Here is a 57,671-nt window from a genome sequence, read left to right as displayed (position 1 = left end):
CGCGCGTTCATCAGCAGCGTCGTGGCGAACATCCTCGCCTCGGGCACTGCGCACCGCCGCCCGAACTCCTCCCATGCGAAAACGAAGGACTCCCCACGCTTCACCGCCGTCACCGCGGCCTCAAGCTCCGCATAAAGCGTATCCCCTCTCCTGGCTCCGGCGCCTGTCGGCCGGTCAAGACAACGTTCGAGCGCCCTGAGCACATTTTCGCCCGCGCCCACCATCAGCAGCAGCCGGCTCAGCATCTCCGGCAGCTCCATCACGATCTCATGCCTGCGCTGTTCCAGCTTGCCGTACAGCTCTCTTCGCTTAATCAGCGGCAGTAGCCCCGCCATCACCGCGCCCAGGCCCAGCAACGCGGCCCGGTCCGCCAGCCAGCCGAGCATCGCGCCTGCCAGCAGCGCTCCATAAGCGTGGGCGGCGCACACAGCGGCATGCCGCGAAAGCAGCGCGGATACGTCCCGACCGCCGGACAAGGCGGACAGCGCAGCTTGCTCGCGATGCAGCCTCGGGGCAATCCGCGGCCATAGGCGCGCGCTCCCGATCAGCGCGTGCATCGGATCGAGCAGCAAATGACGGAGCTTGCTCCAGGCGCGCCTTCGGTAAACATGCGCAAGCAGCGTCGCGTAGCCTGCGAGCAGCAGCAAAGCAATTCCTCCCAGCACGAATCGCATCATAGCCGGATATCCATGATGCGCATCATCCACGCGCATACACCCGCCAATGCGGCCAAGCATAAGGTAAGCACGAGCAGTCCACCTCCCCGGTATAATGGCTGCATATAATCTCCGGCGAAAAAACCGAGCAGCCCGACGAAGCCGAACGGCATGCCCATCATCAGCCTGGACTCGAATTTTTTCTGTGCGATCATGACGCCGACCTCCAGCTCGACCTCGAGCTTCTCTGCGATCAAGCCCGAGGTGCGCCGCATAACCTCGACGAGATCGCCGCCCGAGCGCTTGCAGATCCGAAACGCCTCGGCGAAGTTCGCGATCTCCTCGATGCCGCTGCGAACGGCAAGGTCGCTAAGCGACAGCTCGAGCGGCTCGCCATTGCGCAGCCGATTGGTCACTGCCCGGATCTCGCGGAGCAGCGGCGCATCCGGATCGCCGATCAGCATCGCCATGTCGGCTTCGAGCGCGCCGAACGCGGTCTCGACGGAGCGGCCGGCGGACAGCAGCGACGACAGCGTCTGCAGCATGTCCTTGAAGTGCAGCCGCAGCCGCTCCTGTCTGCGCCGGCATAAATGACCGGCAACCAGCCTCGGCCCGTACCAGCCGCATGGCGTCGCAAGCAGCGCGACCAAGGGTTGGCGATAGAGCAGCCATACGGCGGCAAAACCGATCATAGCCGCTCCCGCCATCGCGTATATACGCTCGGAGCGGCTGAGCGCGTATACCCGGTAATCCGTTAAGCTCATGACATCGCCTCCTCGCCCGCTTCCAACCAACCGTTAAGCTTACGCACATTCGTCAGTTCGCCCGCCCGCCGAAGAGCGTCGCTATGCGTCCCGGTTTCCTCTCCGAGCAAGTAGAGCGGGTTCAATTCCACCTCCCCATCCCGAAGCCCCGCGATCTCGCTGATCTCGACGACGCGCCGGCTGCCGTCCCTTAACCGGCTCAGATGAACGACGATATCAAGCGCCGAAGCCAGTTGTCGCCGTACGACGGCAACCGGCAGCTCCGAGCCGCCGAGCACCATCGTCTCCAGTCTCGACAGCATGTCGCGGGCCGTGTTGGCATGGCCGGTGGAAAGCGAACCCTCATGCCCGGTGTTCATCGCCTGCAGCATGTCGAGCGCCTCCTCTCCGCGCACTTCGCCGACGATGATCCGGTCCGGCCGCATCCGCAGCGAGGCTCGGATGAGCTCGCGCATCCCGATCCGTCCCTTTCCTTCGGTATTGGCATTCCTCGTCTCCATCGACACGAGGTTCGCGATGCCCGGAATCTGAAGCTCGGCCGCGTCCTCGATCGTAATGATGCGCTCGTCCTGCGGGATCCAACGGGCGAGCGCGTTCAGAAAAGTCGTCTTGCCCGAGCCGGTGCCGCCGCTGATAAAAATGTTGTACTTGGCCTGCACGAGCCGCCGCAGCAGCGCGGCTGCCTCCGCGCAGATCGCGCCGAGCTTCACCAGCTCGTCCATGCCGAGCGGACGTGCCGGAAACCGCCGGATCGTGACGGTCGGACCTTGAAGCGCGACCGGCGGCAGCACGACGTGCACCCGCGAGCCGTCCGGCAACCGCGCGTCCACGATCGGCGACGCCTCGTTGACGATCCGATTGACCTGACCGACGATCGATTGAATCAGATCCTCCAGCCGCTCGCGGCTCTCGAAGCCGAGCGGCGCGCGCTGCAGCCGTCCGTCTTTCTCGAAAAAAATTCGCTCGTGGCCGACGATCATAATCTCGGTGACGCCCGGATCCGCAAGCAGCGGCTGGAGCGCATCCAAGCCCCTGAAGGAATGAAAGAGCCGGCTGACGGCCGCCTCGCGTTCTGTCGAGGTAAGCCGGTTCATCCGCGGCTCCGCGAACAGCTCGCCTTCGATGAGCGCCCGCAGCTCCGCATCGCTCACGGCCCCATCCCACGCCAGCCTTGACCGGACGCGCTCGCGCACGGCTGCGATCTCGTCTTGCCTCAGCCCGGCGCCGAGCATGCATAACCGCCTCCCGCCGCGACGGGCTCCCGCAGCTCGCCGTCGCCCGGACGGCGTCCTTCGGCGCGCGGCGCATAACCTGCCGTCCCCGGCGGCGCAGGCCGTTCGCCAGGACCGGCATACCCCAGCGCGTCCAGCAGACGATCGACGCCGCCCGCAAATGCGCCCGATCCCACAATCGCGCCGATGTCGGAGACGCGCTGCCACTGCGGAATATAAGGCAGCGGGAGCCACTCCGCGCCCCCGGGCAGCCGCATGGCGTCGGAGGACGCTTCGCCAAGCGCTTTGTTCCAAATATAAGTCGACTTGCCCAGCAGCTCCGGCTGCCGGTCGCCCCACTCCCGTAGCATCGACTCCGTCTTGCCAAGAAGCTGGACGTCGTCCGCCGCGATCCAACAGATCCTGCCGCTGAGCTCGAGCAATCGCTGCTGCCAGCCGGCAAAGCCGCCGTCCGGATCGGCGACGATCAGATCGAAGCCGCCGTAACGGCGCAGCGCTTCGATCAGCGCCTCCAGGCGCTCCGGCGTCATCGCCAGCAGCTCGGCCGGATGATCGGCCGGCTCGAGATAGCCCGCGCCGACAACCGACCGACGCGAGCCAAGCGCGCGAATCTGCGCCTCCGCCGCAGATGGATGCGCCGACAGCTCGTACAGCAGCCTGGACAGTCCCTCCGGCTCCCGTCCGCCCGCCTCTCGCCCGTCCGCCCCCCCTCCGCCCGTCTCTCCCCCGCCCGTCTCTCGCCCGCCAAGCAGCGTACCGACGCCGCATAGCGCTTCCAGATTCAAATACATAACGCTGTACCCGCGCTCCGCGGCCTGCCTGGCGATGTTGAGCGCGAGCGTCGTCTTGCCCGCGCCTCCGCCCGCCGAATAGACGGTCCACAGCGCCGTCCCCTCCGCCGGCTTGGCCGAGGCCGTCCCGGCCAGCCTGCGGATCTCCGCGGCGAGCCGCGGGAGCGACTGATACTGCGCGATGGCAGGCAGGCCTTCGTACTCCCCCGAAGCGCCGCTGTCGGTGAGCACGACGATCCTCGCGCCGCCGCCTATCGGCACCTGCCCGAGCGCGGGCAGCAGCGACTGCTGTACGACCAGCAAATCCGCCCCTCGCCCGGTTTGCATATAACGCTCCAGCGCGTCCGCATGCGTGAAAGCCGCGATCTCCGCCAGCGGATCCCGTTCCTTCAAATACAGCGCCAGCCGGCTCGCGTACCCCGGCTGCGGCGCGGCTAAGACCAGCCGAATCCCCATCTAACCCAGCTCCTCCCTATCGCAGGCAACGACAAAAAAGCACCGCCGATTTCGATGTCATCATCGAAATCAGCGGTGCTTCCGCATGCCGTACGCTTGAATATATTTCTAAATTATCATGCCTCGGCGCTCGGCGTCAATCCTTTTCCACGCCTTACACGCGCACGCTTACCCGCGTCTTACACGCGCACGCTTACCCGCGCCTTACACTCGCACGCATCCCCGTTTACACACGTCTGCACGCCTGCACGCACGCACAGTTCGCCGATCACATTTTCGTCAGCCGGACGTCGTCGATGTGCAGCGTCGTGCCTCCGGGCGAATCGACGTAGAACCCGACGTCCACTTGCCCGTTCGTGACGAAGATATTGCTGATGCTGATATACTTCCACACGCCGTCGTTAGAAATGTTGTAATACTGCGCCGTGCCGCCGTAGTTCGCGATCTCCGCGCGGGCCGTCGTCGGCGTCGCGTTTTTGAGCCGGACACGCGCTTCGAACTTGTAATTGGCGTTGTTGACCGGCACGCTCACGACCTGATGGACGCTCTGCTGGTAGGCGCCTGCGAGCCAGAAAAACGCGCGCTTGTCCTGCGTCCACGGAGACTCGGGCGGATTGGTGCCCGATCCGCTGTCGATGCCGTACGCGAGCGTCTGTCCGGTCGGATGCCATTCCGACCAGTTGCTGTTGTAGGCCGTGTCCCGGTCAAAGTCCCCATTATCGAGCAAATTCAGCTCGGACTCGGGCGTACCCGGCGTAGCCGAAGCAACCAGCAGGCGATCGAGGTTCACGTTGCCGCTGTTGCCCGAATCGTACTTGAAGGCGACCAGATTGGCGCCTGCGTTCAGCGTGACCGTCTTCGTGACGTCCTGCCATACGTTCCAGTTGGCGCTCGGACTTGAGAAGCTCACCGAGCCGGCGCTCGCGCCGTTTACGTACGAGGTCAGCGTCTTGGACGAGCCGCTGCCGTTCGCGTACCGCAGCGCCAGCGTATAGGTGCCGGCAGCGGGCGCGTTGACCCGAAATTCGGCCTGCCCGCCGACGGCGCTCAGATTGTCCGCAAACGCTGTCCCGGAGTAGAACCAGTGGTCCTTGTTCACGCCTGCCCCGCCGGACAGCCTTGCGCTTTCCGCTTCGTATTTGGCAACGGCGGCCGCATACGGAACTTTGATATAGTCCAGGTTCGCGTTACCTGTGTCGCCGGCATCGCTCTCGTACTTGTACGACAAGCTGTTGCGGCCGGCTTCGAGCGGGATCGTCTCGGTCTGCGTCGCCCAGGTATCCCAGTTCGCCTGGTTCGCAAGCGTCGTCTGCTTGACCCGCTTGCCGTTGACGTAGATGCTGAGCGACTTCGCCGAGCCCGTCGAATTGGCATAACGGAGATCGATCGCATAGTCGCCGCCCGTCGCCACGTTCGGGTAGAAGGTGACGGCTGCCCCGGCATTGCCAAGCCCGTCGACGAAGCCCGTTCCCGCATAGCCGCTGTGATTATTGTTGACGGTCGCCTTCGTCGAGGTCGTATTGCCCGACAAGGAGGCGTCCTCGGCCTCGTACTGCGTCGCGGTGTCCGTCACCGTCGCGGATCCGCTGACGACGACGTTTTTGGCCGATGCGCCGCCCGCCGCGATCTTGACGTACGTGACGTCGCCGTACACGTCCTTCGTCTTCGTCCAGCCCTCGCCCGAAGCCGCGCGCAGGGCATTCAGGCTGGCATACGAGGTCGCACTCGTTCCGCCGATCGTGACGCCCGTGCCCGCTTTGCCATGGATGGCTGCGAGATAGTAGGAGACCGGTGCCGCATACGTGCCGCTCTTGGCGCCGACGCTGAACGAAATGCCGCTCGCGCCGTTGTCCTGCGCCGTCATCGTCTGCTTGAAGAAGCCGGTGCCTTCATAGTTGTAGGTCGTGCCGTCGTCATCGTAATACGTGAAGCTCGACTGCGCCGTGTCCGGGAACACGTCGACGTTGATCGTGGACACCGACGCTTGGCCGGTATAATCCAGCACCTTTTGCGTCGGGATGATCGCGCCCTTCTTGACGAACACCGGAATGTCGCTCCACGTGCTCGCATTGACCGGATAGCTGATCGTCTGCCCGCCCGCGTAGGCGGTGCCGCGGAAGTAGTCGATCCAGTTGCCGGTCGGCAAATAGACGGACTTGGAAGTCTGCTGCTTGTCGACGACAGGAGAGGCCAGCAGCCAGTCGCCGAACATCCAGGCGTCCAGGTTGTTTTTGGCGTTCGTGTCCGTCGGATAATCGTACAGGAGCGGACGGACCAGACCGACGCCCGTCTCGTACGCGCTGCGCTCATAGGCGTACATATACGGCATCAGCCCGTAGCGGAGCTGAATCGCCGACTTGGACGCTTCCTCCGCGGTGCTGCCGTACACCCAGGGCTGGCGCTGCTGGTGATTGTTGCCGTGAACGCGGAATACGGGCGTGAAGGCGCTGAATTGGATCCAGCGCGCGTACAGCTCCGGCGTCGGATTGCTCGTCGTGCCGTCCTGCTGGTTAAAGCCGCCGGTATCCATGCCCCACTTGGGCTGCCCCATGTTGATGGAGGACAGCATGGTCGCCCGCTGCTCCTTCATCCCGGCGGCCCAACTGATCTTCTCGCCCTTGTACCACTGAATGCCGATGTCGCCCGACCACAGCGTCGTGGCGTAGCGCTGCGCGCCGGGGTAATACGTGCGAGCCGTCTGCCAGACGCGGTTGGTCGACGAATAGGCCCGCTGTCCTTCATAGATCGCTTGCGAAAAGTGGGTCGTGGTGAAATTGCCGAACCAGAGCGTCGTGCTTCCGGACGACACCTTGTCCGTCTCGTCGTTCCACCAGCCGACGATGCCTTTGTCGAACGCGCCCTTGGAGTGGTCCCAGTACCAGGCGCGCTCCGCGGAATTGTAAGGGTCGATGCTGCGCACGGTGACCGGAATAAAATAGTCGGTGTACGCGCCGTGACCGGGATACCAATAGCCGCCCGCATTCGCGTCGATCGACTGCTGGGTCGTATGGCTCGACAGGTCGGTCGTGACGATGCGCGGCTTCGTAATGCCGATCATCTTCACGCCCTTGCCGTCCATCGTCGTCTTGAGGGCCGTCGTGGACGCGCTCGGAAAGTTGGTCGTATTCCACGTGAACTCCCCGTAGTTGTCCTGACCGTAATTTTTCCAGTCGTAGTCGAGGCCGACGCTGTCGAGCGGAATGTTTTTCGCCCGGTACGTATCCACGTTCCCGAGCAGCTCCGTCTGGTTCGTATCCCATTCGAAGTTGGAGAAGCCGAGCGACCATTTGGGCATCATCGGCGATTTGCCCGTAATGTCGGAATACGAACTCATAATCTGCTTGGGCGAACCGAGCATGATATAGTACTCTACGTCATTCTTCGTATACCTTCTGCCCTCCGTCGGCGTTCCGCCGTAGTAAAATTCCATTTTCCCCGTCGCCGACTCGGTGTACGGGTAGCCGCCGTCGCTGTCGACCAGCACGCCGTAGCCCGCCGTCGACCAGATGAAGGGACCGCCCGCGTCGCCCTGCTCGCCCGCATGGGCGCCGTGGCTATTGTCGTTGCGCAGCAGGTCGCCGCCGTCCTCGAAGGCGTTGTAGCCGCGAATGCCGTACATATTGTCCGCCGTGTTGTGCAGGAACCGCACGCCGTCGTAGAAGACGCCGCCGGACGAAGGCTCCCAGAACAAGGTCGTGCCGTTCGACTTTTTGATCGTGAGACGAGCCGGGCTCTTGGCAATCTCGATCTTCATATCGGTCGTCGTCACCGTGATCGGATCTACGGCCGTATTGATCGTGGCGCCTGCCGCGCTCCACGTTTTCGAGGCGTCGATCATCGGCGTGTCCGCGCTGGCGGCGACCGAATTCGGGCGGTAGTCCACCTTCGCGATGCCCGAGGAGAGCACCTTGATCTCGAGAATATCGTCGCTCGGCTCCGCGCCGTTGTCGATCGTCAGCGTGAGCGTATCGCCCGACACGCTGCTGGCGGTCACGTTGCCCAGCGCGCCGACATAGGCGTACGCCGGACTCGCGCCCATCGGCGCGAGCAATGCGGCGCCCAGCAGGACGGCGGTGAGCAGACTCGTGCTTTTTCGGACCTTACTTCCATACAAATGGCGCATCGTCGGCATCCTCCCGTCTTTTTAAAATAAATGCCGTTTACCAGCGAATCGCTACGTTGTCCAGGTTGATGCCCGATGCATTGCCCGCGTCGTACTGCACGCGAATCGTGTTAAGTCCTGCGCTCAGGGACGTCGTCGTCGTCGCGGTATTCCACGTATCCCAGTTCGCCGTCGCCGGCAGGGACAGATCGGTCACCTTCGTGCCGTTCTTGTAGATCGCTCTCGACGCCGCGCCGCCGCCCGCGCTGTATCGGACGTCGATCGAATAGGTGCCGGCCGTCGGCGCGTACACTTTGAACTCGACAAAGTCGCCGGAGGTCGCGAAGCCGTCTACGAAGCCCGTGCCCAGATAGCCCGTATGGTCCGTGTTCGTGGACACGGCGAAATGAGTGGCGAACTCGGCTTCGTATTCGTTCTTGTCGACGCCGCTCAGCACGACCGAACGGGCGGAGGCGCCGGACGAGATTTTGACGTAAACGAGCTTCGCCACCGTATCGTAATACCAGCCCTGCGAAGCAGAGGTCAGACCGCTCAGCGTCGTTTGCTGCGTCAGCGCCGAACCGTCCTTCGTCACCGAGGAAGGCTTCTTCGTCAGCACCTGCAGCGTGCTCGTCGTCGTCAGTGCCGGCACGGATACGGTCACTTGATCAGAACCGTAATTTTCGGTCGACGTGATCGTCTTCGTCGCCGATCCGTCGTACCAGCTGTACGACGTCGTCCCCTGCGGGAAGATGCGGAACGTCAGGTTCGTGTAGTTGGTCAGATCATTGCCGATCGTGCCGCCGACCGTGTACGTACTATTCAGATTCATCGGCAGGATCGCGCCCGCCTTGGCGAATACCGGCAGATCGTCCACCGACGCATAGTAGCCGATCGTCTGCGAGCCCGGACGCATCGCGCCCCACCAGAAATCGACCCATTCGCCGGCCGGCAGGTAGACGCTCTTGTTCGTCTCGCCCTGATTTACGACCGGCGCGACGAGCAGATTGTCCCCGAGCATGTACTGCGCGGTGAGGCCGTACGTATTCGTGTCGCTTGGATAGTCGAGCACCATCGCGCGCATCAACGGCACGCCCGTGTCGCTCGATTTTTTGCCTTCGCTGTACAAATAAGGAATGATGTTATAACGCGCGTTGATGAACTTCTGCGAAGTCGTCAGAACGGTCGAGTCGCCCGTCCGGGACGCCGCGTTCCATGGCGAGCGCTCTTCGCTTGGCGAAGGCGACGCTTTTTCCGAGTGGAACTGCATGACCGGCGAGAACGCGGCCATGGCGATGGAGCGCTTGTACAGCTCCGCCGTCGGGAACGAGTCGCCCGTGAAGCCGGCCAGATCCCAGCTGGTGAACGGCACGCCGGAAATATTGGACGTCAGTCCCGCGAGCACCGCCTGCTGGTACGCGCCGAACGTCGACTCCTGGTCGCCCGCCCAGAAGATCTGGTTCTTTTGCGCGCCGCTCGTGCCCGAACGGCTGAACGAGACGGAATTCGCGTTTTTGGACAGCGCATACGCGTTATAAGCCCCGACATACTCGTTCGGGTACTGATTGCGCATCTCGTCGCCCTTCTTGCCGTTGCTGAACGTCAGCGACCGGCCCCACACCATCTCGCCGCCGTCCGTCTTGAAGCCGTCGATGCCGATGCCATCGAACAGATAGGCGCGCTTCGACATCCACCAGTTTTTCGCCGCCGTGTTCGTAAAGTCGAGCAGCAAGCTGTTTTCGAACCACGAGCCCGCGGGCAGTCGATACTGGCCCCCGCTGCCGTCGCCCACCGCATAGCCCTGCGAGATCATATACGACTCGTCGTTGTCCTTCTGCGTGTACGCGGAGCTCGTATACTTCTGGATCGGCACCTGCCAGAGCACCAGCTTCATCCCGGCATTGTGAATGTCGGTCGCCATCTGGGCCGGGTTCGGCCACTTCGTGCCGAAAGTGAAGTCGCTGTAAGAGAACGCCGCGCTGCCGGTCTTCGGCGTATAGGTCGCGTCGTTAAAAATATAAAACGTGTTCTCGTCGCTCCACTGCTCCAGCACGACCGCCGAGGCGGGAATGTTGTTCGTGCTCGCGCTGCTGAGGGCGGCGGTCACCTCCGACTGCCGGTCCCACTCGTTCGCGGACATCCACAGGCCGAACGCCCACTTGGGCAGCATGGCCGGCTTGTAGGTGATGTCCGTATAGTTGGAGACGACGTCCTTCAGATCGCTGCCGTAAATAAAGTAGTAGTCCAGCAGCGAATTCGCGCCTCCGCCGGTATTGACCGTGAAGTTGTACATATCCGTGCGCTCGGTCGCCATTTTGAATTTCGAATAATACGTCGAGTTGACATAGATGCCGTAGCCGTTCGTGTTGATGAAAAAGGGGATCGCCATGTACGTCCGGTCGTTCTGGTTCTTGTACTGGTTGTAGACATAAGTGTCCACGTCGTAGCCGCGCTTCTGGAAGTTGTTGTAGTGCTCGCCGAAGCCGTAGAACTGCTCGCTCGTCGGCGAATACAGATTATCCTGCACCTTGTCGATGATGCTCGTGCCGTCGGTCAGCCATGCCATGTTCTTGTTGACCGAATTGTCGTATTCGCGCGCGATCAGCGTTGTGCCGTCCGGCTTGTAAACGCTGAGCTTGTACGGATTTTTATCGATCCGTATTTTGAGCGCGCTCGTGCTGATCAGATAGTAGGTCGTGTTGTCTGCAAACGTATAATTGCTGAGTCCCGTCGCGAGCGTGCCCGTCCCCTTCGGAGAGAGCTGCACGCGGAACACGTCGGCCGCCTGGAAGGAGATGCCGATCTTCGGCGACAACGTCCCCGTATTCGGCGTCGCGCTCAGCGTCACCTTGTTGCCGGCATCCGTATAGCCGCTCACGCTGGCCACGGATTCCCAGCCCGTTACCGTGAACGTGAACGGACCGATCGTCTTCTCGTTCGCGCCGTCCTTGTTCGCGTGGATCGTATACGTGACGACGTCGCCCTTGGCGAAGGTGCCCATATTGATTTGCCAGTAGCTGTTGCTGCCGCTGTTGTACTGCCAAGTCCCGTTAATGACGGACTGCGTCGCGCCGTTTTTCGTCCAGGTAATCCAGGTCGCCTGTCCGCTCTCGATCGGCCAGGTGGTCAGCTTGAGATAGACCGTGTCGCCCGCGACCGGATCTCGCGGATAGCGCTCGGTCAATTGGACGTCGTACAGATCGTCGGTTCCGTAGGGCGCATGATAGACACCGGAGATGGCGAAGGCGCTCGCGGGAACCGCCAGCAGAACCACCAATCCGAGCAACAGCGCCGATGCCAGACGGGAATGCCATCTTGTTTTCATTACGTCAGTACCCCTTTCTCAAAATGAATGTCGTATTGCGCAAGCCGTCCGCTTACCCGCCCCTCGACATGCCTCGCTTCCCCTTTACATGACGCATCCCTCCTCTCCAGACGCGCCGGACGAGCGCCTCATGGCGTACCAGCTGCGTTCGCGTCCGCGCCGTCAGTACCTGCAGCGCCTTCTGTATCCGCCCCGGGATTCGGATTCGGGATGCGCACCGTCACTTCGCCGCTCGCGGTAAAGCCCGCCAGCCACTGCGGGACGAGCTCGTTCAGCCGCTGCTGGCGGATCAGCTCCACAATCCTTTCTTTGGCCTGCTCGGCGGTCTCCGTCGATGCCGGCTTGCGATCCGTCACCTTCACCAAGTGGTAGCCGTAAGCGGTCTTGACCGGATTGCCGTAAGCCCCCGTTTTTAATTTCTCTGCCGCCTGCTCAAGCTCGGGCGCCGTCTGTCCCGCGGACAGATAGCCCAGGTCCCCGCCCGCTTCCCGCGTCGCCACGTCCGCCGAGAACTCGGCGGCCAGCTTGGCGAAGTCGGCGCCCTTGGACAGCTCGCCGTACAACTCCTTGGCCTGAGCCTCTGTTTTCACCAGGATGTGCGACAAGCGGACCTGCGCGGGATGGTGGAACGACGCCTCGTTCAGCTCGTAAAATTGAGCGACCTGCTCGTCCGTCACTTCAAGCTCCGACGCGAACAGCTTGCCGAGCTGCAGCTGCATCTCGATCTGCGCCGCGAAGCCCGCTTCGTCGAGACCGACGGAGCTCAGATAGCTTTGAAAATCCGCCTCCGACGCGAACGAACCGCGCATTTTGTCCATGCCGGCCTTCAGCTCCTCGTCGCCGATGCTCAGCCCCTTTGCCGCAGCCTGTTCGTCCGTTAGTCGCCGAATCACCATCTCCTGCAGCGTCTGCGCGCCAACTTGCCGGAGCATCGCCTCGTACAGCTCGTCCTTCGTAATGTTCGTTTTGCCCACCGTTGCTACGATGCTCGCCGTTCCGTTATCGTCCGCCGTCGCGGCATCCGCTTCCGGTTTTGCGCCGTTCTCGCCGGCGTACGCGTATACGGCGAACAGAACCGCCGCGATCAATACCGCAAGACCGCCTACCGTCAGCCATTTTTTCATCGCTTCGTCGCTCCCGTCCGTTATAGAATGATTGATTCATGGGCCGATCCTTCTCGCCCCGGGGATGCCGCTCTCGCCCGTCCGCTAACCTTCCCGGGCGTCGAGATTCGGCTTCCTGCCCTTGTAAATCTCGTAAATCATGTCTTCGATGCTCGGCTCCTTCACCGAGACGTCGCGAATCGGATAGCGGTCCGCCAGCTCGGCGATAAGCCTGGACGCGCTGATGCCGTTCTTTTCAAACCGGAGCCATACGCGATGTCCTTCCGCCTTTACGGTTTCCGCCCGCGCATGGTACAGCCCGGACACGGGCCGCTCCAGCTCCACCTCCAGCATCCGGTACGGCGCGAGCCGCGAGAGGATTGCGCCTAGCGGGCCGTCCTCCACAAGCTTGCCGTGATTGATGACGACAAGCCTCCCGCACAGCTGCTCGACGTCGTCCAGATCGTGCGTCGTCAGGATAACCGTGGTGCCCCGCTCCTTGTTGATGCCGGCGATATAGCGGCGGATCGCGTGCTTGGCCTCGATATCCAGGCCGATCGTCGGTTCGTCAAGAAACAGGACGGACGGAGAATGGAGCATCGCCGCCGCGATATCCCCCCGCATACGCTGGCCCAGCGACAGCTGGCGGACCGGGATGTCCAGCAGATCCCCGATGCCGAGCACGTCGTGCATCAGCTCGAGATTCGCCTTGTACATACGCGCCTCGATCCGATAGATCCGGCGCAGCAGTTCGTAGGATTCGCCTAACCTGAGGTCCCAATAGAGCTGCGTCCGCTGACCGAACACGACGCCCAGGCGCCGCACGACCTCCTTGCGGCTGCGCTGCGGCGACAGCCCGTCGATCAGGATCGACCCGGAAGTCGGATGCAGGATGCCCGTCATCATCTTCACGGTCGTGCTCTTGCCCGCCCCGTTCGGACCGAGAAAGCCGACGATCTCTCCCGCCTCGATGCGGAAGCTGATGCCGTCGACGGCCCGCACGACCGTCTTGCGGGGAGCGAAGAGGCCGGCTAGGGAGCCGCTCAGGCCTTTCTTTTTGCGAACCAGCTTGAACGCCTTGACCAGATCCCGCACTTCCAATTGACTCATGGCCTTCACGCTCCCGCGCTTTCGTAGTTTCGCAATCCCCGGCTGAAAACGAGGCGTGCAAGGATGAACAGGGCCGCGCCGACGATCGGGGTCCACAGCGAGATGTCCGGCAGGCCCGGCGCCCGGCAGGCTTTGTCCAGCATGGCGCAGGCCGGATAGAAGCTGATGAATGCGATCGGCAGCGCCGCCGTCAGCACGGCTTGCAGCGCGAACGGATAGATGGACAGCGGATAAAGCGTCGATCGCTCCATGAAGTCGTTGAGCAGCATGAACATCGACTGGCTCCGCTTGGTCCAGAACGCGACCGAGCAGAAAATCGTAAAGATGGAGGAGCGAATCAGCGCCGCGCCCGCCACGACGAGGCCGATCCGGAGCGTATGGCCGGCAGTCCATTCGAAGTGCGCCAGCCGGCTGCCGTAGATCAGAATGACGACGCCGACCGCGACGTCCATCAGGCCGATGATATTGATGTACTTGACCGTGAACTGGTAGAACACGCCGAGCGGACGCAGCAGCATCCGGTCGAACTCGCCGCGCAGCACGTACGTCTCCAGCCACAGGTTCTGAACGGAGAACACCATCGTAATGCCGTGGCTCAGCTGGCCGAGGCCGTACAGGAAGGCAAGCTCCGCGAACGTCCAGCCGCTCAGCGACTGAAAGTTGGATACGATGAAGCGAAGCAGCAGGATGCCCGTGCCGTACATCAAAGGGATCATAACGAAGCAGCTGATGTAGTACATCGGGTACTCCAGCTGCTTTTGCACCGACAGCTTTAAGTAAAACCATCCGACGGAAGCGTAATATCGCAGCTTGTCCGGCACGGCTATCCCCCCTGTACGAGCACGCGCTTGCGGGCCCTGCTCCACATCGCGGCGGCCGCGAGCGATAGCGCGGCGATCCAGCCCGCCTGGACGAGCAGCTCGAAGGCGATCCGTCCGGGAGCAAGCTGCCCGATATAGATGCCAAGCGGCGTTTGATAGATATAAGAGAAAGGCAGGAAAACCAGCACGCTTCGCGCCTCCTCGGGAAACAGCCATAGCGGAATGAAGCGCCCGGACAGCAGCAGCAGCACGCCGTCTTTGATCGTGCCCAGATTGCCGAGCTGAAGCACCCAGAAGCAGAGCAGGCCGAGCATCAGACTGATGAGCCAGAGCAGCACGAAGCTGAGACAGGCGCTGACGAGAAACAGCAAAAACGCGGTGAGGCTGACGGGCAGCGGATTTTGCAAAAACAGGGCCATGACCAGCAGCAGTGGCACGAGCTGCGTAGCGACGGCGCCGAGCGCCGTGCCGACATCCTCGAAAAAGTAGAGAAGCACGAGCCGAACGGGACGAAAAAAGTCGACGGCGATATCGCCCTGCCCGATGCGCTCCTGCAGCTTCTCCTCCACGGTTTTCGGAAAAAACGACGTCAGCAGCACCGACATCATCGCGTAGGCGATCATCCCGTCCTCCGTCACGCCCGCGACGCTGTCGATGCCGCGGTAGGCCGCCTTCCACAGATACAAGTTGGCGAGCAGCACGATCACGTTCGTGCCGAGCGCGGCGAATACCTCGAAGCGATAGGCCAGCGAGACGAGCAGCTTCATCTTGGCCGCGTACAAATACGGACTCAACGCTCGCTCCACCTGTAGACACGTGCCTCGTAAGGCAGAAGCGCAAGCCTTGCCGGTTCGTCCCCGCCGTCATGCCCCTCGCCGGAAACCGGGCCCGCAGCCGCCGTCTCCGCATACGCCCGCTCCTCCTGGTCGCCCAGGTTGGCGATCAGCAGCTCTGCATACGGCGCGAGCCGTCCGGGCGGCAAGTCGAGGGTCGCCGGCTTTCCGAAGAAGTTAAGCACGACGAGCAGCCTGTCATCCCCGAGCCGCCGCGTATAAGCGAAGACCGACTCGTCTGCCTCGGCGACAGGCTCGAATTCGCCGTAGACGATGACCGGATGCGCCTTGCGCAGCGCGAGCAGACGCCGGTAATAAGCGAGCACGGAATCCGGATCTTCGAGCGCGCGCTCCGCGTTAATCTCCTTATAGTTCGGATTAAGCCCGATCCAGGGGACGCCTTCCGTAAAACCGGCCTGCGCGCCGGCGTTCCACTGCATGGGCGTCCGGACGTTGTCCCGCCCCTTCCGGTAGATCGCTTCCATCGCCTGACGGGGGTTCATGACCCCTTGCTCTGTCGCTTCGCGGTAGAAATTCAGCGTCTCGACGTCGCGGTAGTCGCCGATCGATTCGAAACGGACGTTGGTCATGCCGAGCTCTTCGCCCTGATAAATGAAGGGCGTGCCCTGCAGCGTATGCAGCAGCGTCGCCAGCATCTTGGCCGACCGGACGCGGTAGGGGCCGTCGTCGCCGAAGCGGGACACCATCCGCGGCTGATCGTGATTGTTCAGATACAGGCTGTTCCAACCGATGCCGTGCAGCCCGGTCTGCCAGGCGGCGACGATCCGCTTGATGTCGCGCAGCTGCCACGGCACCACGTCCCATTTCCATATCGGCCCCGAATCGACGCTCATCAGCTCGAAGTTGCAGATCATATGGAGCTCGCGCCGCTCGTCGCGAACGTAGTCGGCCGCGGTCTCCGGCGTCACGTTCAGCGTCTCGCCGACCGTCATCAAGTCGTAGCGGCTCAGCACCCGCTCGTTCATTTCCCGCAGCAGCTCGTGCACGCCCGGCTGGTTCGCGTACAGGCTCTCGTCGAACACGTATCCTTCGTCCGTCGCCGGCGGCTTGTCCGAATCCGGAAAGCCCTCCGCCTTCAAAATCAGGTTGATCGTGTCCATCCGAAAACCGTCGAAACCTTTATCCAGCCAAAAGCGCATCATCTCGTAGATTTCTTCCCTGAGCGCGGGATTTTTCCAGTTCAGATCAGGCTGCTTTTTCGAAAACAAGTGCAAATAATATTCGCCTGTCGCTTCGTCGCAGGACCATGCGGACGAGGAGAAGTAGGAGCGCCAGTTGTTCGGCTCCCTGCCGTCGCGCCCTTCCCGCCAGATGTAGTAATCGCGCTTCGGATTCGTCTTGGAAGATCGCGATTCCACGAACCAGGGGTGCTCGTCCGACGTATGGTTGACGACGAGATCCATGATGATGCGAATGCCGCGGCCGTGCGCCTCCTGCAGCAGCCGCTCGAGATCCGCCATCGTGCCGAACGTCGGCATGACGTCGCGGTAGTCGGAAATGTCGTAGCCGCTGTCTTCGCCGGGGGAGCGGTAGACCGGGCAAAGCCAAATGACGTCGACGCCAAGACTGCGAATATAATCAAGCTTCTGCGTGATCCCGTTCAGGTCGCCGATGCCGTCTCCGTCCGAATCCCGGAAGCTAGCCGGGTAGATCTGATAAACGACGGCTTCCTTCCACCAGCTCGCAGTTTTCATCGCGCTTGCCCCCTCTAGCGTTCGATTAACTGCGCGGGAGAGCCGGCATCGGCATAACGGTTGCGCAGACGTTCCATATCCTCGGGCTCGATCGGCAGGCCCGAATGATCCAGTACGACGTTCATATAAGGCTTTCTCTCTTTCAGCAGCCCGAACAGAAGGTCATAGTCGACCGCTCCAGTTCCTGGCGGTACCGCCCGCTTGCGGCCCTCGTCGAGCACGAAGTCCTTGGCGTGCACGAGCTCGATCCGGTCGCCGAACAGCTCGAAGGCGCGCCGGATCATGGCGGCCTGGCTATCGATATTGTCCGCCGACAGCAGGTTCGCGGGATCGAAGACGATATGCAGATGGCGCGAGCCGATATCGGCGATCATGCGGGCGAGCTTGTCCGGACTGTTCGCGACGAAGGAGGTTACGCCCTCGATGCCAAGCTTGACGCCGAACGATTCGGCTTCGCGGACCAGCTCGCGCAGGCCGTTCACGCACAGCTCGTAGGCAGCCTCGCCGTGGTTGTCCGGGTGCCAGGAAAAATCGGCGTTCAGCGAGCCGGTCTCCGTGCTCACCATGCCGCAGCCGAAGTCGCGGGCGTGGCGGATGCGCTCCTTGAACAGCTCCAGCTGCCGCCTTCGCGCGTCGGGATCGGGATGCACCGGATTGATGTAGCATTCGATCGACGCAATCTGGACACCCCGTTCGCGGAAGGCGTCTCCGATATGCCTTGCCATGCCGGCGCTTAATTTGCCGTAGCCGGTATCGATGGCGGTAAGTGTCTCCGGCAGCGACAGCTGAATGCACGAAAAGCCCATTTCCGCCGTCTGCCTCGCGAATTCTTGCGCCGACTGCCCGCGTTCCAGGCAGCGTGCGCTAATGCCCAGTCTCAACATGCCGATCGCTCCTCGTCGTTAATAGTCGTTAGCCCTCGTTGCCGATCGCTTGCCGGCTCGCGCTCGGGCGGCGCGTCTCCGCGTTCCAGCCAAGCGATCTCGTCCGCCGTAAAATCCTCGTCCGTCGCTATGGCGTTGTCGGCCATCCGGTCCGCGCGGCCGCTCGCCGCGATCGCATAGGCATCCAGCAGGCCGTTCGCAGCCAGACTCGTCACGTAGCGGAGCGCGACCTGAGGCACGGTCAGCCCCTTGCGCTCGGCCATCTCGAATGCGCGACCCAGGCGGCCGGTGTTCGCGTCGTTGACCCAGGCATCGACGCTCCATGCCGGAAGCTCGCCCGCGGCCAGCCGGGCAGGCAGCAACGCCGGCGTCAGGCTACCGTCGAGGAAGCCGACGCCGAGCACGGAATAGCCGACAACGGCGATGCCGTTGCTGCGGTACCACTTCCGGGCAGGCTGCCCCGCCTCTCCGCCGATGCCGGGGCAATCGCGCCACCAGTGAATCTCCGTGGCCTTCCGCTCGAGCAGCGACAGCTGCGGACCGGACACGGCGAAGGGGCGAAGTCCGTGGCGCTCCGCATATGCATTCGCCTCCCCGATGCGCGCGTGCGACCAGTTCGAGGCGCCGTACGCCTTAATCCTCCCTGCCTCCCAGTGGCCGTGCAGCGCCTCGACGATCGGGCCGACCTCGCCCTCCGGATCGTCCCGGTGGAGCAGGAACAGGTCGACGCTGCCGGTGTCCAGATCGTGCAGCGAAGCCCGCAGATCCGCCTCCAGCTCGCGGGGCGTCACCCGCTTGCCGCCGGGCCCGTCCATGCAGCCCTTGGCCAGCACGGCGACCCGTTCCCGAATGCCGCGGGTCCGCATCCAGCGGCCGATCAGGCGGTCCGTCTCGCCGTCATAGTAAGACCGGGCCGTATCCCATACCGTGTATCCCGCTTCCAAGCAGGCGTCGAAGTGCGCGAAGCAGGCGCCCTCGTCCGCGAAGCCGCGCGCGCCGACGACCAGGCGGGACAGCGGCTTGTCCACGCCCGCAATCGTTCCGTATCTCATCGCTCAGATCCCCCTTTGATTCGGCCGGCGAGGCTGCGGGCGCGCATGCGCCGCCTGCAAGACTCGCCGGCCGCCGCATGTTATACAACCTCGCTAAGCCGCTCGCTTGTCGAATAGCGCGGCTGCGCAGCTTCGCGCAGCTCGTGCCTGTGCTCGAATATTTTGCCGGCGGCGTCCGCGATCTTTCTGCGGTCGGCCGCGCCGAGCAGCAGCGTCGTGTGCGAGAAGTTGATCGCCTCCTCCGCGAACGCACGCTCGCTGACCGGCAGCTCGAAGCGCGACGGATCGATGGCTCGCCAGTACTCTTCGGACAGCTTGTGCGTATTTTTGTTGCGCGGATTGTAGAACGGGCTGGCGTTCAGCGGCTCGTAAACGTTGGAGCAATTCAATGTCCCCTCCAGCTCCGAGACCAGCGCCGCCATGAACGCGTCCTTCGGAATGCCGTCCCAGGCTTCGCGGTCGTACTTGACCGTAAGACAGTAGTAGGATTGCTTGGTGATATTCGGGCTGCGGTACAACGGCCGCAGGCCCGGCAGCTCCGAGAGGGCGCGCTCCAGCTCGAGTGCGTTGCGGTCTCGCTCCGCGTTCTGCGCCTCCAGCCGCCCCAGCTGCGCGATCAGAATCGCCGCCTGGAACTCCGTCATGCGGTAATTGCCGCTGTGCATGACCGGCGCGCCGGCACGCGCGTCGCGTCCGCACATTTTAAGCGACTGCATCAGATCGGAGAGCTTGCCGCTGTTCGTCGTCAGGAAGCCGCCCTCGCCGGCGTTGATGATCTTGGAGGACTGAAAGCTGAACGAGCCGACGCTGCCGATGGAGCCGACCGGCCTTCCCTTCCATTCGGAGCCGTGCTGGTGCGCGCAGTCCTCGACGACATGCAGGCGGTACCGGTCCGCCAGGCGCATGATCGCGTCCATATCGGCGATGCGCCCGTATAGATGGACCGGGATGATCGCCCGCGTCCGCGTCGTGATCGCCGCCTCGATCGCGCGCGGATCGATCGTATAGGTATCGGGATCGGCGTCGACCAGCACCGGCACGGCGTTGACGTCGAGCACGGCCGTCGCGGTCGCCTGCCAGGTCATGCCGGGAACGATGACCTCGTCCCCGGGTCCGATCCCCAGGGCTTCCAGGGCCAGCTTCAGCGAGACGGTTCCGTTGGCCACCGCCACGCCGTAGTCCGCGCCGCAGAAGCGGGCGAACGAAGCTTCGAATTCCTGCTCTTTCGGACCGAGGAACCCCCAGTTGCCGCTGCTCACCACATCCGTCACCAACTCCAGCTCGCGCTCGCCGAATATCGGCCAAGCGGGTACGTTCAGCGCGCCGACCGCCGCGCCTCCGTGAATCGCCAGCTTCCTCATCCTGCATCCTCCTCGTTCTCGATTAGGCTTCCGTCGTTGAATAAAAGCTCGACTGGCACGCCGCCTGTCACGATCACATCGCCAGGTCCGATTCCCTTGAGGCAGTTCAAGACGACGACGATGCCCGCGCCGTATTCGCCTTCCGCACGGATCGACAGCTTGTCTTCCTCCAGCATGGCCTCCAGGCAAACGACGTTGCCCAGGTCGTCCGCGAAGCTGTACCGCAGCTTGTCGGACAGATGAACCCAGAAGACAAGCCGGCGATAGCCGTCCACCGCATTGCCGACCGGGCCGAACAGCCGTCCGTTATCCGTCAGGTTGAGCGGGACGACAGAGTTCGCACGCTGGTACACGGGTATTTGTCCGATGTCCGCCTCCCGCTCCAGCATTGCGCCGCCCGATAAGATCTGCCCGCTGAAAAAGTCCATCCAATCGCCCTTCGGCAAATACAAGCGCTTGCTCGCCGCCCCCGCCTCCAGCACCGGCGCGACGAGCAGCGACTCGCCGAACATATACTGGTCCCACAGCCGCAAGCATGAAGGATCTCCCGGGTGGCTCAGGAACATCGCGCGCATCATCGGCAGCCCGGTCGCGACGCTCGCCACCGCCTGCTCGTAGCAGTAGGGTACCAAATTCATGCGCAAGTCCATGTACCGTTTGAACAGGCGCAGCGCAAGCTTCGACCCGGTGCGCTCGGCGACGTTCCAGGGCGTGCGGTCGTACGTTTTTTTCTCCATCGATTCCGAATGCAACTGCACGATCGGACAAAAGACGGACATCTGCGTCGATCGGATATAGAGCTCCGCATCCGGGATTTCCCCGCTGAAGTTGCCCAAGTCCCATCCCCAGAAGGGGATGCCCGACAGTCCCGCGCTAAGCCCCGCGCGCACGGCGTCCCGGAATGCCGGGAAGGTCGACAGATCGTCGCCCGCCCAGTGGACCGGCAGCCGCTGCGCCCCCTGGCAGCCCGCGCGGCTGAACGTAATGCCGCCGCCCGGCCGATTCGCGACCGAACGGTAGTACGCTTCGGCGAAGGCGTTGGGATACGCGTTGCGCATCTCCTCCTCGGTCTTGCCGTTGGAGAAGCGCAGCCCCTCGTCGAGAATGCATTCGCCCCCGTCCGTCTTGTAGCCGTCGATGCCGATCTCGGACACGAGATATTCGCGCTTCCCCATCCACCAGTCGCGCGCCTCGGGGTTCGTAAAGTCCGGCAGCAGACTGTGTCCGAACCAATAAAAGTGGCTCCGGTACGCGCGTCCGTCCCGGTAGCGGACATGGTAGTCCCGTTCGAGCATCGTCCGCTCGTCGGCATCCCGCTGCGCGTTGCTCACGCTGCCGAAGTACATCTGATAGGGCGCCTGCCAAAGCAGGACGCGGACGCCGGCTTCGTGCAGCTCGCTTACCATCCGCCTCGGATCGGGCCACTTGCCGTCCGTGTCGAACGCGAAGTCCTCGTAGCGGAACGCCTCCTCGCCGGACTTCACCTCGTACTTCGCGCCGTTGAAAATATAGAACGTCGCCTCGTCGCTCCACTGCTCGAGGATGATTGCCCCGACCGGCACGCCGTGCGCCTCCGCCAGCGCGAGTTGCTCGCGGACGTCCCGCTCGCTGTCCCAGCTGTTGCTCGAGATCCACAGCCCGAAGCACCACTTGGGCGGCAGCGCCGGTATGCCGGTCAAGCCGGCGTATTCGCGCAGCGTCTCCTCCGGTCCGCCATCGAACAGGTACATCGACAGCGACTCGGCGCCTTCGGGCCATCCAATCTCGGCTTCCGTCCGATCCGGCGCGCGGGAACCGAATCTCAGCTTGACCGCCGCTGTCGTATCGGCATAGAAGCCGTAGCCGGCCGAACTGACGAACATCGGGACGGGCAGGTACGTTTTGAGCCCGTGGTTTTTGTATTTGTTGTAGACGCTGCAGTCGATCTCACGTCCGCCGAGCTCCAGATGGGAGAATCGCTCGCCCGTGCCGAAGAACGCTTCATCCGCTTCCTTCGCGAGCCCGATCCGCAGCTTGCGCACGCGGCCGTCTCCGCCGGCCAGCAGCGCGAGGTCGGCGAATTCGCCGCCCGCGGCGCCGCCGAACAACCGGGCCAGACTTCCCAGGCTGCGCGTCAGCGCATCTTCGGTCCCGCTCTCCGGCTTGACGGCGTCCTTCGCTGCTGCTTCCTCCGCATTCGCATCCGCACCGCTCTGGACCGCGCCGATCGGAAAGGCAGTCAGTTCTTCCGCGATCGCCTCGATCGCCTCTTCCTCCAGCGCGAACGACAAGCGGACCGACCGCGCGCCGTGACGTCTAACGCGCAGACACGGGATGCCGCGCAGGCTGCCGACGCGGTCGAACCTGACAAGCAGCTCTTCCGCTTCCTCGCGGACGTCCGTCATGCGCAGCCGATGCCAGCTCAGTACGTCGAAGTCGTAGCTCGCGGAACGCGCGATCTCGTTATCGAACCGCACTTCAAATTCGTAATTGACCCTCCTTCCATCCTGGAATGAACCGATGCAAGCCTCCCAATAGCGTTCGCCGTCCGGCGAAGCCGCGAGTGTCATGCGGTAATCCGCCGTCGCCTCGCCCTCGGCATGGCAGACCACGTGTACCTGCTGGTCCGCGTGAAACGGAATCGTATGCGCCCGAATCCACACTTGCTCGCCCGCCTCGGGATGCCGCGGATCGCGCTCGTAATTCCGGGTGCTGTACGGATCGTTTTCGCCGACCGGCTTGTGGAAGACGACCGTACCGCGCTTGCCTGACGAAGGGACGTTTAGCCGGCGCTTTACGATGCCCAGCAGGGCGTCCGCGAGACCGGACCGCTCCGTCCCGTTATCCCGCAGCGCCTCCGCGCTCTCCAGCATCCGCCGCGCATACGCCTCGTACCCGGCTTCCGCGTAATACCAGGCGAGCAGCAGCGTCAGATCCGCCCGCTCCCGGTCTTCGTCCGGATACCGCCGTCTCGAGAAGGAGACGCCCCTGCCCGACAACCTTTTCTCCAGCGTGTGGATCGTCCGCTCCAGATACAGGTCGTCCATCCGGACCAGCCCGAACGGTACCGCGACGAGCGAGATGTCCCCCATGTCGCCGATCATGGCCGGATCGCCTTTGAGACCGACATACTCCCCTTCCCGCAGGGCGTAAATGAAAGCGTACATCCGCATCTCGGCCAGCAGCGGCTCCAGATCCTCATCCTCCGCATAAGGCCGGACGGCATCGATCGCGCCGTACATGATGGCGATATTCGCCGTGAAGATGCCGACCTGCGATCGGAACAGCCAATGCCTGCCCGCCTTGTCCCATCCGTCCCGGATGCGATCGATGCAGAGGCGCACCGCAGCGGGCGGATACGCGGCTTCGTCTTCCCGCCCCTCCGCGGCGCGGCACCCGCCCGCGCACCAGAGCCACAGCGCCAGATCGACCGTCTCGTCTACCCGGCCTCCGATATCGCCGGACAGCTCCCGCACCCGGCGCTTCGCCTCTTCGAGCCGGCCCTCCAGCAGCAGGGCGTAGCAGGCGAAGGCTTGTCCGCCAAGACCGACCGTCGTCTCGTTCATCGGCGTCCATCCTCCAGCCCGGCCAGCGCCCTGGCGATATCGGACTCGTCGATGTCGTCGGTCATCACGACTTCGCCGAGCCGCCGGCCCGGCAGCACGAAGTGCAGGTTGCCGTCGCGGACCATGCGGATGACCGACACCGCCTCCCAGATGCGCTCGACCGGCACCCGGGTTCGGGTAGGCAGCCCGAGCGCTCGAATCAGGGCCACGATGCGTTCCCCTATCGCAGCAGGACAGACGCCCTTATCGACGGCGATGCGGGCGGCGACCGCCATGCCGACCGCGACCGCTTCGCCGTGCCGCATGCGTCCGTACCCCTCTTCCTTCTCCACGGCATGGCCGACGGTATGGCCGAAGTTCAGCGGCCGGCGCAGATCGGCTTCGTACGGATCGCCCGACAGCAGCTCCACCTTCAGCAGCGAGGTGCGGTTGATAATGAGGGCGAGCGTCTCGGTATCCCGTGCTAGAATCGCTGGTACGGCGCGCTCGATCGTCTCGAAAAGCGTTTCGTCCGCGATCACGGCCGTCTTGACCACCTCCGCCATGCCGGAGCGCAAATCCCGTTCGGACGAGGTGAGCAGCACGGAAGGATCGGTATAGACAAACGAGGGATGGTGGAACGCGCCGACCAGGTTTTTGCCCGCCGGATGATTGACCGCCACCTTGCCCCCGATCGCGCTGTCCACCTGCGCCAGCAGCGATGTCGGTACGTTGATGTAGGGGACCCCTCTCAAATAGGTGGCGGCGATGAAGCCGACCGTATCGATCACCATGCCGCCGCCGAAGGCGATCAGAACCGTTCGCCGCCTCGCCCGCAGGTCCAGCAGCTGCCGGTAAACTTTGTTCGCGGTATGGAGCGACTTGGTCCGTTCTCCTGCGGGAAGCACGATTGCGTTAACGGGAATGCCCGCTTCGTCCATAGACGCGGACACCCGGTTTCCGTGCAACGTCCATACGTTGCGGTCGCTGATGACGACAGCGGACACGGCGCCGAACGCTCTCCGCAGCTCCTCCCCGAGTGTCTCGACGAGCCCGTCCCGAATACGAATCTTATAACAGTCCGTCCGGGGAACGGTCACCGCAATGTCGGCAGTCTCTACAACGTTCGGAATCATCATGAATTTCCTCCTCGTTAGGTTTAATTGGCCGGCATCGGCACCTGTACGACGAACAAATGGATATCGTCGCTTCCGCAGTTGCGCAAGCCGTGTGTCGATCCGTCCGGATTCAGGATCAGGTCGCCCGCTTTGACGGCAAATCGGCTGTCGCCGATCTGCATGCTGCCACTTCCTTTCAAGATCAAATAAAACTCCTCGTTACCCCGGTGCTGATGCAATCCGATGGCGCTGCCCGGAGGCAGGACCGCATAATCGACGAAATCGATCGGTACGCCGAAGTCTTCGTCCGTGCACACTCTGGCAAATTCCATCGGTCCTTCGCCGTCGTGCATGCCGAACACCCGCTTGCGCTCCGCTTCGTAAATATTGCGCAATAGCAATCATCATCACCCCCTTTAAATAGTTTGAATATTCAGATTTATGCATCGCAAAGAAAACCCCGAGTATGCAAAACCTCTATAGGAGGCAACCGGATGCATGCTCGAGGTTGTTTAAACATGTTGTAGACGAAGCGATGAAACGTTAAACTTTGGCGGCGATCGCCTCCAGCGGCTGCGCGTTACCGAACCTGGGCGCGGCGCCCCGCTCGTCCGCGGTCCAGCGGACGGCGTTCGCGATCACGCGAAGCACGTGCTCGTTGTAATACGTCGGATAAGTCTCGTGTCCGGGGCGGAAATAAAAGATTTTTCCGTTCCCCCTGCTGTAAGCGCACCCGCTGCGGAATACCTCTCCGCCCTCGAACCAGCTTACCAGCACCAGTTCGTCCGGGTCGGGTACGTCGAAAAATTCGCCGTACATTTCTTCCTTTTCCAGTTCGAAATACGGAGGCAGCCCCGCCGCGATCGGATGCGAAGGCTTGACGACCCACAGACGTTCCTTCTCGTCGGCTTCGCGCCAGAGCAGCGCGCAGGAGGTGCCCATCAGCCGCTTGAATATTTTGGAGTAGTGTCCCGAGTGCAGCACGATCAGTCCCATGCCTTCCAGCACGCGCCGCTGTACCCGGTCAACGATCGCTTCGTCGACCTCGCCATGCGCCCGGTGTCCCCACCAGACGAGCACGTCGGTACGCGCCAGCACGTCCTCAGACAATCCATGCTCCGGCTCGTCCAGCGTCGCCGTGCCAAGCTCGAACCCGTACGGCGCGAGCCCTTCGCGCAGCGCCTCGTGAATGCCCGCCGGATAAATGCGCTGCACGTCCGGATCCGACCGCTCGTGGCGGTATTCGTTCCAGATCGTCACGCGCGGCGTCGATTGATTCATATCCCTTCCCCCTCGTTCCAGTCCTCCAGCTCTTCGACGCGCACGGATCTCCGACTGCGACTCGACTGCACGACCGCCTCCAGAATTTTCTGGTTCATGTAGCCGTCGTGCAAAGTAGGCAGTTCCTCGCGGACGCTGCCCCGCACCATATCGACGAAATCCTGCATTTGCGCCAGCTTGTAGCGGGCCGGCACGGCGATCCGTTCCCGGACCTCGCTGCCTTCCGCATTGCGGTGGATCCAAGTGAGATAGTCGCCTTGTTCCCAGTTCATGTGAAGCGTGCCGGTGTCGCCGTACACGGCGATCTCGAACTGATTTTGCGAGCCGAAGGCGTTGCGCGACGTTTGAAAGACGGCGGGAATGCCCGGCTCAAGCAAAGCGGTGAACGCGGCGAAGTCGTCGATATCGACGTCTACCATAGCCCCGGTAGTTGGATCCTCCCGCTGCCCGATGAGATTGCTCATCAGCGCCGCGACCTCGGCCGGTTCGCCGACCAGGAAGCGGGCGGCGTCGATCATATGCGAACCCAGATCGCCCAGCGTGCCTGTACCCGTGACGGAACGGTCCAGCCGCCAGTTCATTTTTGTCCCGAACGGCGTGCCGCCCCATTGCTGCAAATATTGTACGAACAAATGCCGGACCGGGCCGATCCGGCCGTCGCGGATCCACTCGCGCGCCATCCGGAATGCGGGGACGTAGCGATAGGAAAAGCCGACCATGCAAGGCGACGGATTCGACGCCGCCAGACGCTTCAGGATCGCCGCTTCTTCGTACGTCCGCGTGAACGGCTTCTCCGTCATGAGCGGCTTCCCGTGCGTCAGGCACAGGCGGATAATCTCGTAATGCGCGTCGTTCGGCGTGATGGACAGTACCGCATCCACCTCCGGGTCGCGGATGAGCGATTCCGCGTCCGTATGGCGCGATGCTGCGTCGATGCCGTGTCGCTCCGCCCACTCGGCGACTTTGACGGCGTCCTGGTCGCAGACGGCGGCGAGCCGTACGCCGGCAATGCCTGCCAGCTGTCCGATATGGACGGCGGCCATGCCGCCAAGCCCGATCAGTCCCAATTTTACGGTTGTCATGCCGCGATTCTCTCCTTTGTCCGGGGACCGATCACTTGATGCCGGTCATCGTAATGCCTTTAATGAAGTAACGCTGCGCGAACAGGAACACGATAAAAATCGGTACGAAGCTGACGACGTTGCCGGCCATCAGCAGGTTCCATTCCGTCGACCATTGCCCTTGCAGCTTGCTGAGGCCCAGCGGCAGCGTCATTAGCTCCTTGCTGTTGACCGCGATGAGCGGCCACAGGAAGTTGTTCCAGGAGCTCATGAACGCGAAGATGGACAGCGCCGACAGCGTCGGCTTGACGAGCGGGACGATCACGCTGAAAAAGACCCGGTAGTAAGAAGCGCCGTCGATAAAGGCGGCCTCCATGAGCTCGTTCGGGATCGTCATGATGTTCTGGCGCAGCAGGAACGTCCCGTAGGCGCTGAAGATGCCCGGCAAAACGAGCCCCGCGTACGTGTCGATCAGATCGGTGCGCGAGAATAAAATGAACAAGGGCACGAGCGTCACCTGCGCCGGGATCATCATCGTCGTCAGAAACAGGACGAACAGGGTCTGCCGGCCCCTGAACGCGATCTTGGCGAACACGTAAGCCGCCATCGTGCAGATCGCAAGCTGCAGCAGCGTCGTCGCGACGGCCACGGACGCGCTGTTCGCGAAGAAGCGATACAACGGAAAGTACGCCTCGATCTCGGCGAAGTTGTCGAAGTTCCAACGCGAGGGCAACAGGCGCGGAGGCATCGCCACGACCTCCAGATTGTCCTTGAAGGCGCCCATCAGCATCCATAGGAACGGAAATGTCAGCGCGATCCCGAGCAGCGCCAGGAACAAATGCGCCGCCCAGTCCATGACGCTCTTTTTCCTACCTGTCATAGACGACCCACCTCCGTTGAACCTGCTGCAGCACCATCGTCGAAGCCAGGATGATGACCATCAGCACCCAGGATTGCGCGGAGGCGAAGCCCATCTTGTTGAACTGGAAGGCGTTGCGGTACACCTGCTCGACGATCGTGCTCGTCGCGCCGGCCGGGCCGCCGTTCGTCATGATGAGCACCTGGTCGAACAGCTGGAACGAATTGATGAGCGAGATCGTCACGACAAAATAAAGCGTCGGAGACAGCAGCGGAACCGTAATTCGCCACAGCTTGCTCCAGGCGGAGGCGCCGTCGAGCTGCGCCGCTTCGTAGTAATCCTCCGAGATGTCCTGCAGACCCGCCAGCAGGATGATGGACACGAAGCCGATGTCTTTCCAGAGCGTCACCAGAATAATCGCGACCATCGCCCAGAAGTCGTCCTGCAGCCAGATCGGCCCTTGGATGCCGACCTTCGCCAGCAAATAATTGATGAGTCCGCTCTGTCCGTTCAGCAGCCAGCGCCAGACGATCGATACGGCGACCCAGGACGTAATGACGGGCACGAACACGGCCGCCCGGTACAGCTTCACGCCGCGGATCGGCCGGTTGAGCAGTACCGCGAGCAGCGTGCCGAGCACGACGATCGACGGCAGATAACCGAGGAGAAAAACGAATACGTTGCGGATCGCGGTATAAGACTTCTCCTCTCTGAACACCTGCGCGTAGTTGTCCCAGCCGATGAAGTTCATCTTCGTCCAGTGCGTCAGCAGATCCCAATCGGTGAAACTGATGATGATCGACGATATCATCGGCAGCAATTGGAACGCCAGCAAACACAGCAAAGCGGGCGTTAAAAAGACGATAGCAGCCGTCCGGCGGCTCCACTTGCGCTGTCCGACCATGCCACCCTTTCCTTTCCGTCAGGCGGGGAGGGAAGACCGCCGCGCGGCGGTCTTCTCGTCTCCTGAATGTTGTGAAAAGCCTACTTCACGAGCGCTTCGACCTTTTTCTGCGCCGCGTCGAGCGCTTCCTGCGCGGTAGAGCGGCCGAGCTTCGCCTTGTCGAGCTGTTCGCCGACGGCGGCCGTGAATTCGCCCCACTTTTCCGGCTTGGGGCCGACCGGCGGCAGTACGAGCGAATCCAGCGCATCGGTCACGACCTGCTTCGACTCCGGCGGCTTCTGCTTGTAGTAAGCGTCCAGCACGGCCGGGTCCGTAACCGCCGGAATGCTCCAGCCCGCATCGATCCGCTTGGACACCGCTTCCGGCGCGCTTGTGAAAAACTTCAGGAAACGCCACGCAGCGTCGGCATTTTTGGTCGTCTTCGCAGCCACGAGACCGTCCGCGAAGAAGTGGTGCGCCTTTTGCGTGTTGCCCGGCTCCAGCGCGATGTCCCAGTTGAACTTCGCTTCGCTGAACTTGGCGAAGTTCCAGATGCCGAACCGTGCCATCGCCAGCTTGCCGTTCACGAAGGCGTTCAGGTCCGCGTCAGGCTGGTTGAACGTATCGTCGTTAAGCGGCGGCGACACCTTGTATTTGGAAGCTTTGTCGAGCATCCACTGCAGCGCCTCCACGTTGGCCGGGCTGTTCAGCGTCGGCTTGCCGTCCGCGCTCCATACGCCGCCGCCGTTCTGGGCGATCGTCTTGTAAAATTCGTAGAATTGGATCGGCGCGTACGTGCCCCAGATGCCCTGCTTGGCGTCGGTGAGCTGCTTGGCCGCTTCCAGCTCTTCCTTCCAGGTCCAGGACGCATCCGGATACTTAAGCCCCTTGGCGTCGAACAGATCCTTGTTGTAGTAAAGGACGACATCGGAGAAGCTCTCCGTCACGCCCATCTGCTTGCCGTTATAATTAAACGCATCATAGGCAAGCTTTTTGTAGACGTCCGGATTAAACGAGCTGTCCGCCGCGATGGAAGGCGTCAGATCGAGCAGTTGGTCCTTGGCCGCATAGGTCAGGAAATTCTCGTAGCCGACCTCGAACAGATCCGGCGCGCTGCCGCTGGCGAGCAGCGTATTCAGCTTCGTCGTGTAGTCCGCGTACGGAACGACCTCGTAATCCACCTTGATGTCGGCATTGGCCGCCTGGAAGGCGTCGATCATCGCCTTCAGCGTCTGCTCCTGGCCGGAAGCGGTGTAGGTCATCAGCTTAAGCGTGACCGGATCTTTGGCCGAAGGGGCCGGAGAATCGGACGGCGCGGCCGTGGCCGATGCCGAAGCAGATGCAGATGGAGACGCTTGCGGCGAAGCCGCGGAAGGACTTGCCGTGTTATTCTCTTTGTTTGCGCCGCAGGCGCTGAGCACGATCGTCGTGCCGAGCAGCAGCAGAGCCCCGCTTTTGGTCCGCAATGATACCCTCTCCTTTTCAATATGGACGCTTCAGATAGACAATTATGACCAATCGATCGGCAGATCGAATTATCGGCGGGAGCGCCGACTTGATCACCTCCAGGCATCGTTTACCGCCTTGTAACCGCATTCATATTGCTGGAGAGACGCGAGCTGACCATGCCCTCGTCTCTTCGGCGCGCGAACGGTCAGTTCGGCTTCAACCGTTGCACCGTCTGCCGAATCGCCATCTCCAGCCGCGTGACGCTCGGATCTTCCGCCAGCGATTCCTCGCCTTCCTCGATCGCCTTGAGCAGCCGTCCCGCCGCCATCTCGCCTCTGGCAACGATGTTCTGCCTGACCGTCGTGAGCGGCGGATTGCACATCCGGGCGACCGGAATATCGTCGAAGCCGACGACCGAGACGTCTTCCGGCACTCGCTTGCCCGCATCGGACAGCCCCCGCAGCAAGCCAAGCGCGACAAGGTCGCTCGAGGCGAACACCGCCGTAATCTCGGGATGTCCGGCCGCGATCGCGGCCGCCGCCTCCTGCCCGTATTCGTAGCTGACCGAATGCTCGAACACATAATCCGAATTGTAGAAAAGGCCTGCTTCCTTCAGTGCGCGCTTGTAGCCGAGGAATCTCTTTTCGACGACGCCGTCTTTGCGGATCAGTCCAGTAACCAGCGCGATGTTCGTATGTCCGTTGTCGATCAGCAGCTTGGTCGCCATGTAGCCGCCGGCTTCGTCGTCGATCGAGACGGTCTGGAAGTAGCTGTCGTTCACGTAGCTGTCGATCAGCACGATCGGCACCTTGACCCGCTTCAGGTCGTCATAGAAGCTCTCTTGATAGATGCCCATGATAATCGCGCCGTCCAGATTGCGTTGCATGGACGTATCCAGATAGCCTTCGCCTTTGTCGACGCCCGAGAGAATCATGTGGTAGCCGGACTGGCGAAGTCTGGCTTCGATGCCGCACACGAGCTCCGAGTAGAACGGATTTTGCAGCAGCAGCTGCTTCTGGTCCTCCGTCTGGGGGATGACGACCCCGATCAGCTTCGATCGGGTACCCGCCAGGCTTCGCGCCGAGAAATCGGGAATGTAATTCAACTCGCTGACCGCGCGGCGAACCTTGGACGCGGTCTCCTGCGACACCTTGCCTTCCCGGCCGTTCAATACGTAGGACACGGCCGCCGTGGATACGCCTGCGCGCTCCGATACGTCACGAATGGTAATGCGTTTCAATGGGGTCACCTTCTGCGGGCTGTTGCCAATCCGTTTATTTGAATTACTTTAAACGCTTAACCTTACACTGTGATTATATGAAGGTTTGTTAGCGATTTCAAGCGTTATTTTATAAAATTATTCCATTATTTAAGTTAAACGCTTTAACCAAATTGGCATATTGGCGTGAAATGCGGACAAGAACGTCGCGCCACGGTAAAAGTGCGATTAGGATCCGGCACATCCGGCTCCAAAACATGAATTGGCGGCGGCACCTCATTCTTGACGTTAATTGTGAGCAAGAGGTTCTAGCTGGAGCCACATAACAAGACCGTGCCGTTAACCGAGATCAAGAAGCTTCAGATAGGACTACTTAGTTGGACCGAGGCGCAAACCGAGGCTATGAAGCTCCAGATAGGACTACTTTGCAGGACCGCGACGTTAACCGAGGCCATGAAGCTCCAGATAAGACTACTTAGCGGGACCGCGACGTTAACCGGGACTAAGAGGTTCCAAAAAGGACTACCTAAGGGGACCGCGACGTTAACCCAGACTAAGAGGTTCTAGATAAGACTACATAGCGGTACCGAGGCCTCGCCCACAAACGCAAAACGGAATGAAGCAGGTCCCCCCGCTTCATCCCGTTAACGTTAACCTCTTCAGGCTTTGCTGTTTTGCAGCGGCAGCCATGCCAGTACGCGCTGGATATGCTCGTCCCAGTAGGCCCAGCTATGATTGCCTGGCCCCTCCTCGTAATCGAGCGCGATGCCGAGCGACCGGGCATGGTCGCGGAAGCGGACGTTTTGCGAGTAGAGAAAATCCTCCGTGCCGCAGCACTGGTACAGCTTGGGCAGCGAGACGCCGCCGGCGGCGGCGCGGTCCGCGAGCGCGAACAAGTCGTCGTCGGAGCCGGCCGCCTCCTCCGGGCTGCCGAAGATCCACTTGTATTCCGCCGCGGAAAACGGACTGCCGTCATAAATCAATCCCGCGATGTCCATGGCGCCGGACAGGCTCGCGACGGCCGCGAACTTCCCGGGCGCGCCCAGCCCGAGCTTCATCGCGCCGTAGCCGCCCATCGACAGACCCGCGGCGAAGTTATCCTCCCGCTTGTCCGAGATCGGGAACAACGATTGCGCGATATGCGGTAGCTCCTCGCTGACGAACTCCCAGTAATTGAGACCGCTTTTCATATTCGTGTAAAAGCTTCTGTGCACCTCCGGCATAACGACCGCGATGCCGTATTCGGCCGCATACCGCTCGACGGACGTGCGCCGCAGCCAGATCGAATGATCGTCCGACAGGCCGTGCAGCAGGTACAGCACCGGATATTTGTCCCCCGACGGCGCGCCGCCCGCTTCCACGCCGATGCCGTAGCTGCGTTCAGGGATGACGACGTTCATGCCGACGTTCAGACCGAGCGTCTGCGCAAAAAAACTGCATTGAATGAGTGCCATCGACTCTCTCGCCTCCTGCGAATATCAACCTGTTACTTCTACATAGTAGAAGATCGCAGTCCGCGCCGCAAGGGAAGCATCCTGCTCAATAGTAGCCTCGCAGATCGACCTTGACGCCCGTCCGCGCGCTGTCGATCGCGCCGAGCACCATGGCCATGCTCTTGACGTTGTCGCGGCAATCCGTCTCGGCCCGGCGTCCCTCCGTCAAGGAGGCGAACATCTCGTCGAGACAGCCGTGGTGTCCGGACCGTCCCTCCCATTCGAACGCTGCTTCGACCCGCTCATAGCCGCGGATAAACTTGTCCGACTGATCGCCGCTCGCCACGACTTCCGCATAGGGAGCGCCCGCGCCGTCCCATATCGCCGTACCGCGCTCGCCGCTCACGCGCCACTGCGACTCCCATGAGGTCTGGGCGCCCTCCGCGCACCAGGAGCCTCTATAGCAGAACACGGAACCGTCCGACATCTCGAACACGCAGATTGCCGACGCGTTGCCCGCGTACCAGGAGCCCGGCGGGTTGAATTCGTGGCAGTACACCGATACCGGATCCGCGCCGGTGATGAACCGGGCCTGGTCGAACGTATGAATCGCCATATCCAAAATAAGCGGGCTGTCCATCGCGTCGCGGAAGCCGCCGAAGTGCGCGCCGATAAAGAAGTCTGCGCCGACGTAACCCGTCTTGCCGATCGCGCCGCCCTGCACGAGTCCGCGCAGCGCGCGGATGTTGGGGTCGTAACGGCGATTCTGCATGACGGCGTAGGACCCGCCCGTCCGATCCGCGATGCCGATCAGCTCGCGCGCGGCTTCCATCGTTTCGGCCATCGGCTTTTCGCCGAATACGCTTGCCCCCGCGTTCAGCGCCGTGCTGCACACCGCAAAGTGGCTCGCGGGAATCGTCACGTCGAACACGAGATTGGCGCCCGTCTCCGCCAGCGCCTGCGCCAGATCCGTGTATATTCCGCAAGTCAGGCCGTACCTGTCCGCCATCGCCTGCGCGAATTCCGCCTTGATGTCCACGAGCCCGACGATCTCCGCGTCCTCGCGCGCCAGCGCGTATTCCACCCAAGTTCTTGCCATGCCGCCGCAGCCGGCGACCACGATTCGATATGCGCTCATCTTCGTCCAACGCTCCCTTATACCGGATTCGGCACGAAGTCGCCGCCGCGGCTCCGTTTCAAATAATTCAACGCATGCACTTGCCCCGTCATCTCCAGCTCGTCTTTGTACACCGGATCGTGCCAGCCCTCGATGTCGATCGTACCTTGGTAACCGGACTGTCGCAGGATCGTGATGACATCCGACCAGTTCGTGTCGCCGAAGCCCGGCGTGCGGTGCCAGACAAACGGCTTCGGTCCGTGAATGCCATATTCCCGCACGACATCCCACGCGATCGTCGCGTCCTTGCCGTGAACGTGGAACACGCGGTCAACCCATTTCCGCAGCTGCGGAATCGGATCGATCAGGCTGACCATCTGGTGCGTGGGCTCCCACTCGAGTCCGATATTGTCCAGCGGAATGCTGTCAAACATCATCTCCCAGGCCGTCGGATTGTGCGCGATGTTCCAATCGCCCGACCGCCAGTCGCCGCCCATGTCGCAGTTCTCGAACGCAAGGCGCACGCCCCGGTCCGCGGCGCGGCGGGCCAGCTCGCCGAACACCTCGGCGAACTTCGGGATCGACGCGTCGATCGGCTCGCCTACCAGTCTGCCCGTAAAACCCGATACGATGTTCGCGCCGAACAAATGCGCGTGGTCGATCAGCCGCTCCCAGCTTGCCAGCGTATCGGCATTGTCGCCGTGGCCGGTCAGCGGATTGCCGAATACGCTTACAGCCGAGATGACGATGTCCCGGTCTCCGATCGCTTCCCGCACCCGCTTCGCCGTCTCCGCCAGATCGGCGCCGCCGGTCGTCTGCCAATACGTCAAGTTAAACGATTCAAAGCCGTAAGGCGCGATCTGCGGGATGACCCGCGCCGCGTCTCCGCCCCCGACCAACGTGCCGATGCGGATGCCCGTATGCTTGCCCGTCGCTGCGCCGCCCTGTTGTCCGGTCATTGTATTCCACTCCGATCCTAAGCTATATTGAATGAACTAGGTCGATTATAGCCTTATGCTTGCGCTCGATCTCTATACAATCTTGCGGTTATATAGCCCGATCTTGGGCATCTTGGGGAGGCGCGGCGCTCATGCATCCGCCGGAATTAAGAGAGAATACTTACTTAAGCGACGGCGCTTATCCCGTCAATCTGTTCCGCAACGTCTGTCCGCCTGGCGCGATCGGCAGAAGCGCGCTTTATTTGCATTGGCACGATCATTTCGAATGGATCTACACGGTGTCCGGACGCGCGATCTTCCATATCGACAGCCAGCCGCACGAGACGGCGCCCGGCGATCTGCTGCTGGTACCGTCTGGCGGCTTGCACGTCGGATACGCGCTCACGGAGGAGCCGGTCGAGTATTGGTCGCTCGTCTTCAACCGCTCGCTGCTCCAGGGGCTTCCGGTCGATCCCCTGCATGACCGCTACTTGTCCGCGTATGCGGAAGGGAGTCAGCGGTTCCCGGTCAAGTTCGCGGCGGACGAAGCCCAATATGAACCGATACGGCGCGGCATCCTGGAGATCGGAGAAGAGTTCGCGGGAAAAAAACGCGCCTACGAGCTGGTCGTCAAGGCGAAGCTGTACCAGTTGTTCGCGCTCGCGGCCCGCCTGTGCATGCCGGAACGCGACGGCGAGCAGGCGGACCGGACCGGCCGGCGGATGGACCGCTTCAAGTCGCTCATTTTGCACATCGAGGCGCATTATGCGAACAAGCTGACGATCGAGGATGCCGCGCGGCTCGTCAGTCTCAATCCTTATCATTTTTGCAAAGTGTTCAAAAACGCGACCGGGCGCACCTTCGTGGAGTTCGTCAACCAGCACCGGATGAACGTGGCGGACCGGCTGCTGCGGGAGGGCGAGCTCACGGTGACGGAGATCGCCGAGCGGGTCGGCCTCGACAATCCGAATTATTTTACGAAGCTGTTCAAGCAAATCAAAGGTATGACGCCCTCCGAGGCTAAAAAAAGAGGCGGCGGATAAGCGAGCTCGCGCCTATCTTCCGCCGTCCAGCAAACGCTTGAGCGCCTCGACCGCCTGTTCCGCGCGCCGGTTCAAGGCTCGCTTGTCCTTAAGCCCGTGCGCTGCCAGATCGTGCCCGGCGTCCAGAATCAGCGGCTTCTCGACAATATCGTCCAATAGAATCTTGGCCGTCCGCAGCGACTCATGCAGCATCGATACGGGCGCCGTGCCCTGAAGCGCCTGCAGCATCGCGACGATCCGCTCGGCGTACATCAGCTTGACGAGGCTGTCCGCGCTCATAAGATGCCTGGCCGCGAACTTGATCGTGCGTTCCAACGGGCGGACGTCCTTGCGGTCCCTGACGATTTCCTCCAGCCGGCCGACGGCTTCCCATCCCCGAATCGACAGTTCGCCCGCCAAGGCTTCGATCAGCTCATCGAGCCACTTCGCTTCGTCCTCCGGCGATGCGCCGAACGCTTTGTACGCCTCGTATTCGCCGGCCCGGTACATCCGGATCGTGCTGCCCCCGTACGTCAAATAAATCCGTTTCGCATCCAATTCTTCGTTCATTGCAGTACCGCCTTTATTCCGTTGTTTGCTCACTATCATACCATGCCGGCTGGCGGAGGTCCGCAGCGGAGGCTCCCGTTTTGACTTATTCCCGACATCTAGCGGCTTTAAAATGAGTGATGCGGCGCATGTTTGCGCTGCCGCCCGGCGCGTCCGGGTGTATAATGTGAAGCATTGAGCGCCGAAGGCGACAGACGAGCCGCCGGTATAACGGAGGAAGCCCCATGGGACCGATCATGATCGTAGAAGACGAAGAAGCCATCGCGCGCGTGCTTGCCGCATATGTGCGCAAGGCCGGCTTCGAATGTTTGATTTGCAAGGACGGATCGCAGGCGCTGGCGTCGTTCGAAGCGGCGAAGCCCGTGCTCGTATTGCTGGACGTCATGCTGCCGGGCAAGGACGGCTGGGAGGTGCTGCGCGGGATTCGCGAAAAAAGCGCCTGCCCGGTCATCATGCTCACCGCGCGCGGAGAGGTCGGCGACCGGATTCGGGGACTGAACGAAGGCGCGGACGATTACATCGCCAAGCCGTTCGAGCCGGAGGAGGTCGTCGCCCGGATTCAAGCCGTGCTGCGGCGGCCGCCGCAGTCGCTCGTCGATCCGGATCAGATCGTCTTCGGCAGCCTTCGGATCGACCGGCAATCGCGCAGCGTTTATTTGAACGGCGCCGTCTTGTCCGTCACGCCCCGCGACCTTTCCCTGCTGCTGTTCCTGGCGGAGAATCCGAACCGTCTATTCGAGCGGGAGCAGCTGATCGAGAAGGTATGGGGCATCGATTACGAAGGGAGCGACCGGGCCGTCGACCTGTCGATCAAACGCCTCCGCAGCCTGCTCCTCCATTGGCCCGCGGCAGAAGGCGAGATCCGTACGTTAAGAGGGACGGGGTATCAGCTCTATGCAAATACAAGTCGCTAGCCGGCAAACGCTGCTGAGCCGGTGGACATACCGCTATGCGCTCACGCTGCTCGTCGGCCTGCTCGCGATCGGCGCGGCTTCCGCGCTGTGGATCCGTCAGGACACCGTTCACGAGCGCAAGCAAGCGCTGAAACGGTTCGCCGTCGCGGCCGCCGAGCACGTATCGGGAGCAGACGGAGCGGTCCGGATTCCGGAAGACTTGTACGAGTGGATCGACGGCACCCAGCGCGAATACCGCCTGCCCGGCCAGTTCGCGCTCGCCGTGTACAAAGCTGACGGGACGCTTGCCTTCTATAAGGCCGGGCCCGCCAAAGCGGGGGCCGGGACGCCGCCCGCGCCGGCCGCGCCTAAGCGCGCCGACCGGCTTCAAGCCTACAGGCAGGGCGACGCATACATGCTCATCGTGCCTGTCGGACGGGGCGGCGGCGCGGACGGATCGCTGCTTCTTTCCTACAGCTACGCCGAGCTCGCGCGCGTCGAACAGAATTACGCGCTCATGATCGCGTTGCTGCTCTCCGCCGGCCTGCTCGGCTGGACGATCATCTTCCTGCTGTCCCGCCACTTGCGCAAGCCGATCTACCGTCTGCGCGACGCCCTGCGGCAGATGGAAGCCGGCGATTACCGTATCGACGTGCCGGCCGACATCAAGGAAAAGGAGCTTCACGAGCTGCTCGTTTCCTTCGGCGCGATGGCCGCTCGTCTGGGACGACTGGAGGAGCTGCGTACGGAGCTGCTCGCCGGCGTCACCCACGAGCTTAAGACGCCGGTCGCTTCGATCCGCGGGCTGGTCAGCGCCGTAAGAGACGAGGTCGTGACCGGAGAGGAAGCGGCGGAATTCCTAGACATCTCGCTGGCGCAGACACGGAAGCTGGAGGTCATGGTGGCCGACCTGCTTGAATTCAACGCCTTCGCTTCAGGCAGCATCGTCATCCGCTCCGAACCGATCGACCTGGGCAAACTGCTCGCAGAGGTCGTCTACCAGTGGGGGCTGCCGGATTGGAACGGGGGGCTGGATCTCACGACGGCGCTGCCGGACGCTCCCGCCATGATCGACGGCGACGCGGGACGCATCCAGCAGATCGTCGTCAATCTGTTGAACAACGCAGGCCAGGCAATGGGCGGCAGCGGCAGCATCAAGCTCTCGATCGTACCGCAGCAAGCAGAGCGGATGTACGAGGTCGTCGTGGAGGACGACGGCCCCGGCATTCCGGAGGAGGAGCAGGAACGCATTTTCGAGCGGTACTACAGAGGCTCGGGTAAAAAGCTGTCCGTCGGCGGACTGGGCCTCGGACTGACCTACTGCCGGATGCTGGCGGTCGCCATGGGCGGCAGCCTTGCGCTGCTGCGCAGCTCTCCGCAGGGCACCGCGTTCCGGCTGCTGCTGCCCATGAAGTCTTAAAGCGTACTCCAAACCAGCTACTCGGCAGCCGGTAGCGGAAATAAGTTCCGCTACTGCATCTTACTTTGGCAAAAAAGCCGGCCCCTCAATGAGGAGCCGGCTTGTTGCTTCATGCTTTACTACATGCTTCACTTAATGCGCCGAAGCGCGTTCCTTGCCCTTATCCGCTTCGCCCGCATTTTTGTTGGCAGCTTCGCGGTCCTGCTGCATTTCCTCGACCGACTTGACGTGCAGGCGTGCAGCGCCGCGGTAGCCCTCGCGCGTCGGCAGCAGGTCGCCCGCCGCAAGCCGCGCCTTCGCCTCCGCAATAGAAGCGCCGTACTGCGGCAGCCACTGCTCCTGGGCGACGAGCATCTCGTCGACCATCTGCCAGATCTCCTTCGGATTGCAGACGGCGCCGACTAGCGGATCCATCATGAACGCCTGGCGCAGCAGCTTGTCGTCGCCGTGCACCGCGGCTTCGACGGCCAGACGCTGCACCGAGATGCTGACGTTGCATACCGCGGCAGGCCCGAGCGGCAGATCTCCGATGCGCGGCATCGAGACACCGTTGCGGTCGACGTAACCCGGCGCTTCGATGATGGCGTCGGCAGGCAGATTGGCGATGACGCCATCGTTCACCACGTTGAAGTGCCCGCGATAAACGTGGCCGGTTTCCAGGCCCTCGATGATGTAAGAGCCGTGCTCGTGGCTCCGCTCGCCCGCCTCGTACTTCAGCGCCGGATCCTTCATCCAGTTCGGGAAGTCGGTCTCGAACCAGTTGCGGCCCTCGGTACAGACGCGCAGATAACCGCCCGTCTCCCCGTTGATCCAGCTGCCGATATCGATCCAGTCGTTGATCTCGTCGGGCCGCTTGCGGTACCAAGGTACGTATTCGCTCAGGTGACCGTTCGATTCCGTGCTGTAGTAGCCAAATCGGCGCAGCATGTCGATGCGGACCTTTTCCGTGCGGCTGAAGTCCTCATGCGCCTCGAAGGCCGCGAGCAGCTTGCCGGTCAGGTCCTCCCCGTCGTGCTTGATCTGAACATACCAAGTCTGATGGTTGATACCCGCGCAGACGATATCGACATCCTCCATCTTGAGGCCGAACGCCTGCGCGATTTGCCAGTGGCCGCCCTGTACGCCGTGGCACAGGCCGATCGTCCGCACGCCGCCATACTTGTTGCAGGCCCAGGTAAGCATCGCCATCGGATTGGCGTAGTTCAGCAGCGTCACGTCCGGGGCCGCGACCTCGCGGATATCCTTGCAGATGTCGAGCATCGCGGCGATGCCGCGCTGGCCGTACATGATGCCGCCCGCGCAGAGCGTATCCCCGACGCATTGGTCCACGCCGTACTTCAGCGGAATGTCCACGTCCGTCGCGAACGCCTCGAGGCCGCCTACGCGAATCGTGCAGATGACGTACTTCGCATCCTTAAGCGCCTCTCTGCGGTCGGTCGTGGCGGAGATCCGAATGGCGAGCCCGTTTTCCTCGATATCCCGCTGGCACAGCTGCGTGACCATCTCGAGGTTGTGCGGATTGATATCCGTAAACGCAACCTCGATATTCGCAAACTCAGGCACGCTCAGCAAGTCTCTGAGCAATCCCCGCGTGAACCCGATGCTACCCGCACCGATAAACGTAATTTTGAACGACATGGACCGGTCAGCCTCCTTCTAGATATTCGCCTATGCTTGATCGCAAGCTTTCTTACAGTCATTGTAACGACCGCTCGAGAGGAAGCGTTATCAGAATTCCAGCCTATTCAAGGCTCCCGTTGTCTAAAATTACAGCTTTTCGTTAAGGTTCCATCGGTGGCGTTCTTGGGCGGAACGAAAGTCGGCAGGCGTCATTCCGGTATGCTTTTTAAATAGCGCGTGAAAGTAAGAGCGGCCGGCCACCCCTACGTATTCGCAAATGTCGGCGATCGGAATGTCGGTATGCGACAGCAGCATCTTGGCCCGCTCCATCCGGTGGGCCGTCAAGTACGCCGTCACCGGCTGGCCGACCTGCAGCTTGAACAGACGCTGAAGATAACTCGGATGCAAATTCGCCGCGCCGGCGATATCCCTGAGCATAATATTCCGGTCGTAGTTTTCCTGCATGAAAGCGATCGCCTGCCGCACGTACAGATCCGTCTGCGGGAGCCCGGCCTGGCGGCTCTCGGCCAGAAGCCTGGCGATCCGAAAGAGCACTTGGGCCATCAGCAGTTGAGCCAGCGGACCGCCGTCGCCCCCCTGCAGATCGAGCTCCAGCACGAGGCTTTTCAGCGCGTGGAGCACCTCGTCGGGATCGCTGAGCGTCACGCTCGGACCGGGCGAACGAAGGAGCGCGTCCAGCGCGGCATCTTCGCCGGCAAGCCTTCGAAGCGGCGGCACCACGCCGTCGGCGGCCGACAGGTCGAACTCCACGTTCAGCATCCGGCAAGCGCGATCGACTTGAAGCCGGTGCGGGATATTCGCGTTGAGTACGATGAAGTCTCCCTTGCGGAGCGGATGCGCCGATTCTCGGCCGCTCCCCGCGTCGATCGCAACCAGGCATTCGCCCGTCATGACGTACATAATCTCGGTCGAATCGTGGGTATGAGGGTCCATCCGGTAGACCGCCCACTCCTTAAAATAATAAGCATGGACACGCGGGCGGCAATCGCCGTTTTTCCACGCCTCATGGAACAATCCTTTATGCGCTTCCATACTTCCGCCCTCCCGTCTTGCCCATCTTATCGCATCGGACGCGCAAAGTGGAAGCCGCGCCCGGAATCGCGTATACTGGAAATAACGCATTCATCGACAGAAGGTGACTTTCTATTCATGGAAGAACAGAATGACCTGATCAAGCTGAAGCAAGCCTACAGCGAGCTTGGATTGCCCGAGGACGCGGACCGGGAGGCGCTCGACAACCGCTACTACGTACTCATGCGGAGGGCGCGCACGCAGAAGATGCGCGAACACGGCGAAGCGCCGGCCGGCGAGCGCGTCGACGAGGACAAGGTCAACGCAGCCTACCGGTTCATCAAGGACTACGAGGAAGCGCAGGCCAAGGACGCATACGCCCGCGAGACTTACGGCAGCAACCCGAAGAAGGCGGCCCGCGCCGTGAAGCGCGCCCACTTTTTCCACTATTACAAGCTTCATATTTTAGGCGCCATCGTACTTCTCATCGCCATCGGCTACGGCATCAAGAGCTACGTCGATCACCGGCACGAGCAGGCGGAGCTCGCCAAGCTCCCTCCCGTCGATGTCTCGGTCATGTTTTTCGGCAATTATTTGTACGGAGACGGCATCAACCCCGACATGACGAACGTCGAGGCGGATATTCTGAAGCAGTTCCCAGACTGGAAGCGCGTCGTCGCGGCACTCACTTACGTGCCGGCCGAGACCCGCAGCGAACAGGATATGGCGCTCCTTCAGAAGAGCATGCTCGTCCTCATGACGGACAAATCGGACTTGTACATCATGGACAAGATCAATTTCGAAAAGCTGGCGCCCCAACAGGGACTTTTGTCGCTTGACGGAGACGACATCCCCGAGAGCGTCCAGATCAAGTCCAAGACGGACGAAGATACGTCCGAACATGTTTACGGCGTGGATCTGAGCGGCTCGTCCCTCATGAAGGCGCTTGGTCTCCAGGGAACCACCGAGTTTATCGCCGGGATCCGCGGCAATGCCAAGCACCCCGACCAAGCCAAGGCATTTATCCGGCATTATTTGGGCGGTTCCTAACCGGTTCTCAATCGACCTTTCATAGCCAGATCTCCCGAAGCCCGACCGTGCGTTTTTCCGCCGGCGGGCTTTTCCATTCCCTGGTTTAATCTTCGATAGGCCCGGGTAAAAAGACGTACATTCCACTACGGGAAACTGGAGGCGATCCATATGTTCGTTCACGGCAAGTGCATCGGCCGGACGTTGTATGTGAAAACCCGCTCCGGACGCTGGGTCCATCTCAAGACGCTAAAACAAGAATAATTCCGATTCATACGGTTTCGCTTGAACGGCCGCTTCGACGCAGAAGCGGCCTTTTGATTGGCCTTTTTTTTGCGGTGCGGCGATTCGCCGCACGCGCATGAAGGGTATAAGTTATGTATCAAAGACTTCGGAGGTACGACATGTCTTCCACCTTTCTATTTATGCTGTGTCTGGTCGATGTCGTCGCCGCATCCGTTCTGCTGGCCACCGGCGTAAGTCCGGGCGTCGGCGTCACGATGCTCGTGGCGGGCTGCATCGTTTCTCTCGTCGGGGTATTCACGATCGTGCAGGCCGCGGCTCCCGCGCAGCGCGTCGAACGCAGGGCTTATAGCGGCAAGAGTCTGACGCGTTGATGTTTTTTCGTTTTTTTAATTTCGCGCACCCGGACCGGGTGCGTTTTTTTATTGGCCGTTTCGACACTCCTTCTCGTATAATGTGAATAAATATGACTAATACCGGAGGACCGCTATGGGAAAATGGCTTATGACCCTCTTATACTTGGCGGTGTCCGTCTTCCTGACGCGCCTGATTCCGTTCTCTTCTTTTTTCCGCAACCTTGACACGATGATGCATGAATTCTGCCATGCGCTGGTCGCGCTGCTGCTCTCCGGCCAGGTGCTCGGCATCGAGCTCCATTCGGATCACAGCGGCGTCACTTATACGCTGCTCTCCTCCTCCTGGTCGTCGCTCCCGGTCTCCATGTCCGGCTACGTCGGCGCTTCGCTGTTCTCCCTGCTCTTGTTCGCGCTTCACCGCCGCCGGGCGCAGCGGCTCGGACTCGCGCTGATCGTCGCCGTCGCGGCCATCATGCTCATTTTGTTCGTACACGGCGGATTCGGCATGGCCTGGCTCGCGATCTTCATCGCGTTGACCGGAACGATGCTGTTCCTGGGTCCCAAGATCCGCAGCTTTTATTATTTGCTGCTGGCTTTCCTGACGCTCGAAGAATCCGCGCTCGGTCCGATCACGCTCGCGCTTACCGCGCTAAGCAGTCCCACAAGAGCCGGCGACGCGACGAATCTGGCGAACGCGACGGGCGTGCCCGCCATCTTTTGGGCGCTGCTGTTCGTGCTCGTCTCCGTTGCCTGCGCGACCCGCTCGCTTCAGCTGTTCCTCCGCGGCAAAAAAGAAGACAAGGCATACGGGCGCTAACCGCGCGTCCGATGCCTTGTCCGTCCTCACTTGATATAAACGCTGCCGAACGGCAGCACCTCGCGCAGCAGCCGCTTGAACCAGCCGTCCCCATGCAGCTGCTCGGCCAGTCCTGGGTCAGGCGAGCCGACCTGGATCAAGGCCGGTCCGCATCCCGTCAGCTGCCACTGCACGTTCATATGCTGGCTCGCGAGCGTGTTGCCGTAGACGGACAACCTTACGTCCGCCCGCTCCGGATAAGCGACGAGCGCGCCGGATTCCGCATATAACGGCACCTCCGGATTCAGCTCGACCGACGCGAGATCCCCCGAAGCGAATACGCCCACGCGGCCCGGACCCGAGAAGCGCATGCGCACCCATTCTCTGGTGATCCATGCCGTCTTGATCTTCTGGATGCGGCTCTGCATCCGAAGGCCTTCCGTATAAAAAAGCACGTGGCGAAAGTTGAACATCAGGTCGCTGTCCTCCGGAATATCGATCACGGTCAGACTGCAGCCCGCGGGCAAGCCGAGGATGAGCTCGGCCGGTCCGGCTAGGCGAGAACGGATCCACTTGCGCTTGCGGTATGCGTTGGCCAGGTCCATAATGCGGTCTTCGCGCTGTGCGGGCCTGCCCTGAAAGGCAACGATGGCTCTCGGATGAAGGACATGCAGCGCCTCGCCTTCGTCCAACGCGATGCGCACCTGTCCAAGCGGCGCCGGGGTCGTAATTTCCATAGGCTAGGTCCTCCAGCTGCCGCTGCGCTGCCGCCGCCAGACCGAGTAGCGCCACAGCCGGATCGTCAGCAAATAGAGCAAGCCCAGCCCCAGCACCGCGGCGATACTATAGGCGGTTTTGCGGGTCAGCGCCGCGCGCGCCCGCTGCTTGTCGGTCATGGCCGCAAGCTGGGCGTTCAACGCGTCGTTCTGATCCGCCAGCGCTTTGTTGCGTTCGCTCAGCGCCTGGGTTTCCGCCAGATACTGTTCCGTCTGGCTCTGCATTTCTTCGGCTCGCCGGTTAAGCTCTTCCGTCTGCGCCTGCAGCTTCTCCTGGCTTTCAATATATTGATCTCTCAGCTCGTCCACTTTTTCGGGCGTCTGGTATATATCCTTGAAGCGGTCGTACATGGTAGCCGCGGAGGCCTCGGACGAAGCGTAAACGAACAGGAAAACGGCGCAAGCCGCGGTCAGAAGCAAAGCCCGTCTGCGTCCGGCTACCGATCGAATCTTACGTAAGGTGGTCATGGTTCTGCTCCTCTCCGCTGCTCCGCAGCCCTATGATTTTCTATTCTAGCACGATTCGGCAGCAATCGCCCGAATGCGAGCCTACAGCGCCTCGATAATATCGCCCGCGATAAGCGATGCGGCCTGCGGACGCGAGGCGGCTGCGCGGTCTCCGGCCAGGCCGTGCCAATAAACGCCGTACGCCGCCGCCTCAAGCGCGCCGAGGCCTTGTCCGAGCAAGCCGCCGATAATGCCGGCGAGCGCATCTCCCGCGCCTCCGGTCGCCATGCCCGGGTTGCCGGTCGTATTAATAAACGCACGCCCGTCCGGCGAAGCGACGACCGTGCGGGAGCCCTTCAGCACCACGGTCACGCCGTGACGCGCCGCATAGTCCCGCGCGAGACCGATCCGGTCGCGCTGCGTCTCGGGCACCGTCAAGCCCGCGAGCCGCGCCATCTCGCCCGGATGCGGCGTTATGACCGTCGGCGCATCGCGCTGCGGCCATGCGCCGGGCTGCGCGCCGGCGTCCGCGATCATGTTGAGCGCGTCGGCATCGACCAGAACCGGCGCCTGCACGCGTTCCAGCAGGCTGCGCAGCCATGCGCCGTCGCCGTCCCAGCGTCCCATGCCCGGACCGACGACGAGCGCATCGACGCCCGCTGCCGCCTCGGCCAGTTGCCCGGGCTTCACCTGCCGCCACTCCCCGGCGCCCTCGTCCGGGATCGCCCGCAGCATAATCTCCGGCGCAAAGCCCCGCAGCCCAGGCGCAGCTGCCGCCGGCTGCGCCCAGCTGACCAGACCGCTGCCGGCGCGCAGGGCGGCGCGGGCGCTCAGGAGCCCGGCGCCGCTCATGAGCGAGGATCCCGCCGCGACCAGCACATGGCCGTACGTGCCTTTGTGCGAATCCGCCTCCCGCTGCAGCGGGAACGTCAGTCCCAGCTTCGCCTTAAGCGATTCGGCATTCAATAGACAAGTGTTGACGCCGGCCCGCTCAGCCGCCCCGGCGGGAATGCCGATCCGCCGCACGGCGACCTCGCCGGCATGCGCGGCGCCGGGATGCTGATGGAGACCTCGCTTCGCGTAGGCCAGCGCTACGGTCACCTTCGCGACCATGCACGCCTTTGCGACGGCGCCGGTATCCGCGTCCAATCCGCTCGGGATATCGACGGCAACGACCGGCAGGCCGCTCTTTACGGCCGCTCCGATCAACGCAGCATAAGGCGCGCGCGGCTCTCCCGTGCCGCCGGTGCCGAGCAGCGCGTCGATCAAGCCGTCGTATCCGGCGAACCAGTCGGCGTCCGCCGAGTCGGCGCTTGAATCGGGCTGCGCGTATACCTGCGCAGGAATGCCCAGCCGGCTCGCGATATCCCGCTGCAGCGCGGCGGCGCCGCGCATCCGTTCCGGGGACTCGGCATACAGCACGGCGACGCGGTAACCCATGTCCCTGAGGTGCCGCGCGCAGACGAGCCCGTCTCCGCCATTGTTGCCTTTGCCCGCAAGGATCAGCCAGCTAGAATTCGCGCCGTTGCCGGCCGCTTCGGCATATCGTCCTGCTTCTTCAGCGACCGCTCGTCCCGCATTTTCCATTAACGCCTCCTGCGGAATGCCTAGTTCCTCGATCGTACGCCTATCGATCGCCTGCATTTCTGCGGAAGTCACGAGTTCCATCCCGCTTTCTCCTCCTTATATTGAATTATTAAACAATTTTAACTTGCCAACTGCGGTAAATTTTCTTCTTTATTCGCTTCTTGCAGTATTAATTTGTTACTATTATAGGAGGATGGGAGGAGATCGTTATCGATGTCCGATATACTGACACAGCTTAAAGAACGAACCGCGCCGCAGCATCAACGAGCGGAGCAGAACGAATATACGGCCGCAATGCTGGACCGCACGATGACGCTTGAGCAATACCAGGAATACCTGGCTTTATTTTATGGCTTCATCCTCCCTCTCGAACGCGCATTCGAAGCAAGGCCGGAATGGGACGAGCTTCGGTTCGATATCGGCGCCCGGACGAAGCACCGCTTGATCGAAGCGGACCTGCACGCTCTCGGATGGGATTCGCGCGCGATCGATAACTTGCCGCTCTGCCAAGCGCTGCCCGACCTGTCGTCATTTCCCCGAATCCTCGGATGTATGTACGTGCTCGAAGGCTCTACGTTGGGCGGCCAGATGCTCACGAAGCTGTTGATGAAATATCTGCCGGTATCGCCGGATACGAATGCCCGTTACTTCAACAGCTACGGACCGGACGTACGCGAGCGCTGGTCCGAATTCCGCGAACTGCTGTCCGCTCATGCGCGCAACGAGGAGGATGAACGCGAGATGCTGGCGGCGGCCGGCGAAACCTTCGATCGCTTGCGCGATTGGATCGAAGCTCCGAACGGGACGGTTTCCCGATAATATTCGAAAAAGGCTGGTGTGTAATGACCGATGATTACGACAACGATATCGAGAACGAACTGAATCGCTCGCTGCTAACCGAAGGCGACTTTACGAACGAACCGATCGACCTGACCAACTGCGAGAAAGAACCGATTCATATTCCAGGCATGATACAGCCCCATGGCGTGCTGCTCGCTGTAACGAACGACGACGCGCATACGGTCGTGCAGTGCAGCCGCAATACCGATCTGTTGCTCGGAGCGCCTGCAGAGTCGCTGCTCGGGCAGCCGCTGTCTGCCGTTATCGGGGAACGGGCGCTCGCGTTTATCGAGGAGTCTCTCGCCCGTCCAGCCTCAGGAGACAAGCAGCATTTTCTGGAGATGACGATCGATCTGCCCGACGGACCGGCGGAATTTTTCGCGATCCTCCACGTCAGCGACGATCTTCTGGTCGTCGAGCTGGAGCGCCCCACGGACGACGATGCGCCCGTCGTCAACGACTTCGAATGGGTGCAGGCCTTCTTTACGCGCATCAAGCGCACGCATAGCCGGGCCGGAGCCAGCCAGGTTGCCGCAGAGCTCGTCAAGGATATCCTCGGCTACGATCGCGTGATGGTATACGAGTTCGATGCGGACTGGAACGGCAAAGTCATCGCCGAAGCGAAAAACAGTACGATGGAACCTTTCCTAGGCCATCACTACCCCGCTTCGGACATTCCGAAGCAAGCCAGAGCGCTGTACGTGCGCAATTGGGTGCGCACGATCGTCGATATGGACTACGAGCCAGTGCCGGTCATACCTACGCTTCAACCCTCCGGCAAACCGCTGAACTTAAGCCTTTCCGTCCTGCGCAGCGTCTCTCCGATCCATATCGAGTATATGAAAAATATGGGCGTAGGCGCCACCATGACGATCTCGCTCATCCATGGGGGCGAGCTGTGGGGCATGATCGCCTGCCACCATGATACGCCCAAGTACGTGCCGCACCGGCAGCGCAATCTCTGCAATTTCCTGGGCTCGTTTTTCTCCAGCGAGCTTCACCAGCGCCAGCGGCTCGACGATTATCAAGACGAGCTTCAGCTCAAATCGCTGGCGCAGCGGCTGGCGCGCATCTTCGGCGCGCCGGGCACGCCCGAACAGCTGAAGAGCAAGCTGAGCGCGGACGAGGATGCGCTGCTGTCCGTGATGAACGCTTCGGGCGCCGCCGTCCAGTTCAAGGGACGCCTCCTGTTGTTCGGCAGCACGCCGGGCGCCGCCGAGATCGTCAAGCTGTCGGTGTGGCTGAGCCAGCAGGCGGAAGATTATGCGTATCATACGAGCCGGCTCTCCTCGGTTTACCCGCCGGCAGCCGCATATCCGGACAAAGCGGCAGGCGTCGTGTTCCTCTCGCTCTCTTCGGATTATCGCGACCATATTCTTTGGTTCAGGCCCGAGGTCGTCCAGACGGTAACCTGGGCGGGCGACCCCGCCAAAGCCGTCGTGCGAATCGGCGAGGGCTACCGGATCTCGCCGCGCAAATCGTTCGAGGCGTGGCAGGAGGTCGTCACGAATACGTCTCTTCCCTGGGAGCCCAAGGAGATTCATACGCTGGCCGACTTGAAGTCGATCGCGCTCAAGCAGACGGAAGAGGATCTGCGGCTGGCCGAGGAAAAGTCGATTTTGTACGCGCGCACGCTGAAGGAAAACGAGTCGCGTTACTTGCAGCTGATGGAGTATTCGGCAGTCGCGTTCGTCACGCTGACCGAAGGCCGGATCGTGTTCGCGAACTTAGAAGCCGCACGCCTGTTGAACGTCCCCGGTGCGGCGGATCTGATCGGCCGCGAGCTCGCCGACTGGATCGATCCGTCGTCCGAGACAGAGCTTGCGGAAATGCTTGGCCGCATCGTGGCGGCTGCGACGCAGCTTAGATCCTGCCGTCTCCGGATGAACGCCGCCCCCGAAGCATCGGGCGCCCCGGTCGAGCTGGAGATGACGCTTGCCCATGTCGTCTACGGCGGCAAGCCGTCGATCATGGCGATCGCCCGTGAAGCGTCGGGCGATGCCGGACAAGAAAATCTGTTCACCGAGGTGACGCGGGAGCTGTCCCGCTACATCCATACGGACAGCTTGACCGAGCTGCCCAACAGACGCTGCTTCGACGAAAACCTGGCCAAAGATTGGCAGCTGTGCGCGGACAACGGCAAAGCGATGGCGGTCGTCATGCTGGATCTCGATAATTTCCGATCGTACAACGCGATGTTCGGCTATCAAGGCGCCGACAACTGTCTACGTTGGGTCGCCGAGTCGCTGAGCGCGGTCGGGAATCTGCGAAATGCGGTCATCTCCAGATACGGCGGCGCTTCATTCGTGCTGACGCTGGCCGAGGAGCCTACGCCCGAAGGCCAAGCGAGCGTCGACATGCTCGCCGATCAACTCCGTCAGACGGTCATCTCGCTGCAGATTCCGCATCCGCAGCCCGGCATCGGCGAGTATCTGACGGCAAGCGTCGGCGTCGCGATCGAGACCAACGCCAGCGAAGGAACCTCCTCGGAGCTGGTCGCACGAGCCGAAAAGGCGCTCGCAATCGCCAAAGCCGAAGGGAAAAACCGTGTTTTCGCGCTGTAACTGTCAACACGTCAAACCCGGCTCGCGATCAAGACGCGAAGCCGGGGTTTTTGACGATCTGGCGCGAAGCCGGATCTGCTGCAGATCAAGGCGCGAAACCGGATCTGCTGATCTTCAGCTCGTCTTCCCGGTAACACGCCCGGAGCCGGTCGTACACGATTCGCCACGAATGCGGCGAATACCACTCGGTCATGCCGAGCTGCGCGTACATCGGCTCGAGTCCCAGTCTTCTCGTTCGGCGCCCGCCGCTGCCGTCACCCATCTCGTAGTCGTCGATGACGACGCGGTCCGTCACCGGCCTCAACAAAGCCGGCAAACGCTCGCTGCTGGGCAGTACGGGCGCGACGGCCGCCTGGACGGGGACGCCGGCTTCCTTGAGCCGGGCGAGCGCCTTCAGTCGCGCTGCGATCGGCGGAGCGGCTGGCGAAAAGACGCGGCGTACCGCCTCCAGGTCAGTCTCGATGGTCATGCTCACGCGGACGCGGCTGCCCATTCGCAGCAGCAGGTCGATATCGCGCGTCACCAGCGGGCTGCGCGTCTGCACGAGCAGGAAGTCCGGCGGCATCTCCGCCATCGCCTCGAGCAGCGACCGCGTGACCTGCTCCCGATACTCGGCGGGCTGATAGGGATCCGTGCTGGAGGACATAAAGATGCGGACCGGACCTTTGGCAGCGGCACGGGCAAGCTCCCGGCGCAGGAGCTCGCCCGCGCCTTGCTTGACGTCCACCCACGTTCCCCAGGCTTCTTCGCGGAACGCGGCGACCGGCATGCCCCTCACGTAGCAGTAGGTGCAGCCAAATGCGCAGCCCCCGTACGGGTTCAGCGTATGCGTATAATCTTCAAGAAAGCCCATCGCTCGATTCAGCAGCGACTTGGGCTTTTTATATTGCACCTTCGGCTGGTTGCTCACGGCTGGCGACACCTCGCGTAAATGAGTGAGAAGCGATGACTCTCGGGAAAGGGCCGGAGTCGGTCGCCATTGGCACGGCAACTTCGGGGCTGGGGGCGAAGGGCAGAACGGCAATTTGCTGCGCGAAGCGCTCCTGGACGCGAGCCCGAGTCGCTCGAAGGCGCTTCCGACCCGAGATAAGCGCTTTTGGGCGGAAAAACCGTACAACTCGCACAGAAACCGCCGCTGTAGCCGGAGTTACACGGAAAAACCGCACAACTCGCACAGAAACCGCCGCTGTAGCCAGAGTTACACGGAAAAACCGCACAACTCGCACAGAAACCGCCGCTGTAGCCAGAGTTACACGGAAAAACCGCACAACTCGCACAGAAACCGCCGCTGTAGCCGGAGTTACACGGAAAAACCACGTAACTACCGGCAGAAACCGCCGCTGTGGCAAGAGTTACACGGAAAAACCACGTAACTACCGGCAGAAATCCACAAGCCTACGGTGATGTCACTTTCTTTTTGTCTCTTCCAATATATCAGCAAGGTTACGAAATACGAGGGTCCCGACTTTGCGTTACAATGGGAACGGAGGAGGATGATCATGCCCTACGAACCGACGTTAACCCTCGCTACGCCGGAGGATTATCGTTTTTCCGCCAACCTGGGTTACTTGATGCGCTCCCCTAAAGAGTGCCTGCATCATATTCGAGATGAACGCTTGTACAAGGCGCTTCCGCTGGAGGGAACGCCGGTCGTGGAGATCGGCTCCGCCAGCGACGGCGCGCTGCTCGTCGCGTTCGCGGGCGATCGCGGCAGTCCGAGCGAGCAAGTCCGGGAGTCCGCTGTCGCCTACATCCGGGAGTGGCTCGATCTGGATACGGATCTCGCGCCGTTCTACCGGCTTGCCGCCGAGGATCCGATCCTGGCTGCCGCGGCGTCCATGCACAGAGGTCTGCGTCTGGTCGGCATTCCCGACCTGTTCGAGGCGATGGCATGGGGCATCCTCGGTCAGCAGATTAATCTCGCCTTCGCCTATACGCTCAAAGCGCGCCTGGTGGAAGCGTACGGCGGCCGAATCGCCTGCGACGGCAACGCTTATTGGACGTTCCCCCAGCCTGAGGTCATCGCCGGCCTGGAAGTCAAGGACCTGCTGCCGCTGAAGCTGACGGTCAAAAAATGCGAATATCTCATTCACGCGGCCGCGCTGATCGCCGGCGGAACGCTGTCCAAGGGGATGCTGCAGGAACTGGGATACCGCGAAGCGGAAAAAGCGCTCGTGCGCATTCGCGGCATCGGTCCGTGGACCGCGAACTATGTGCTGATGCGCTGCCTGCGGATGAAGGATGCTTTTCCGATCGACGACGTCGGCCTGCATCATGCGATTCGCCACGTCACGGGGAGTAACGCCAAGCCGCCTCGCGAGGAGATCTTGCGGCTGTCCGCAGGCTGGCGCGGCTGGGAGTCGTATGCGACATTTTATCTGTGGCGATTGCTCTACTGAACGGGCATGCCACGCAATCGACTAGGCAGTCGGCAAGTCAGCAGTTGAAAATCACCAACTGACAAATGGTACTGGCAATCAGCAGCCGGCAATCGTGCCGGCACGATTGCCGGCGGTCAAGCCCGGCCGCCCCGCTCCAGCTCGAGCAGCTTGCTCTTCATGCCGAGCCCGCCGCGATAGCCCGTGATGGCTCCGCTCTTGCCGACGACGCGGTGGCAGGGCACGCAGACGAGCACGGGATTGGCGCCGATCGCCGCGCCGACCGCGCGCATCGCGGCAGGCTTGTCTACGAGTGCGGCGATGTCGCTGTACGAGCGCGTCTCGCCGTAGGGGATGCCTAGCAGCGCTTGCCATACGGCCTGCTGGAACGCAGTTCCCCGGGCATCGACGGGCGCCTCGAACGTACGGCGGACGCCGTCCATATATTCGGCCAGCTCGCGCGCGTACGGCGCCAGCCCCGCATCGTCCCGGACGAGCTCCGCTCCCCGGATCCGTGCGTTCACCCACGACTCCAGCTGTTCGTACGGCATGTCCGGCGAGCCGACATAACAAAGCCCCCGGTCCGTGGCCGCGGCATACAGCCGCCAATTCCCGTGCTCGATTCGCGTCCAACGGACGATTTCGCCTGTCTGCAGGTTGTTCATTCCGACACCTCCACGTAAGCCGGCCGGCCTCCCAGTCTTCTGAATTCGCTGGGCGTCGTGCCGGTTCTCTGTTTAAAAACGGTAATAAAATAAGGAACGCTGCCAAAGCCTACCGCATCGGCGATCTCGGCCATCGGCATGCTCGTCGTCTCGAGCAGCTCGGTCGCCCGCGCGATGCGGGTGCGCTGCACGTATTCGACGGGCGTGACGCCCGCGATCCGTTTGAATATACGATGCAAATGATAAGGGCTGCCCCGATACAGCTCCGCGAGGCGGTCCAGCGTGATCGGCTCATAGTAGCAGCGATCGATGAATTCCGTCATCTGACCGATCCACTCCGCGTCAGGCAGCTTCCTGTCCGTCGGCCTGCAACGCTTGCAGGGACGATAGCCCGCAGCCATCGCCGGATCCGAATCCGCGAAGACCCGCACGTTCTCCCGCTTGGGCGCCCGCGATTTGCAAGAAGGACGGCAAAAAATGCCTGTCGTCATGACCGCGTACCGGAAGCGGTCGTTGTATGCCGCGTCGTTGCCGACGATTGCCGTCCATTGCGCCTCGTCAGGCGCTTCGCCCGCGTACGTTTTATTCCTGTTGTCGACGCCCATCTGCATCACCTCCCCCCAAGTATACCCGCAATCCCCGACGCCCGTAAGGATTTCGGATTACAATCGCAAGATTTCGAAATTAGCCGCCTAAGCCCGCAAAAGATCCGATTGACTCGGATGATCGTCAGTGGCATAATGTACGCGTGTACATTGTTGAATTTTAGAAATGATATAACGCGGCGTACGCGCTTGGAGAGGAGTCTCAAAACATGGCTACGCGCAGGGAAGTCGCCGATCTGGCCGGCGTGTCCGAGGCGACGGTGTCCCGCGTGATGAACGGCGTCGGACCGATCAAGGAAGATACGCGGCGCAAGGTGGCCGCTGCCGCAGCCGAGCTCGGCTATCAATTGAACGCGCTCGCTTCCGGCTTCGCCAAAGGAAGAAGCGGCAACATCGGCGTCGTCCTGCCGCATGTGCCGAAGGTCAGGCTGTTCTCCACTTACTACTTTTCCGAGATTCTGAGCGGCATCGGAGATGTCCTCCATCAGGCGGGGTACGGTCTCCTGCTCCTCTACCGCAATCCGCAAGCGCGGTACGACTACGTATCGCTGTACCGGACGCGCAGGGTCGACGCCTGCCTGATTCTTGGCGCGAGCGCGCTGCCCGAGGAGCAAGCTTCCGTGTTCGCACTGGCCGACGAAGGCTTGCCCTGCTGCGTCGTCGACCAGCGCTATTCACGGGCGGGGCTGCCTTGCGTGGGCGCAGATCACCGGGCGGGCGCTTATGCGGCAGCGCGGTACATGCTGGACGCCGGTCACCGCCGCATCGGCTTTTTGAACGGCTCGCCGCATTACTCCAACAGCGCGGACCGCTACGAGGGATACAGGCAAGCGCTCGCCGAGTCCGGCCTGTATCCGGACCCTGAGCATCTGTTCGAAGGCAACTACAGCCGCAAGAGCGGTCACGAAGCCGCAGGCGTTATCTTCGAACGGCTCGCGGCGTTGGACGGCCTGCTGTGCGCGAACGACCGGATGGCGATCGGCGCGATCCAGGGGCTGCGCGAACGCGGCGTCGCGGTGCCCGAGCGGCTGCCCGTGATCGGTTACGACAATTCGGACGCCTCCAGCCTGACCGATCCTCCGCTGACGACGGTCGAGGTGCCATTTTACGAAATGGGAAGGCTCGCCGCCGAATCGGTGCTGGCGCGGTTGGCCGGCGAGTCCGGGGTCGCGAGCGGCAATGACGCCATCGGAGTCGCGGAAGGCGCAGCGGTATATCAGGCAAACGGTTCGAACCCGGTCGCAGACGACGTGCTGCTGCCGACGCAACTCATCATAAGACGCTCCTGCTAAGGGCGCGCAACCGAAAGGAACGGGATAGGACATGGCTAAAAAAGCGTTGATCGTATGGGGCGGCTGGGACGGTCATCAGCCCAAGGAGGTCGCCCAGCTGTTTCGCGCGATGCTAGCCGCCGAGGGCTTCGAGGTTGAGGTATCGGATACGCTCGAGGCGTTCGCCGACAAGGAAAAGCTCATGGGGCTCGACCTGATCGTACCGGCCTGGACGATGGGCAAGATCGAGCAGGAATGGGTGAACAACGTATCCGCGGCCGTCCAGGCGGGAACCGGGCTCGCAGGATGCCACGGCGGCATGTGCGACGCTTTCCGCGAGAATACCGACTGGCAGTTCATGACCGGCGGCCAATGGGTGGCCCATCCCGGCAACGACGGCACCGAGTATGTCGTCAACGTGAAACACAGCTCGAGCCCGCTCGTCGCAGGCATGCCCGACTTTACCGTTAGCACCGAGCAATATTACCTGCATATCGATCCCGCGATCGAGGTGCTGGCCACGACCCGTTTCCCGATCGCCCCCGGGCCGCATTCGCCCAACAAGGCCGTCGACATGCCGGTCGTATGGACGAAGCGCTGGGGACAAGGACGCGTGTACTACAATTCGCTGGGCCACCAAGCCGACGTCGTCGCGCTGCCCGAAGTGTCGGAGCTGATGCGCAGAGGCTTCCTGTGGTGCGCGGAGGGCAAGACCGCCGGCGCGGCCGACTATGCGGCTGACGGGACTTATACGGGCATGCAGGACAACCAGCTGTAATTTGGAAAAAAAGATCGAGAGGGGAACGTTACGGTGGGGAACAAAGTAAAGGTCGGCATTATCGGCACGGGCAACATTAGCGGCATCTACCTGCAGAACGGCGGGCGCTTCGGCTCGATGGAGATCGTCGCCTGCGCGGACCTTGACGTCGCCAGAGCCAAGGCGAAGGCCGAAGAGCACGGCATTCGCGGACTGTCCGTCGAGGAACTGCTCGCGGATCCGGATATTCAGATGGTCATCAATCTGACGATCCCGCAAGCGCATGCGACCGTATGCCTGCAGGCGCTGCAAGCCGGCAAGCACGTCTACGTGGAAAAGCCCTTCGCGGTCAAGCGCGAGGAAGCCCGCGAAGTGGTCGAGTTGGCCCGCCAGAAGGGGCTGCTCGTCGGCAGCGCGCCCGACACGTTCCTCGGCGGCGGCATCCAGACATGCATCAAGCTGATCGAAGACGGCTGGATCGGCACGCCGATCGGCGCGACCGCGTTCATGGTCGGCGGCGGGCACGAGAGCTGGCATCCCGATCCGGCGTTTTACTACAAGACGGGCGGCGGTCCGATGTTCGACATGGGTCCGTACTACCTGACCGCGCTCGTGGCGCTGCTCGGCCCGATCGCCGCCGTGAGCGGCGCCGCCCGTATCTCGTATCCCGAGCGGACGATCACGAGCAAGCCGAAAAACGGCCAGAAGATCGAAGTCGAGGTGCCGACTCATGTCGCGGGCATCATGGAGTTCGCGGCCGGCCCCATCGGCACCATCCTGACGAGCTTCGACGCACCGGGCGGCGCGCAGCTGCCCTTCATCGAGATCTACGGCAGCGGCGGCACGCTTCAGGTGCCGGACCCCAACTCGTTCGGCGGCCCGATCCGCATCCGCCGCGCCGGCTCCGGCGACTGGTCCGAGCTGCCGCTGACGCACGGCTATGCGAACAACGCCCGCGGCCTCGGCGCCGCTGACATGGCGCAAGCGATCCTGACCGGTCGCCCGCATCGCGCCAACGGCGAGCTGGCCTATCACGTGCTTGAAGCGATGCACGGCTTCCACGACGCGGCCGAGCAAGGCGTGCGTTACCGCATGCACAGCACGTGCGAGAAGCCCGCGCCGCTGCCGCTCGGCCTGCGCGAGGGCGAGCTCGACGCCTGATCGATAACACGACCCCGACGCCTCCATACCGGAGGCGTCGGGGTCGCTTTTAATTCGTAATCCGTATAAAGTCGACTTTGACCGTACCGGCCGCCGTCAGCGGATCGAACCGCAGCTGCCTGATGCTGCCCGTCCAGCCGGCGACCGCCCCCATGTCCGCCACGTACTCCATATAATCGCTGGTGGCCAACAGCGGAATCGTAACCGACTTCGCCGCGTTCCAAGTCGTGTCCGTCGTCGTCGTAAAGAAAATTTGCGCCGTCGTGTTCGACGATAGGTTCTGCAATCGGATGCGGACGTAACGGTTGATCAAGGCATTATCGATCGCCAGATTGTCCGGAGAGTAAATATAGGGATCGGTTCCCGCGGAGGTCAGGTTCAGGCTGCCGCCCGACACCGTCATGGACGAGATCTGATTGCCCGCGGTCCAGCCTTCGGCATCGGTATCCGTTCCAAATTCCCAGCTCTTGCTCGCGCCGGAGCCAAGCGCGGTTACCTGGATAAAGTCGACGTTCATCGTGCCGCTCTTCGAGATCGGATCCAGGCGCAGCT

48 protein-coding genes (2 of these 48 running past the window's edge) are annotated in these 57,671 nt (G+C 62.1%); 12 read left to right on the top strand and 36 right to left on the bottom strand.

Going from position 1 to position 57,671, the window contains the following annotated elements; genetic code table 11:
- The 26 genes from ACFOTD_RS10350 to ACFOTD_RS10225 form a co-directional block, all read right to left on the bottom strand.
- Positions 1-647, bottom strand: partial view of a type II secretion system F family protein gene (locus ACFOTD_RS10350; protein WP_378118328.1) — the 5' portion only. It extends 190 nt beyond the left edge of the window; the window shows 647 of its 837 coding nt (coding positions 1-647); its start codon is at positions 645-647; its stop codon lies beyond the left edge, outside the window.
- Positions 648-673: 26 nt separating this feature from the next.
- Positions 674-1,420 carry a type II secretion system F family protein gene (locus tag ACFOTD_RS10345; RefSeq protein WP_378118326.1) on the bottom strand — a complete coding sequence of 249 codons (747 nt, stop codon included), beginning with the start codon at positions 1,418-1,420 and terminating at the stop codon, positions 674-676.
- A complete protein-coding gene (locus tag ACFOTD_RS10340; protein WP_378118324.1) occupies positions 1,417-2,652 on the bottom strand; it encodes a TadA family conjugal transfer-associated ATPase in 1,236 nt (411 codons plus the stop codon). The genes ACFOTD_RS10345 and ACFOTD_RS10340 overlap by 4 nt, the downstream gene beginning before the upstream one ends.
- The gene (locus tag ACFOTD_RS10335) at positions 2,634-3,899 is read right to left on the bottom strand and encodes a P-loop NTPase family protein (protein WP_378118322.1); all 1,266 of its coding nucleotides are present in this window, start codon (positions 3,897-3,899) and stop codon (positions 2,634-2,636) included. The genes ACFOTD_RS10340 and ACFOTD_RS10335 overlap by 19 nt, the downstream gene beginning before the upstream one ends.
- A gap of 268 nt (positions 3,900-4,167) precedes the next feature.
- Complete coding sequence (locus tag ACFOTD_RS10330; RefSeq protein WP_378118320.1) at positions 4,168-8,022, bottom strand: TIM-barrel domain-containing protein; 3,855 nt, start codon at positions 8,020-8,022, stop codon at positions 4,168-4,170.
- Between the two features lie 37 nt (positions 8,023-8,059).
- On the bottom strand, positions 8,060-11,326 hold the full coding sequence (locus ACFOTD_RS10325) for a TIM-barrel domain-containing protein (protein ID WP_378118319.1): 3,267 nt from the start codon (positions 11,324-11,326) through the stop codon (positions 8,060-8,062).
- 128 nt (positions 11,327-11,454) lie between these two features.
- A complete protein-coding gene (locus tag ACFOTD_RS10320; RefSeq protein ID WP_378118317.1) occupies positions 11,455-12,450 on the bottom strand; it encodes a peptidyl-prolyl cis-trans isomerase in 996 nt (331 codons plus the stop codon).
- Positions 12,451-12,534: 84 nt separating this feature from the next.
- Entirely contained in the window at positions 12,535-13,539 is a 1,005-nt protein-coding gene (locus ACFOTD_RS10315) for an ABC transporter ATP-binding protein (protein ID WP_378118315.1), read from the bottom strand.
- 5 nt (positions 13,540-13,544) lie between these two features.
- A complete protein-coding gene (locus ACFOTD_RS10310) occupies positions 13,545-14,360 on the bottom strand; it encodes an ABC transporter permease (RefSeq protein ID WP_378118313.1) in 816 nt (271 codons plus the stop codon).
- Positions 14,361-14,362: 2 nt separating this feature from the next.
- Positions 14,363-15,154: an ABC transporter permease gene (locus ACFOTD_RS10305; protein ID WP_378118311.1), complete on the bottom strand. Its 792-nt coding sequence runs from the start codon at positions 15,152-15,154 to the stop codon at positions 14,363-14,365.
- Positions 15,151-16,908 carry a glycoside hydrolase family 13 protein gene (locus ACFOTD_RS10300; protein ID WP_378118309.1) on the bottom strand — a complete coding sequence of 586 codons (1,758 nt, stop codon included), beginning with the start codon at positions 16,906-16,908 and terminating at the stop codon, positions 15,151-15,153. The genes ACFOTD_RS10305 and ACFOTD_RS10300 overlap by 4 nt, the downstream gene beginning before the upstream one ends.
- A gap of 14 nt (positions 16,909-16,922) precedes the next feature.
- Positions 16,923-17,792 carry a sugar phosphate isomerase/epimerase family protein gene (locus ACFOTD_RS10295; RefSeq protein WP_378118307.1) on the bottom strand — a complete coding sequence of 290 codons (870 nt, stop codon included), beginning with the start codon at positions 17,790-17,792 and terminating at the stop codon, positions 16,923-16,925.
- Complete coding sequence (locus ACFOTD_RS10290; RefSeq protein WP_378118305.1) at positions 17,786-18,844, bottom strand: aldo/keto reductase; 1,059 nt, start codon at positions 18,842-18,844, stop codon at positions 17,786-17,788. The genes ACFOTD_RS10295 and ACFOTD_RS10290 overlap by 7 nt, the downstream gene beginning before the upstream one ends.
- A gap of 80 nt (positions 18,845-18,924) precedes the next feature.
- A complete protein-coding gene (locus tag ACFOTD_RS10285; protein WP_378118303.1) occupies positions 18,925-20,205 on the bottom strand; it encodes a DegT/DnrJ/EryC1/StrS family aminotransferase in 1,281 nt (426 codons plus the stop codon).
- Entirely contained in the window at positions 20,202-23,750 is a 3,549-nt protein-coding gene (locus tag ACFOTD_RS10280) for a glycoside hydrolase family 31 protein (protein WP_378118301.1), read from the bottom strand. The genes ACFOTD_RS10285 and ACFOTD_RS10280 overlap by 4 nt, the downstream gene beginning before the upstream one ends.
- Positions 23,747-24,868, bottom strand: a complete 1,122-nt coding sequence (gene aroB / locus ACFOTD_RS10275) for a 3-dehydroquinate synthase (RefSeq protein ID WP_378118299.1) — start codon at positions 24,866-24,868, stop codon at positions 23,747-23,749. The genes ACFOTD_RS10280 and aroB overlap by 4 nt, the downstream gene beginning before the upstream one ends.
- A gap of 20 nt (positions 24,869-24,888) precedes the next feature.
- Positions 24,889-25,248 (bottom strand): cupin domain-containing protein, encoded by a 360-nt coding sequence (locus tag ACFOTD_RS10270; RefSeq protein WP_378118297.1) that lies wholly within the window; start codon positions 25,246-25,248, stop codon positions 24,889-24,891.
- 142 nt (positions 25,249-25,390) lie between these two features.
- On the bottom strand, positions 25,391-26,128 hold the full coding sequence (locus ACFOTD_RS10265; protein ID WP_378118295.1) for a ThuA domain-containing protein: 738 nt from the start codon (positions 26,126-26,128) through the stop codon (positions 25,391-25,393).
- Positions 26,125-27,210, bottom strand: coding sequence for a Gfo/Idh/MocA family protein (locus ACFOTD_RS10260; protein ID WP_378118293.1), 1,086 nt, complete (start codon positions 27,208-27,210; stop codon positions 26,125-26,127). The genes ACFOTD_RS10265 and ACFOTD_RS10260 overlap by 4 nt, the downstream gene beginning before the upstream one ends.
- Positions 27,211-27,241: 31 nt before the next feature.
- Positions 27,242-28,069, bottom strand: a complete 828-nt coding sequence (locus ACFOTD_RS10255) for a carbohydrate ABC transporter permease (RefSeq protein WP_378118291.1) — start codon at positions 28,067-28,069, stop codon at positions 27,242-27,244.
- Entirely contained in the window at positions 28,059-28,952 is an 894-nt protein-coding gene (locus ACFOTD_RS10250; protein ID WP_378118289.1) for a carbohydrate ABC transporter permease, read from the bottom strand. Before ACFOTD_RS10250 ends, ACFOTD_RS10255 begins: the two co-directional genes overlap by 11 nt.
- Before the next feature lie 80 nt (positions 28,953-29,032).
- A complete protein-coding gene (locus ACFOTD_RS10245) occupies positions 29,033-30,397 on the bottom strand; it encodes an ABC transporter substrate-binding protein (RefSeq protein ID WP_378118287.1) in 1,365 nt (454 codons plus the stop codon).
- A gap of 188 nt (positions 30,398-30,585) precedes the next feature.
- Positions 30,586-31,620, bottom strand: coding sequence for a LacI family DNA-binding transcriptional regulator (locus tag ACFOTD_RS10240; protein ID WP_378118285.1), 1,035 nt, complete (start codon positions 31,618-31,620; stop codon positions 30,586-30,588).
- Positions 31,621-32,258: 638 nt separating this feature from the next.
- A complete protein-coding gene (locus ACFOTD_RS10235; protein WP_378118284.1) occupies positions 32,259-33,053 on the bottom strand; it encodes an alpha/beta hydrolase in 795 nt (264 codons plus the stop codon).
- A gap of 85 nt (positions 33,054-33,138) precedes the next feature.
- A complete protein-coding gene (locus tag ACFOTD_RS10230) occupies positions 33,139-34,170 on the bottom strand; it encodes a Gfo/Idh/MocA family protein (RefSeq protein ID WP_378118282.1) in 1,032 nt (343 codons plus the stop codon).
- Between the two features lie 17 nt (positions 34,171-34,187).
- Positions 34,188-35,108, bottom strand: a complete 921-nt coding sequence (locus ACFOTD_RS10225) for a sugar phosphate isomerase/epimerase family protein (protein WP_378118280.1) — start codon at positions 35,106-35,108, stop codon at positions 34,188-34,190.
- Positions 35,109-35,239: 131 nt separating this feature from the next.
- On the opposite strand from ACFOTD_RS10225, the gene ACFOTD_RS10220 reads away from it, so the two are divergent.
- The gene (locus ACFOTD_RS10220; protein ID WP_378118278.1) at positions 35,240-36,130 is read left to right on the top strand and encodes an AraC family transcriptional regulator; all 891 of its coding nucleotides are present in this window, start codon (positions 35,240-35,242) and stop codon (positions 36,128-36,130) included.
- 12 nt (positions 36,131-36,142) lie between these two features.
- On the opposite strand, the gene ACFOTD_RS10215 is transcribed toward ACFOTD_RS10220, so the two are convergent.
- Positions 36,143-36,679, bottom strand: coding sequence for a hypothetical protein (locus ACFOTD_RS10215; protein WP_378118276.1), 537 nt, complete (start codon positions 36,677-36,679; stop codon positions 36,143-36,145).
- 224 nt (positions 36,680-36,903) lie between these two features.
- Between ACFOTD_RS10215 and ACFOTD_RS10210 the strand changes: the two genes are divergently transcribed.
- Positions 36,904-37,593 (top strand): response regulator transcription factor, encoded by a 690-nt coding sequence (locus tag ACFOTD_RS10210; RefSeq protein WP_378118274.1) that lies wholly within the window; start codon positions 36,904-36,906, stop codon positions 37,591-37,593.
- Positions 37,574-38,992 carry a HAMP domain-containing sensor histidine kinase gene (locus tag ACFOTD_RS10205; protein WP_378118272.1) on the top strand — a complete coding sequence of 473 codons (1,419 nt, stop codon included), beginning with the start codon at positions 37,574-37,576 and terminating at the stop codon, positions 38,990-38,992. The genes ACFOTD_RS10210 and ACFOTD_RS10205 overlap by 20 nt, the downstream gene beginning before the upstream one ends.
- Before the next feature lie 132 nt (positions 38,993-39,124).
- Here the strand turns inward: ACFOTD_RS10205 and melA are convergent, their stop codons facing one another.
- A complete protein-coding gene (gene melA, locus ACFOTD_RS10200) occupies positions 39,125-40,630 on the bottom strand; it encodes an alpha-glucosidase/alpha-galactosidase (RefSeq protein WP_378118270.1) in 1,506 nt (501 codons plus the stop codon).
- A 129-nt stretch (positions 40,631-40,759) separates the two neighbouring features.
- Positions 40,760-41,665 (bottom strand): AraC family transcriptional regulator, encoded by a 906-nt coding sequence (locus ACFOTD_RS10195; RefSeq protein ID WP_378118268.1) that lies wholly within the window; start codon positions 41,663-41,665, stop codon positions 40,760-40,762.
- A gap of 117 nt (positions 41,666-41,782) precedes the next feature.
- Here ACFOTD_RS10195 and ACFOTD_RS10190 point away from each other — a divergent pair, with 117 nt between their 5' ends.
- From ACFOTD_RS10190 to ACFOTD_RS10180, 3 genes are all read left to right on the top strand, one after another.
- The gene (locus ACFOTD_RS10190; RefSeq protein ID WP_378118266.1) at positions 41,783-42,694 is read left to right on the top strand and encodes a J domain-containing protein; all 912 of its coding nucleotides are present in this window, start codon (positions 41,783-41,785) and stop codon (positions 42,692-42,694) included.
- 383 nt (positions 42,695-43,077) lie between these two features.
- A complete protein-coding gene (locus tag ACFOTD_RS10185) occupies positions 43,078-43,290 on the top strand; it encodes a hypothetical protein (RefSeq protein ID WP_378118264.1) in 213 nt (70 codons plus the stop codon).
- A gap of 115 nt (positions 43,291-43,405) precedes the next feature.
- Positions 43,406-44,089, top strand: a complete 684-nt coding sequence (locus ACFOTD_RS10180; RefSeq protein ID WP_378118262.1) for a M50 family metallopeptidase — start codon at positions 43,406-43,408, stop codon at positions 44,087-44,089.
- Positions 44,090-44,115: 26 nt separating this feature from the next.
- On the opposite strand, the gene ACFOTD_RS10175 is transcribed toward ACFOTD_RS10180, so the two are convergent.
- The 3 genes from ACFOTD_RS10175 to ACFOTD_RS10165 all read right to left on the bottom strand — a co-directional run bounded on the left by ACFOTD_RS10175 (position 44,116) and on the right by ACFOTD_RS10165 (position 46,959).
- Positions 44,116-44,805, bottom strand: coding sequence for an AIM24 family protein (locus ACFOTD_RS10175; protein ID WP_378118260.1), 690 nt, complete (start codon positions 44,803-44,805; stop codon positions 44,116-44,118).
- A 3-nt stretch (positions 44,806-44,808) separates the two neighbouring features.
- Positions 44,809-45,312, bottom strand: coding sequence for a hypothetical protein (locus ACFOTD_RS10170; RefSeq protein WP_378118258.1), 504 nt, complete (start codon positions 45,310-45,312; stop codon positions 44,809-44,811).
- Positions 45,313-45,393: 81 nt separating this feature from the next.
- The gene (locus tag ACFOTD_RS10165) at positions 45,394-46,959 is read right to left on the bottom strand and encodes an NAD(P)H-hydrate dehydratase (RefSeq protein ID WP_378118256.1); all 1,566 of its coding nucleotides are present in this window, start codon (positions 46,957-46,959) and stop codon (positions 45,394-45,396) included.
- A gap of 132 nt (positions 46,960-47,091) precedes the next feature.
- Between ACFOTD_RS10165 and ACFOTD_RS10160 the strand changes: the two genes are divergently transcribed.
- Both ACFOTD_RS10160 and ACFOTD_RS10155 read left to right on the top strand, forming a co-directional pair.
- Positions 47,092-47,697, top strand: coding sequence for a biliverdin-producing heme oxygenase (locus tag ACFOTD_RS10160; RefSeq protein WP_378118254.1), 606 nt, complete (start codon positions 47,092-47,094; stop codon positions 47,695-47,697).
- A gap of 23 nt (positions 47,698-47,720) precedes the next feature.
- Positions 47,721-50,282: a diguanylate cyclase domain-containing protein gene (locus ACFOTD_RS10155; protein ID WP_378118252.1), complete on the top strand. Its 2,562-nt coding sequence runs from the start codon at positions 47,721-47,723 to the stop codon at positions 50,280-50,282.
- Between the two features lie 85 nt (positions 50,283-50,367).
- Here ACFOTD_RS10155 and ACFOTD_RS10150 read toward each other — a convergent pair whose 3' ends face one another.
- Positions 50,368-51,135 carry an SPL family radical SAM protein gene (locus ACFOTD_RS10150; protein ID WP_378118407.1) on the bottom strand — a complete coding sequence of 256 codons (768 nt, stop codon included), beginning with the start codon at positions 51,133-51,135 and terminating at the stop codon, positions 50,368-50,370.
- Positions 51,136-51,781: 646 nt separating this feature from the next.
- On the opposite strand from ACFOTD_RS10150, the gene ACFOTD_RS10145 reads away from it, so the two are divergent.
- The gene (locus ACFOTD_RS10145; protein ID WP_378118251.1) at positions 51,782-52,681 is read left to right on the top strand and encodes a DNA-3-methyladenine glycosylase family protein; all 900 of its coding nucleotides are present in this window, start codon (positions 51,782-51,784) and stop codon (positions 52,679-52,681) included.
- A gap of 116 nt (positions 52,682-52,797) precedes the next feature.
- Here ACFOTD_RS10145 and ACFOTD_RS10140 read toward each other — a convergent pair whose 3' ends face one another.
- Together ACFOTD_RS10140 and ACFOTD_RS10135 are read right to left on the bottom strand one after the other, a co-directional pair.
- Complete coding sequence (locus tag ACFOTD_RS10140; RefSeq protein WP_378118249.1) at positions 52,798-53,325, bottom strand: methylated-DNA--[protein]-cysteine S-methyltransferase; 528 nt, start codon at positions 53,323-53,325, stop codon at positions 52,798-52,800.
- The gene (locus ACFOTD_RS10135; protein WP_378118247.1) at positions 53,322-53,930 is read right to left on the bottom strand and encodes a bifunctional transcriptional activator/DNA repair enzyme AdaA; all 609 of its coding nucleotides are present in this window, start codon (positions 53,928-53,930) and stop codon (positions 53,322-53,324) included. Before ACFOTD_RS10135 ends, ACFOTD_RS10140 begins: the two co-directional genes overlap by 4 nt.
- Positions 53,931-54,139: 209 nt before the next feature.
- Here ACFOTD_RS10135 and ACFOTD_RS10130 point away from each other — a divergent pair, with 209 nt between their 5' ends.
- Genes ACFOTD_RS10130 through ACFOTD_RS10120 form a run of 3 tightly spaced genes read left to right on the top strand, consistent with a single transcriptional unit; the run spans position 54,140 to position 57,119 of the window.
- Positions 54,140-55,222, top strand: coding sequence for a LacI family DNA-binding transcriptional regulator (locus ACFOTD_RS10130; RefSeq protein ID WP_378118245.1), 1,083 nt, complete (start codon positions 54,140-54,142; stop codon positions 55,220-55,222).
- Between the two features lie 31 nt (positions 55,223-55,253).
- Positions 55,254-55,979 carry a ThuA domain-containing protein gene (locus tag ACFOTD_RS10125; protein WP_378118243.1) on the top strand — a complete coding sequence of 242 codons (726 nt, stop codon included), beginning with the start codon at positions 55,254-55,256 and terminating at the stop codon, positions 55,977-55,979.
- Positions 55,980-56,012: 33 nt separating this feature from the next.
- Entirely contained in the window at positions 56,013-57,119 is a 1,107-nt protein-coding gene (locus ACFOTD_RS10120) for a Gfo/Idh/MocA family protein (RefSeq protein WP_378118241.1), read from the top strand.
- Positions 57,120-57,168: 49 nt separating this feature from the next.
- Here the strand turns inward: ACFOTD_RS10120 and ACFOTD_RS10115 are convergent, their stop codons facing one another.
- On the bottom strand, positions 57,169-57,671 hold the end of the coding sequence (locus ACFOTD_RS10115) for a hypothetical protein (RefSeq protein ID WP_378118239.1). 2,155 nt of this gene lie beyond the right edge of the window; only the last 503 of its 2,658 coding nucleotides appear in the window; its start codon lies beyond the right edge, outside the window; its stop codon occupies positions 57,169-57,171.

Source organism: Cohnella sp. GCM10012308, assembly GCF_042649185.1.
Taxonomy (GTDB): Bacteria; Bacillota; Bacilli; order Paenibacillales; family Paenibacillaceae; genus Cohnella.
Note: the sequence above shows the minus strand (reverse complement) of the source record. Positions and strands in the feature narration are given on the sequence as shown.

Bases quoted from the DNA above. Each gene is read 5' to 3' on its own strand.
- ACFOTD_RS10345 (WP_378118326.1), bottom strand. From the start codon at position 1,420: ATGAGCTTAACGGATTACCGGGTATACGCGCTCAGCCGCTCCGAGCGT.
- ACFOTD_RS10340 (WP_378118324.1), bottom strand. From the start codon at position 2,652: ATGCTCGGCGCCGGGCTGAGGCAAGACGAGATCGCAGCCGTGCGCGAG.
- ACFOTD_RS10335 (WP_378118322.1), bottom strand. From the start codon at position 3,899: ATGGGGATTCGGCTGGTCTTAGCCGCGCCGCAGCCGGGGTACGCGAGC.
- ACFOTD_RS10330 (WP_378118320.1), bottom strand. From the start codon at position 8,022: ATGCGCCATTTGTATGGAAGTAAGGTCCGAAAAAGCACGAGTCTGCTC.
- ACFOTD_RS10325 (WP_378118319.1), bottom strand. From the start codon at position 11,326: ATGAAAACAAGATGGCATTCCCGTCTGGCATCGGCGCTGTTGCTCGGA.
- ACFOTD_RS10320 (WP_378118317.1), bottom strand. From the start codon at position 12,450: ATGAAAAAATGGCTGACGGTAGGCGGTCTTGCGGTATTGATCGCGGCG.
- ACFOTD_RS10315 (WP_378118315.1), bottom strand. From the start codon at position 13,539: ATGAGTCAATTGGAAGTGCGGGATCTGGTCAAGGCGTTCAAGCTGGTT.
- ACFOTD_RS10300 (WP_378118309.1), bottom strand. From the start codon at position 16,908: ATGAAAACTGCGAGCTGGTGGAAGGAAGCCGTCGTTTATCAGATCTAC.
- ACFOTD_RS10295 (WP_378118307.1), bottom strand. From the start codon at position 17,792: ATGTTGAGACTGGGCATTAGCGCACGCTGCCTGGAACGCGGGCAGTCG.
- ACFOTD_RS10290 (WP_378118305.1), bottom strand. From the start codon at position 18,844: ATGAGATACGGAACGATTGCGGGCGTGGACAAGCCGCTGTCCCGCCTG.
- ACFOTD_RS10285 (WP_378118303.1), bottom strand. From the start codon at position 20,205: ATGAGGAAGCTGGCGATTCACGGAGGCGCGGCGGTCGGCGCGCTGAAC.
- ACFOTD_RS10280 (WP_378118301.1), bottom strand. From the start codon at position 23,750: ATGAACGAGACGACGGTCGGTCTTGGCGGACAAGCCTTCGCCTGCTAC.
- aroB (WP_378118299.1), bottom strand. From the start codon at position 24,868: ATGATGATTCCGAACGTTGTAGAGACTGCCGACATTGCGGTGACCGTT.
- ACFOTD_RS10265 (WP_378118295.1), bottom strand. From the start codon at position 26,128: ATGAATCAATCGACGCCGCGCGTGACGATCTGGAACGAATACCGCCAC.
- ACFOTD_RS10260 (WP_378118293.1), bottom strand. From the start codon at position 27,210: ATGACAACCGTAAAATTGGGACTGATCGGGCTTGGCGGCATGGCCGCC.
- ACFOTD_RS10255 (WP_378118291.1), bottom strand. From the start codon at position 28,069: ATGACAGGTAGGAAAAAGAGCGTCATGGACTGGGCGGCGCATTTGTTC.
- ACFOTD_RS10250 (WP_378118289.1), bottom strand. From the start codon at position 28,952: ATGGTCGGACAGCGCAAGTGGAGCCGCCGGACGGCTGCTATCGTCTTT.
- ACFOTD_RS10235 (WP_378118284.1), bottom strand. From the start codon at position 33,053: ATGGCACTCATTCAATGCAGTTTTTTTGCGCAGACGCTCGGTCTGAAC.
- ACFOTD_RS10230 (WP_378118282.1), bottom strand. From the start codon at position 34,170: ATGAGCGCATATCGAATCGTGGTCGCCGGCTGCGGCGGCATGGCAAGA.
- ACFOTD_RS10225 (WP_378118280.1), bottom strand. From the start codon at position 35,108: ATGACCGGACAACAGGGCGGCGCAGCGACGGGCAAGCATACGGGCATC.
- ACFOTD_RS10220 (WP_378118278.1), top strand. From the start codon at position 35,240: ATGCATCCGCCGGAATTAAGAGAGAATACTTACTTAAGCGACGGCGCT.
- ACFOTD_RS10215 (WP_378118276.1), bottom strand. From the start codon at position 36,679: ATGAACGAAGAATTGGATGCGAAACGGATTTATTTGACGTACGGGGGC.
- ACFOTD_RS10210 (WP_378118274.1), top strand. From the start codon at position 36,904: ATGGGACCGATCATGATCGTAGAAGACGAAGAAGCCATCGCGCGCGTG.
- ACFOTD_RS10205 (WP_378118272.1), top strand. From the start codon at position 37,574: ATGCAAATACAAGTCGCTAGCCGGCAAACGCTGCTGAGCCGGTGGACA.
- melA (WP_378118270.1), bottom strand. From the start codon at position 40,630: ATGTCGTTCAAAATTACGTTTATCGGTGCGGGTAGCATCGGGTTCACG.
- ACFOTD_RS10195 (WP_378118268.1), bottom strand. From the start codon at position 41,665: ATGGAAGCGCATAAAGGATTGTTCCATGAGGCGTGGAAAAACGGCGAT.
- ACFOTD_RS10190 (WP_378118266.1), top strand. From the start codon at position 41,783: ATGGAAGAACAGAATGACCTGATCAAGCTGAAGCAAGCCTACAGCGAG.
- ACFOTD_RS10185 (WP_378118264.1), top strand. From the start codon at position 43,078: ATGTCTTCCACCTTTCTATTTATGCTGTGTCTGGTCGATGTCGTCGCC.
- ACFOTD_RS10180 (WP_378118262.1), top strand. From the start codon at position 43,406: ATGGGAAAATGGCTTATGACCCTCTTATACTTGGCGGTGTCCGTCTTC.
- ACFOTD_RS10175 (WP_378118260.1), bottom strand. From the start codon at position 44,805: ATGGAAATTACGACCCCGGCGCCGCTTGGACAGGTGCGCATCGCGTTG.
- ACFOTD_RS10170 (WP_378118258.1), bottom strand. From the start codon at position 45,312: ATGACCACCTTACGTAAGATTCGATCGGTAGCCGGACGCAGACGGGCT.
- ACFOTD_RS10165 (WP_378118256.1), bottom strand. From the start codon at position 46,959: ATGGAACTCGTGACTTCCGCAGAAATGCAGGCGATCGATAGGCGTACG.
- ACFOTD_RS10160 (WP_378118254.1), top strand. From the start codon at position 47,092: ATGTCCGATATACTGACACAGCTTAAAGAACGAACCGCGCCGCAGCAT.
- ACFOTD_RS10155 (WP_378118252.1), top strand. From the start codon at position 47,721: ATGACCGATGATTACGACAACGATATCGAGAACGAACTGAATCGCTCG.
- ACFOTD_RS10150 (WP_378118407.1), bottom strand. From the start codon at position 51,135: ATGGGCTTTCTTGAAGATTATACGCATACGCTGAACCCGTACGGGGGC.
- ACFOTD_RS10145 (WP_378118251.1), top strand. From the start codon at position 51,782: ATGCCCTACGAACCGACGTTAACCCTCGCTACGCCGGAGGATTATCGT.
- ACFOTD_RS10140 (WP_378118249.1), bottom strand. From the start codon at position 53,325: ATGAACAACCTGCAGACAGGCGAAATCGTCCGTTGGACGCGAATCGAG.
- ACFOTD_RS10135 (WP_378118247.1), bottom strand. From the start codon at position 53,930: ATGGGCGTCGACAACAGGAATAAAACGTACGCGGGCGAAGCGCCTGAC.
- ACFOTD_RS10130 (WP_378118245.1), top strand. From the start codon at position 54,140: ATGGCTACGCGCAGGGAAGTCGCCGATCTGGCCGGCGTGTCCGAGGCG.
- ACFOTD_RS10125 (WP_378118243.1), top strand. From the start codon at position 55,254: ATGGCTAAAAAAGCGTTGATCGTATGGGGCGGCTGGGACGGTCATCAG.